Source organism: Turicibacter sp. HGF1 (genome assembly GCF_000191865.1).
In the GTDB taxonomy this organism is placed as follows: domain Bacteria; phylum Bacillota_I; class Bacilli_A; order MOL361; family Turicibacteraceae; genus Turicibacter; species Turicibacter sanguinis.
Genome location: NZ_AEXQ01000059.1, coordinates 1 through 57671, shown reverse-complemented (window position 1 = coordinate 57671; position 57671 = coordinate 1). Strand labels below are relative to the sequence as shown.

At 35.2% G+C, this 57671-nt stretch carries 57 protein-coding genes (1 of these 57 running past the window's edge); 42 read left to right on the top strand and 15 right to left on the bottom strand.

Features of this window, described 5'->3' with window-relative positions; genetic code table 11:
* Positions 1 to 1637, top strand: the 3' portion of a protein-coding gene (gene gnpA, locus HMPREF9402_RS05490) for a 1,3-beta-galactosyl-N-acetylhexosamine phosphorylase (RefSeq protein ID WP_009606760.1). The gene continues 514 nt to the left of window position 1, outside the view; 1637 of the gene's 2151 nt are visible here — the last part of the coding sequence; the start codon falls outside the window, past its left edge; the stop codon is at positions 1635 to 1637.
* 293 nt (positions 1638 to 1930) lie between these two features.
* Here the strand turns inward: gnpA and HMPREF9402_RS05485 are convergent, their stop codons facing one another.
* From HMPREF9402_RS05485 to HMPREF9402_RS05475, 3 genes are all read right to left on the bottom strand, one after another.
* A complete protein-coding gene (locus HMPREF9402_RS05485) occupies positions 1931 to 2602 on the bottom strand; it encodes a flavodoxin family protein (protein ID WP_009606791.1) in 672 nt (223 codons plus the stop codon).
* Between the two features lie 165 nt (positions 2603 to 2767).
* Positions 2768 to 3496: a hypothetical protein gene (locus HMPREF9402_RS05480; protein WP_009606773.1), complete on the bottom strand. Its 729-nt coding sequence runs from the start codon at positions 3494 to 3496 to the stop codon at positions 2768 to 2770.
* Between the two features lie 142 nt (positions 3497 to 3638).
* On the bottom strand, positions 3639 to 4484 hold the full coding sequence (locus tag HMPREF9402_RS05475) for a hypothetical protein (RefSeq protein WP_006783571.1): 846 nt from the start codon (positions 4482 to 4484) through the stop codon (positions 3639 to 3641).
* A 289-nt stretch (positions 4485 to 4773) separates the two neighbouring features.
* On the opposite strand from HMPREF9402_RS05475, the gene HMPREF9402_RS05470 reads away from it, so the two are divergent.
* The 9 genes from HMPREF9402_RS05470 to HMPREF9402_RS05430 all read left to right on the top strand — a co-directional run bounded on the left by HMPREF9402_RS05470 (position 4774) and on the right by HMPREF9402_RS05430 (position 12292).
* On the top strand, positions 4774 to 5490 hold the full coding sequence (locus HMPREF9402_RS05470; protein WP_238526648.1) for a hypothetical protein: 717 nt from the start codon (positions 4774 to 4776) through the stop codon (positions 5488 to 5490).
* 130 nt (positions 5491 to 5620) lie between these two features.
* Positions 5621 to 6052, top strand: a complete 432-nt coding sequence (locus tag HMPREF9402_RS05465; RefSeq protein WP_006783573.1) for a MarR family winged helix-turn-helix transcriptional regulator — start codon at positions 5621 to 5623, stop codon at positions 6050 to 6052.
* Positions 6053 to 6130: 78 nt separating this feature from the next.
* Positions 6131 to 6607 carry a glutathione peroxidase gene (locus HMPREF9402_RS05460; RefSeq protein ID WP_006783574.1) on the top strand — a complete coding sequence of 159 codons (477 nt, stop codon included), beginning with the start codon at positions 6131 to 6133 and terminating at the stop codon, positions 6605 to 6607.
* Between the two features lie 316 nt (positions 6608 to 6923).
* A complete protein-coding gene (locus HMPREF9402_RS05455; RefSeq protein WP_006783575.1) occupies positions 6924 to 7454 on the top strand; it encodes a GNAT family N-acetyltransferase in 531 nt (176 codons plus the stop codon).
* Between the two features lie 135 nt (positions 7455 to 7589).
* Complete coding sequence (locus tag HMPREF9402_RS05450; RefSeq protein WP_009606777.1) at positions 7590 to 8441, top strand: hypothetical protein; 852 nt, start codon at positions 7590 to 7592, stop codon at positions 8439 to 8441.
* Positions 8442 to 8454: 13 nt separating this feature from the next.
* Positions 8455 to 9117 carry a hypothetical protein gene (locus HMPREF9402_RS05445; protein WP_229040220.1) on the top strand — a complete coding sequence of 221 codons (663 nt, stop codon included), beginning with the start codon at positions 8455 to 8457 and terminating at the stop codon, positions 9115 to 9117.
* 13 nt (positions 9118 to 9130) lie between these two features.
* Positions 9131 to 9919, top strand: coding sequence for a polymer-forming cytoskeletal protein (locus tag HMPREF9402_RS05440; protein WP_009606753.1), 789 nt, complete (start codon positions 9131 to 9133; stop codon positions 9917 to 9919).
* Positions 9920 to 9928: 9 nt separating this feature from the next.
* The gene (locus HMPREF9402_RS05435; protein ID WP_006783579.1) at positions 9929 to 10558 is read left to right on the top strand and encodes a DUF4004 family protein; all 630 of its coding nucleotides are present in this window, start codon (positions 9929 to 9931) and stop codon (positions 10556 to 10558) included.
* A gap of 27 nt (positions 10559 to 10585) precedes the next feature.
* The gene (locus tag HMPREF9402_RS05430; protein WP_006783580.1) at positions 10586 to 12292 is read left to right on the top strand and encodes an ABC transporter ATP-binding protein; all 1707 of its coding nucleotides are present in this window, start codon (positions 10586 to 10588) and stop codon (positions 12290 to 12292) included.
* A gap of 136 nt (positions 12293 to 12428) precedes the next feature.
* Here HMPREF9402_RS05430 and HMPREF9402_RS05425 read toward each other — a convergent pair whose 3' ends face one another.
* Positions 12429 to 12860, bottom strand: coding sequence for a hypothetical protein (locus HMPREF9402_RS05425; protein WP_006783581.1), 432 nt, complete (start codon positions 12858 to 12860; stop codon positions 12429 to 12431).
* A gap of 339 nt (positions 12861 to 13199) precedes the next feature.
* Between HMPREF9402_RS05425 and HMPREF9402_RS05420 the strand changes: the two genes are divergently transcribed.
* From HMPREF9402_RS05420 to HMPREF9402_RS14510, 6 genes are all read left to right on the top strand, one after another.
* The gene (locus HMPREF9402_RS05420; protein WP_009606784.1) at positions 13200 to 15038 is read left to right on the top strand and encodes an ABC transporter ATP-binding protein; all 1839 of its coding nucleotides are present in this window, start codon (positions 13200 to 13202) and stop codon (positions 15036 to 15038) included.
* Positions 15026 to 16810, top strand: coding sequence for an ABC transporter ATP-binding protein (locus HMPREF9402_RS05415; protein ID WP_009606793.1), 1785 nt, complete (start codon positions 15026 to 15028; stop codon positions 16808 to 16810). Before HMPREF9402_RS05420 ends, HMPREF9402_RS05415 begins: the two co-directional genes overlap by 13 nt.
* Positions 16811 to 17147: 337 nt before the next feature.
* Positions 17148 to 17948: an HAD-IIB family hydrolase gene (locus HMPREF9402_RS05410; RefSeq protein WP_009606790.1), complete on the top strand. Its 801-nt coding sequence runs from the start codon at positions 17148 to 17150 to the stop codon at positions 17946 to 17948.
* A gap of 123 nt (positions 17949 to 18071) precedes the next feature.
* Positions 18072 to 18866, top strand: a complete 795-nt coding sequence (locus tag HMPREF9402_RS05405) for a hypothetical protein (protein WP_009606762.1) — start codon at positions 18072 to 18074, stop codon at positions 18864 to 18866.
* A gap of 98 nt (positions 18867 to 18964) precedes the next feature.
* Positions 18965 to 19675: a hypothetical protein gene (locus HMPREF9402_RS05400; protein WP_009606797.1), complete on the top strand. Its 711-nt coding sequence runs from the start codon at positions 18965 to 18967 to the stop codon at positions 19673 to 19675.
* Positions 19676 to 19784: 109 nt separating this feature from the next.
* Positions 19785 to 19931 carry a hypothetical protein gene (locus tag HMPREF9402_RS14510; RefSeq protein WP_009606785.1) on the top strand — a complete coding sequence of 49 codons (147 nt, stop codon included), beginning with the start codon at positions 19785 to 19787 and terminating at the stop codon, positions 19929 to 19931.
* 26 nt (positions 19932 to 19957) lie between these two features.
* On the opposite strand, the gene HMPREF9402_RS05395 is transcribed toward HMPREF9402_RS14510, so the two are convergent.
* Positions 19958 to 20569 (bottom strand): C39 family peptidase, encoded by a 612-nt coding sequence (locus tag HMPREF9402_RS05395; RefSeq protein ID WP_238526647.1) that lies wholly within the window; start codon positions 20567 to 20569, stop codon positions 19958 to 19960.
* Positions 20570 to 21221: 652 nt separating this feature from the next.
* Here HMPREF9402_RS05395 and HMPREF9402_RS05390 point away from each other — a divergent pair.
* From HMPREF9402_RS05390 to HMPREF9402_RS05380, 4 genes are all read left to right on the top strand, one after another.
* Positions 21222 to 22481 (top strand): helix-turn-helix transcriptional regulator, encoded by a 1260-nt coding sequence (locus HMPREF9402_RS05390; RefSeq protein ID WP_009606795.1) that lies wholly within the window; start codon positions 21222 to 21224, stop codon positions 22479 to 22481.
* Between the two features lie 79 nt (positions 22482 to 22560).
* A complete protein-coding gene (locus tag HMPREF9402_RS14975) occupies positions 22561 to 22818 on the top strand; it encodes a toprim domain-containing protein (protein ID WP_009606779.1) in 258 nt (85 codons plus the stop codon).
* Positions 22819 to 22834: 16 nt separating this feature from the next.
* A complete protein-coding gene (locus tag HMPREF9402_RS05385) occupies positions 22835 to 24727 on the top strand; it encodes a DNA topoisomerase III (protein WP_009606794.1) in 1893 nt (630 codons plus the stop codon).
* A gap of 154 nt (positions 24728 to 24881) precedes the next feature.
* Positions 24882 to 25418, top strand: coding sequence for a hypothetical protein (locus tag HMPREF9402_RS05380; protein WP_009606765.1), 537 nt, complete (start codon positions 24882 to 24884; stop codon positions 25416 to 25418).
* 38 nt (positions 25419 to 25456) lie between these two features.
* Here the strand turns inward: HMPREF9402_RS05380 and HMPREF9402_RS05375 are convergent, their stop codons facing one another.
* Positions 25457 to 25729: a hypothetical protein gene (locus HMPREF9402_RS05375; protein WP_006783593.1), complete on the bottom strand. Its 273-nt coding sequence runs from the start codon at positions 25727 to 25729 to the stop codon at positions 25457 to 25459.
* Between the two features lie 423 nt (positions 25730 to 26152).
* On the opposite strand from HMPREF9402_RS05375, the gene HMPREF9402_RS05365 reads away from it, so the two are divergent.
* The 3 genes from HMPREF9402_RS05365 (at position 26153) to HMPREF9402_RS05355 (ending at position 29345) form a co-directional block, all read left to right on the top strand.
* Positions 26153 to 26794, top strand: coding sequence for a hypothetical protein (locus HMPREF9402_RS05365; RefSeq protein ID WP_006783594.1), 642 nt, complete (start codon positions 26153 to 26155; stop codon positions 26792 to 26794).
* Between the two features lie 235 nt (positions 26795 to 27029).
* Entirely contained in the window at positions 27030 to 28883 is a 1854-nt protein-coding gene (locus HMPREF9402_RS05360) for an alpha-amylase family protein (protein WP_009606792.1), read from the top strand.
* 198 nt (positions 28884 to 29081) lie between these two features.
* On the top strand, positions 29082 to 29345 hold the full coding sequence (locus tag HMPREF9402_RS05355) for a hypothetical protein (protein WP_006783596.1): 264 nt from the start codon (positions 29082 to 29084) through the stop codon (positions 29343 to 29345).
* A gap of 37 nt (positions 29346 to 29382) precedes the next feature.
* Here the strand turns inward: HMPREF9402_RS05355 and HMPREF9402_RS05350 are convergent, their stop codons facing one another.
* Positions 29383 to 30075 carry a phosphoribosyltransferase gene (locus HMPREF9402_RS05350; protein ID WP_009606787.1) on the bottom strand — a complete coding sequence of 231 codons (693 nt, stop codon included), beginning with the start codon at positions 30073 to 30075 and terminating at the stop codon, positions 29383 to 29385.
* Between the two features lie 286 nt (positions 30076 to 30361).
* Between HMPREF9402_RS05350 and HMPREF9402_RS05345 the strand changes: the two genes are divergently transcribed.
* The 5 genes from HMPREF9402_RS05345 (at position 30362) to HMPREF9402_RS05325 (ending at position 35888) form a co-directional block, all read left to right on the top strand.
* Entirely contained in the window at positions 30362 to 31495 is a 1134-nt protein-coding gene (locus tag HMPREF9402_RS05345; protein ID WP_006783598.1) for a glycerate kinase family protein, read from the top strand.
* Positions 31496 to 31524: 29 nt separating this feature from the next.
* The gene (locus tag HMPREF9402_RS05340; RefSeq protein WP_006783599.1) at positions 31525 to 32781 is read left to right on the top strand and encodes a GntP family permease; all 1257 of its coding nucleotides are present in this window, start codon (positions 31525 to 31527) and stop codon (positions 32779 to 32781) included.
* Between the two features lie 197 nt (positions 32782 to 32978).
* The gene (locus HMPREF9402_RS05335; RefSeq protein ID WP_009606755.1) at positions 32979 to 33695 is read left to right on the top strand and encodes a PspA/IM30 family protein; all 717 of its coding nucleotides are present in this window, start codon (positions 32979 to 32981) and stop codon (positions 33693 to 33695) included.
* 61 nt (positions 33696 to 33756) lie between these two features.
* Positions 33757 to 34830 (top strand): hypothetical protein, encoded by a 1074-nt coding sequence (locus tag HMPREF9402_RS05330; RefSeq protein ID WP_009606775.1) that lies wholly within the window; start codon positions 33757 to 33759, stop codon positions 34828 to 34830.
* Positions 34831 to 34841: 11 nt separating this feature from the next.
* The gene (locus tag HMPREF9402_RS05325) at positions 34842 to 35888 is read left to right on the top strand and encodes an SPFH domain-containing protein (RefSeq protein ID WP_009606798.1); all 1047 of its coding nucleotides are present in this window, start codon (positions 34842 to 34844) and stop codon (positions 35886 to 35888) included.
* 31 nt (positions 35889 to 35919) lie between these two features.
* Here HMPREF9402_RS05325 and HMPREF9402_RS05320 read toward each other — a convergent pair whose 3' ends face one another.
* The 3 genes from HMPREF9402_RS05320 to HMPREF9402_RS05310 form a co-directional block, all read right to left on the bottom strand.
* Positions 35920 to 38130, bottom strand: coding sequence for an LTA synthase family protein (locus HMPREF9402_RS05320; protein WP_006783603.1), 2211 nt, complete (start codon positions 38128 to 38130; stop codon positions 35920 to 35922).
* A 744-nt stretch (positions 38131 to 38874) separates the two neighbouring features.
* On the bottom strand, positions 38875 to 39093 hold the full coding sequence (gene sspI, locus HMPREF9402_RS05315; RefSeq protein ID WP_006783604.1) for a small acid-soluble spore protein SspI: 219 nt from the start codon (positions 39091 to 39093) through the stop codon (positions 38875 to 38877).
* Positions 39094 to 39156: 63 nt separating this feature from the next.
* Positions 39157 to 39663, bottom strand: coding sequence for a gamma carbonic anhydrase family protein (locus HMPREF9402_RS05310; protein ID WP_006783605.1), 507 nt, complete (start codon positions 39661 to 39663; stop codon positions 39157 to 39159).
* Between the two features lie 133 nt (positions 39664 to 39796).
* Between HMPREF9402_RS05310 and HMPREF9402_RS05305 the strand changes: the two genes are divergently transcribed.
* Together HMPREF9402_RS05305 and HMPREF9402_RS05300 are read left to right on the top strand one after the other, a co-directional pair.
* A complete protein-coding gene (locus HMPREF9402_RS05305; RefSeq protein ID WP_006783606.1) occupies positions 39797 to 41443 on the top strand; it encodes a putative polysaccharide biosynthesis protein in 1647 nt (548 codons plus the stop codon).
* Positions 41444 to 41486: 43 nt separating this feature from the next.
* Positions 41487 to 41885: a hypothetical protein gene (locus HMPREF9402_RS05300; protein ID WP_009606741.1), complete on the top strand. Its 399-nt coding sequence runs from the start codon at positions 41487 to 41489 to the stop codon at positions 41883 to 41885.
* 32 nt (positions 41886 to 41917) lie between these two features.
* On the opposite strand, the gene HMPREF9402_RS05295 is transcribed toward HMPREF9402_RS05300, so the two are convergent.
* Positions 41918 to 42919 (bottom strand): hypothetical protein, encoded by a 1002-nt coding sequence (locus HMPREF9402_RS05295; protein WP_009606774.1) that lies wholly within the window; start codon positions 42917 to 42919, stop codon positions 41918 to 41920.
* Positions 42920 to 43028: 109 nt separating this feature from the next.
* On the opposite strand from HMPREF9402_RS05295, the gene HMPREF9402_RS05290 reads away from it, so the two are divergent.
* The 10 genes from HMPREF9402_RS05290 to HMPREF9402_RS05245 all read left to right on the top strand — a co-directional run bounded on the left by HMPREF9402_RS05290 (position 43029) and on the right by HMPREF9402_RS05245 (position 52239).
* Positions 43029 to 43763 carry a pseudouridine synthase gene (locus HMPREF9402_RS05290; protein ID WP_006783609.1) on the top strand — a complete coding sequence of 245 codons (735 nt, stop codon included), beginning with the start codon at positions 43029 to 43031 and terminating at the stop codon, positions 43761 to 43763.
* A 45-nt stretch (positions 43764 to 43808) separates the two neighbouring features.
* Positions 43809 to 44612 carry a PHP domain-containing protein gene (locus HMPREF9402_RS05285; protein ID WP_009606748.1) on the top strand — a complete coding sequence of 268 codons (804 nt, stop codon included), beginning with the start codon at positions 43809 to 43811 and terminating at the stop codon, positions 44610 to 44612.
* Between the two features lie 168 nt (positions 44613 to 44780).
* Positions 44781 to 45434 carry a tRNA (guanosine(46)-N7)-methyltransferase TrmB gene (trmB, locus tag HMPREF9402_RS05280; RefSeq protein ID WP_006783611.1) on the top strand — a complete coding sequence of 218 codons (654 nt, stop codon included), beginning with the start codon at positions 44781 to 44783 and terminating at the stop codon, positions 45432 to 45434.
* Between the two features lie 12 nt (positions 45435 to 45446).
* Positions 45447 to 45962: a DUF84 family protein gene (locus HMPREF9402_RS05275; RefSeq protein WP_009606763.1), complete on the top strand. Its 516-nt coding sequence runs from the start codon at positions 45447 to 45449 to the stop codon at positions 45960 to 45962.
* Between the two features lie 63 nt (positions 45963 to 46025).
* Entirely contained in the window at positions 46026 to 47108 is a 1083-nt protein-coding gene (locus HMPREF9402_RS05270; protein ID WP_006783613.1) for a hypothetical protein, read from the top strand.
* Entirely contained in the window at positions 47095 to 47409 is a 315-nt protein-coding gene (locus HMPREF9402_RS05265) for a thioredoxin family protein (RefSeq protein ID WP_006783614.1), read from the top strand. Before HMPREF9402_RS05270 ends, HMPREF9402_RS05265 begins: the two co-directional genes overlap by 14 nt.
* Positions 47410 to 47530: 121 nt before the next feature.
* A complete protein-coding gene (locus HMPREF9402_RS05260) occupies positions 47531 to 49855 on the top strand; it encodes a DNA translocase FtsK (RefSeq protein ID WP_006783615.1) in 2325 nt (774 codons plus the stop codon).
* 129 nt (positions 49856 to 49984) lie between these two features.
* Complete coding sequence (murC, locus tag HMPREF9402_RS05255) at positions 49985 to 51298, top strand: UDP-N-acetylmuramate--L-alanine ligase (protein WP_009606783.1); 1314 nt, start codon at positions 49985 to 49987, stop codon at positions 51296 to 51298.
* A 32-nt stretch (positions 51299 to 51330) separates the two neighbouring features.
* The gene (locus HMPREF9402_RS05250) at positions 51331 to 51594 is read left to right on the top strand and encodes a hypothetical protein (RefSeq protein ID WP_006783617.1); all 264 of its coding nucleotides are present in this window, start codon (positions 51331 to 51333) and stop codon (positions 51592 to 51594) included.
* A 54-nt stretch (positions 51595 to 51648) separates the two neighbouring features.
* Complete coding sequence (locus tag HMPREF9402_RS05245; protein WP_009606770.1) at positions 51649 to 52239, top strand: YtxH domain-containing protein; 591 nt, start codon at positions 51649 to 51651, stop codon at positions 52237 to 52239.
* A gap of 33 nt (positions 52240 to 52272) precedes the next feature.
* Here the strand turns inward: HMPREF9402_RS05245 and HMPREF9402_RS05240 are convergent, their stop codons facing one another.
* From HMPREF9402_RS05240 to HMPREF9402_RS05225, 4 genes are all read right to left on the bottom strand, one after another.
* A complete protein-coding gene (locus HMPREF9402_RS05240) occupies positions 52273 to 52479 on the bottom strand; it encodes a hypothetical protein (RefSeq protein ID WP_006783629.1) in 207 nt (68 codons plus the stop codon).
* A gap of 362 nt (positions 52480 to 52841) precedes the next feature.
* Positions 52842 to 54113: a helix-turn-helix domain-containing protein gene (locus HMPREF9402_RS05235; protein WP_009606766.1), complete on the bottom strand. Its 1272-nt coding sequence runs from the start codon at positions 54111 to 54113 to the stop codon at positions 52842 to 52844.
* 136 nt (positions 54114 to 54249) lie between these two features.
* A complete protein-coding gene (locus HMPREF9402_RS05230; protein WP_006783627.1) occupies positions 54250 to 55269 on the bottom strand; it encodes an Mrp/NBP35 family ATP-binding protein in 1020 nt (339 codons plus the stop codon).
* A gap of 66 nt (positions 55270 to 55335) precedes the next feature.
* Positions 55336 to 56529 carry a nucleotidyltransferase gene (locus HMPREF9402_RS05225; RefSeq protein ID WP_006783626.1) on the bottom strand — a complete coding sequence of 398 codons (1194 nt, stop codon included), beginning with the start codon at positions 56527 to 56529 and terminating at the stop codon, positions 55336 to 55338.
* Positions 56530 to 56727: 198 nt separating this feature from the next.
* Between HMPREF9402_RS05225 and HMPREF9402_RS05220 the strand changes: the two genes are divergently transcribed.
* A complete protein-coding gene (locus HMPREF9402_RS05220; protein WP_006783625.1) occupies positions 56728 to 57249 on the top strand; it encodes a YceD family protein in 522 nt (173 codons plus the stop codon).
* A gap of 11 nt (positions 57250 to 57260) precedes the next feature.
* Positions 57261 to 57440 (top strand): 50S ribosomal protein L32, encoded by a 180-nt coding sequence (gene rpmF, locus HMPREF9402_RS05215; RefSeq protein WP_006783624.1) that lies wholly within the window; start codon positions 57261 to 57263, stop codon positions 57438 to 57440.
* Positions 57441 to 57671: the final 231 nt, after the last annotated feature.

Sequence of the window (57671 nt, the reverse complement as noted above, 5' to 3'; positions counted from 1 at the left end):
AGCATGAAATGCCATATGATATGAGACATCCTCTGACGAATTCCCATATTAAAGGCTATTTAAATGAATGGTTAAGCGAGCATCCTGAAGTAGATGTGGTTCGGTTTACAACGTTTTTCTATCATTTTACACTCATTTATAATGAAATGAAAAAAGAAAAGTTTGTGGATTGGTTCGGTTATAGTTCAACACTTAGCCACGAAGCCATTCAAGCATTTGAAAAAGCTAAAGGATATCCCTTAAAAGCTGAATATGTCGTAGATGAAGGATATTTTAATAATCCATTCCGAATTCCAACTAAAGAGTTTTTAGACTTTTTAGATTTTCAATCGGAGTTTGTGTGTCGTGAGGCGAAGGTCCTCGTGGATATGACGCATGATCATAAAAAAGAAGCCATGATGTTTTTAGGTGATAACTGGATTGGAACAGAGCCTTATGGAAAATATTTTGAAGCGATAGGCATTGATTCAGTGGTTGGATCAGTTGGAAATGGAACCACACTTCGTATGATTTCTGATATTCCAGGCGTCAAGTATACAGAAGGACGTTTCTTACCTTATTTCTTCCCTGATGTATTTTGTGAAGAGGGGGATCCTGTTACTGAAGCGAAGGAAAACTGGATCCAAGGACGACGTGCCATTATGCAAAGCCCTCTTGATCGGATTGGATATGGTGGGTATCTGTCACTGGCTTTACAGTTTCCTGAGTTTGTTGACGTGGTGGAGCGAATTTCAAATGAGTTTCATACGTTTCATGAAATGGTGCAAGGTACGAAAGGATATAAGGCTCCCTTTAAAGTGGCGATTTTAAATTGCTTTGGTAAACTTCGTTCTTGGCAAACAAATCAAGTCGCGCATGCGCTTTGGTATAAAGAGATTTATTCGTATGTTGGAGTACTTGAGGCATTGTCGGGGATGACGTTTGACGTGGAGTTTATTAATTTTGAGGATATTAAGCAGAATGGAATTTCTGAGGAGATCGGGATTATGATTAACTCTGGAGATGCGATGACGGCTTGGAGTGGTGGTGAAAATTGGTTAGATGAAACAGTGATTACAACGATTCGTGAGTGGGTTTATAATGGGGGTGGATTTATCGGAATTGGAGAACCAACAGCTATTCAACATCAAGGGAAGTACTTCCAATTGTTCGATGTACTCGGAGTTGATAAAGATATTACGTATGGACTTAGCTATCGTAAGTATCATGAGTTAACAAAGGAACATTTCATTCTTGAGGATATAAAGACGGAGATTGATTTTGGTCGTGGGATGAGGGGCGTATTTAAAAAAGGTGAACATACGACGATTTTAGCGATGGATCAAAATGATATTTTATTATCAGTCAATGAGTATGGACGCGGACGTGGCGTTTACATCGCAGGGTTACCTTATAGCGCTCAAAATGCAAGACTTTTACAACGTGCGATTTATTATGCGGCTCATCAAGAATCAGAGCTAATGACTTATTATGTGGATAGCTGTGAAGTGGAGTGTACTTACTTCCCTGAAGTGAAAAAGCTAGCGGTATACAATAATAGCTTTGAGGTTCAAGAGGCACAAATTTATGTGCGTGGAGAAGTGAAGCATCGTATTACATTAAATGAAATGGATTTAATTTGGTTAGACGTTGAATAGTAAAAAGCGATATCTAAAAGGATATCGCTTTTAAATGAATAGAGTAAAAGGAAAAACCTTTATGGCCATTTTTTAAGGGGGATCAAAAACTTTAGCATCATCAATTACTGTTAAGGGATTAATAAAGCTTTAGAGATCGTACGTCCTAATTAATCTAGTCGAAATGAACCCCTCTAATGAAAAGAGTCTTGTTTTTTAGATAATACCCTAAATACTAGATAGTGTTAATTGATTAGAGTATATGATCTTTTATGAATTTAATTTTTTTGATATTAATTTTAAAAAGTGACTCATTACATCCCAAGATACTTAAGGTAGTCATTAATTGTCATCAGAGGCATATCTAGTTTTAACTTCGTCTCTTTCGTTATAGCTCTTTGTGTTGCCATTTCAAATCCTGCTAGTTCTACAGCAGCTAAGTATTCATCAACGATTGGCTTAATGTTGATATCTTTACTTTTTAACAGTTTGCCACAGTTCCTGTAAATTTCTAAAACAGGATGACAGGGAGAAAAAACAGCTTTCATTGTTTCAAAATTATTGTTTCCAGGGAAACCAGAATTTGAGATGACAACGAATTGTTGTGTTTTTTGTACGGTATCGACAAGGTCAAAATTTTCATTTTGCTGAACGATTAATGGACTTTTCAATGGGATAAGACGATCGACAAAGTTTTTTAGTACAGCTGTCATATTCCAAGTATAAATTGGAGTTGCAAAGCAGACAACATCAGCAGCCTTATATTTTTGAAGTAATGCTTCCATATCATCTTGCAGTATACATTTTCCTGGAGTTTTAAACCAACAGGTAAAGCAACCTTTACAGTGACCGATTTTTTTGTCAATGAGGAATATATTTTCAGTATCTGCACCGCCTCGTTTAGCACCACGTAAAAAAGCTTCTGCTATTACATTCGTGTGACTATTAGCTCCTGCAGGACTACCATTAAAGATAATAAATTTCATAGGGAAATCATCTCCTTCTCTTAGTTGATGACTTTATTATAAAGACGACAATAGATATGTTCAATCGACGCTCCGTAGAGTTAAAGATAGAAATGGTCATTCCTTCTTATAAAATATCCTCAATTTCGGTCAATGCAATAAATAAAAAAAGGCCTAGGGCCCTTTTTATTCAATTGTTAAAAGATAGCTTTTCCAGTTTTCATAGGTTAAATCAGTTGCTTGGTTAATTAAATATTCTCCTTTTCCTGCATAGCTGTAAATTTGGTAACACATGCGGCTTTCACCTGGCAATAATTTAGTGTTTTCAGAACATGGAAGTACTTTTTCATTGTTGTATTCAACGTGATAGTTTGCTAAATAATCGTTGTTCTCAACCCCCATGATGTAAGGAGTCGTTGAAAGTGGTTTAAGTTCTTGATCATCTTTAAAGACAGTCATTAGAGTTAGAGGATGTTGCCCATATAGCCCAACTTCAAGTGTCTCATTGGTTGTATTTGTTTCCGTAAACCATAGTACTAACCCTTTTTTTGAACTTCCAAGTTCATCATCGACAATTTCAGCTTTGTCAAATGAGACCACTCCAAGAATTTGGTCGTCATTTTGAATGGTGATTTGATCACCGATAGTTAAGTGAGGGAGTGTTTCGTAGTCATGACGTGATAATCCATTTTCAAGATAGAGTTGTGCTTCATTTACGATATAATCACTACTATCTATCAGTGTATTAACGGATGGTTCTTCTTCCTCTTCAATCGCAATATTTTCTTCGGCTGTTTCAATTTTTGTTGGGGATTCTTCTATGATTTCCGGCTGTGGTTGTGCATCTTCCATGACATTTTGTTTTTGATGACAGGCAGTTAAGAATAGTAAACTTAAGAGTAGTATTTTTTTCATGTTGGTAATCCCTTTCAATTCTATGATATGAAATTATAGCATATTGATAGATGATTAAGGTTAAATTTACAATATTAATAATAAAATTCCATAACTTTGTTATAATTTGGCGAAAAAAAATAAGGTCACCGTTAGGGTGGCCTTATTTTACTTCAATCAAAAAGCTTTGATAGTTACTATAAGTGTTATCTAGCGCTTGATTGATGAGATATTCTCCCTTCCCAGCATAGCTATAATGGTTATAGCACAGGCGACTTTTTCCTGGCTCTAGCGTATTAGGGGTAGAACAAGCTTCTACCTTTGCTTGTTGTTGAGTGAACTCGACATGCTGTGTTTGAAGATAATCTTCATCTGCAAATTTTAGGTTTAGTTCATCTGCAGGCATCAGTTTAAGTTCATCTTCTCCATAGAAAACACTTGTATTGACAACTGGATCTAACACGCGTCCTGCTAATCCAACGTGAATTTCCTGATCACTAATATTAGTTTCTTTGTAGTAAAAGGCAATGCCTTTACGTCCACTTTTTTGATGGTCATCAATAATTTCATAATGATCAAATTGAACGGTTGCATAATCTGTTTCACCATTATTAAGGGTGATGACATCATTAGAATTTAGATAGGGTAGTGTTTCATAATAGGCACGTCCCACTCCGTTTTCTAAATAAAGTGAAGGGGTATTTTGATTAGGAGATTCAAGGGAGGGTTGGATGGAATGTGTTGAAGGATTGTCCTCATTATTTGATGGTTTTTCTTCATCTGATAAAAGAGGAGAGTCGAATTCTTCTTCTTTGTTTGGAAGAGTCATTTGACTAGGATTTTGTAGGGAAACTGAGGTAGATTGGGGTTCCTCAGTTGGGAATTCAATCTGCGTGAGTTTCAGTGGCATGCCTGGGGTGTTGAGTAAGACAAGTTCGGGTACAGGGGTAGAACAAGCACTGAGTAGGGATAGCTCACAGATTAAAAATAGAATGCCTAGAGGTTTCATAATTGCCCCCTTTCATAACGAATTTAATTATAGCGGTTAAAAGGGCACCTGACAATTGGAAGTATTGAAAGAAAAGATATTTTTTTGAAGAAAACGCCTAAAAAAATAAACGAAGTATGACGAGCTGTCATAAGCTATAGTAAGAAAGTTTAGTAGGAGATGATGAGATTCATTAGAAGTAAAAATTTTGAGAAATAATAAAAATTATGGCTTAGAATGGATATTTTAGCAATATAATGACGATAATAAAAAGTAAGCGTTTAAATCTCGTAAAAAGGAGGTGAAAATGATGAAGTGGTTAGTGAACGAAAGTGATCATTATGTGTTTCATGTACATGCGGGCAGTTTGGCGCAGAAGGATATTGAAGAGATTATGGAGTATCAAGAGCATTGCCTGAAGTATGTGTTACAGGTTTTAAGACTTGAGTTGGAAGAGAAAATTCATTATTTTTTATGTGATAGTTTAGATGAGGTTGGAATGTATTATGGTGATTATGTTCCGTGTAGTAGTTTTTTTCGTGATCCATTTGAGATTTATGCAGTCTATAGTCGGAAACAAAAAGCGATTGGCTTTCATCAAGATGTGTTGTTGTTAGCTAATTTAATTAATCGACCAAATGTAGTGGCCATTCGAGAAGGGTTAGCGATGTTTTTAAATAAGAAATGGTTTGGTGTTCATAATTTTGAGTGGGTTCTTTATTGGTTAGAGAATGACCAGTATGTTTCATTACAACGTTTGATGAAAGACGAGTATTTTTATGATTATCCCCCTTATTTAACGTATCCTGTCGTCGGTGCTTTTACGCAATATCTCATTATGACATACGGAATGGATAAATATTTATCATTTTATCGATTAAATGAATCAACGGTTAATAAACGATTTAAGGAAATGTACGGGGAGGGAATTAAGACGATTGAAAAAGAGTTTTTAGATTATGTGAGATTATTTAAATTGGATTATGCGATGAAAGAGCGGATTATCGAATTAATCAGTGAAATGTAAGATGTCATCTCTTAAGAGGAAGAGATGACATCTTTTATGTTTTGATTGACAGTAGATAAAAAATGAATTACAATGACTATAATATTGATTTTATACAATTAAATTTCATAAAATCATATGAGGTGAAATGATGAACAAATATGAAGCATTAAAATTAGAGAATCAGTTGTGCTTTGCTTTATATGCGACATCTCGTGAAGTCATTAAGTTATATAAACCATTTTTAGATGCGTTTGGCTTAACGTATACGCAATATATTACATTGCTTGTTTTATGGGAAAAGGAAGCTATCTCATTTAAGGATTTAGGACAGGCTTTGCATTTAGATTCAGGTACGTTAACGCCGCTCATTAAAAAATTAGAAGCGATGAAATTAGTCATCAAATATCGTGATCCACAAGATGACCGTGTCGTGATTGTGGAATTAACCGAAGATGGGCGTGTGTTAAAAGATGAAATGGTAGATATTCCAAATCAATTATTCTGTCGTGTTGGTGGCGAGGTAGAAGAGTACGCTAGCTTGAAATCATCACTGGAATCTTTATTAAAGAAATTGAGTTAAATCACGGATTTAACTTTAATTTTTTCTAAATTAATTGTATAAAATTAAATTTGATAAAATTAGAAAGAAGGAATGAAAATGAATTTTTATCATTTAGAAGCGAAGAAAATGAATGGACAAATGGTTCGAATGGATGAATATCAAGGAAAAGTGGTATTGATTGTCAATACAGCGAGTAAGTGTGGATTAACACCTCAATTTAAAGAATTAGAAGCTCTTTATCAAGATTATAAACCTCAAGGGTTTGAAGTACTTGGCTTTCCATGTAATCAATTTGCAAAACAAGATTCAGGAAGTAATAAAGAGATTCATGAGTTTTGCCAACTGAATTATGGCGTGAGTTTTACAATGTTTGAAAAAATAGAAGTGAATGGGGAAGGAGCACATCCACTTTATCGATTTTTAAAAAAGGAAGCAAAAGGACTGTTTAGCTCAGAGATTAAGTGGAATTTTACGAAGTTTTTAATTGATCAAAATGGTCGTGTCATTAGACGATATGCCCCAACGGTAAAACCTTCAAAGATTGAAGCAGATATTCAAAAATTATTAAAGTAAGGAAAAATTAGATGAAGCGTCAAATGGTTTATAGGCTAAATTTTTTCAACAGGATTTGAAACGGTAACAGGGGATACTAAATGGTTACTAGTGGATCGTGTAGGAAATGTTGTGGTGCGTTTTACACCGATAATGAAACGAGAATAATTAGAAGATGCCATTAAAGAATTAATTTAATGAGTCGTAATAAGTAAGATTAAAAAAGATTGAGTTTTCTAAAGACTCAATCTTTTTTATGACGATTATTTAAAACAAAAGACTGGTTCTACAAATGGTGGCTTAGGTATAGCATTTAATAAAGAAGGAGTTGATTTAAATGTTACAAACAGAGCGATTAATCATTAGGAGATTTACGAAAGAAGATTGGCAGGATTTGTATGAATACTTGCGTGATGAGGAAGTTGTTCAATTTGAGCCTTATGAGGTTTATACTGAAGAGCAAGCCAAACAAGAGACGCTCAAACGAGTAAATGACGATTGTTTTTTTGCAGTTTGTTTGAAAGCAGATGGAACAGTCATTGGGAATTTAACGTTAATTGAAGGAGCATTTCAAACATGGGAAGTAGGGTTTGTTTTTAATCGTCAGTATCAACGTAAAGGTTACGCAACAGAAAGTGTCAAAGCGTTAATGAATTATGCTTTTACTCATTTAGGTGCTAGACGAATTGTTGCGATGTGTAGTCCATTAAATGAACCATCTTGGAAGTTGTTAGAACGAATTGGGATGCGTTATGAGGGGACATTGTTACAAAATGTGTACTTTAAGAAGGATGAAGAGGGAAAGCCGATTTGGTTAGATACCTACGAGTATGCCATCTTAAAATCTGAATGGATAAAACAGGGATAACCTGTTTTTTTTATGGGGTTGTTTCGTTTAAAATAGAAATAATAAAACATTGTTACGTTAAAGTATTCGCAACGAAACAATGTTATGCTATATTAATAGTATGATGAAACAAACCCTATTCAAAGGATGATTAAAATGGACCATAAAAAACAAAATTTAAATATAAGTTCAAAGCTTCATTTAGTAGGTGGAGATTATAAGAAAGTTCATATTTCTGGTAGTGGCACGTTTAGTGGGGATTTAAACTGCGATACTTTTCAAACGAGCGGCAAAGCAAACCTAGAAGGAAATTTGCTAACCAATCAGTTTTATAGTAGTGGGAAGGTATTATCAACTGGAGCTCTAAGTTGCCAAGAAGAAATTAAAGTGAGTGGAAAAGCTTGTTTTGAGAAATCTGTTACGGCAAAAGAAATCATTGTATCGGGAATATTGGAATCATTTGAACAGATAAGCGGTGAGAAAGTAAAAGTGTCGGGATGTGTGCGTGCTAAGTCGATGAAAGCTGATGAGGTTTTTATCTCAGGTTCAATGAATGTTCAAGAGTTACTTCAAGCACAAGAGTTAACAGTAAGTGGTTGGTTGAACGTATCAGGAGGGATCGAAGTGGAACAGATTAAAGTAGCCGGCCATGTCAGTTGTGAAGGATTACTAAGTGGTGAGAGCGTTAGGCTTGAGGCAATGAGTGGTTCAACATTTAAAGAAATTGGGGCAACAGAAGTTGAAATCATGCGTTCATCGATGGAGAGTGGCATGACCCAGATGGTTGGGTCACTTTTAAATACGCTGATGGGAGGATTATCGCCACTTAAAAAAGTAAGTGGAGAGTTAATTGAGGCGGATACAATCACCGTAGAATATGCAAAAATTTCAAAAATTAGTGGGCATGATATCATCATTGGACCTAATTGTGTGATTGATGAGATTGAGTATAGTGGCAGTTTGAGTATTGATGAATCGTCAGTTGTTCATCATCAAGTAATGGTATAGGAGGTAAAAAATGATGAGAAGTTTAAAAATGAATGGTGCAGGAAGTAGTGGCGGTGGTGTTTTTAAAGAGGTTATGTTAGAAGGTGCTCATAAAATTACAGGAGATATCGACTGTGAGAATTTTCATACGGCAGGAACGTGCAAGGCTTTAGGTCACATTTCTTGTTTAACGTTTAACGGAGCAGGAGCTATGACGCTTCAGGGCATTAAGACAAAAGAGATGTCGGTAGTGGGATCTTGTACCTGTCATGGAACAGTTGATGGTGAAGTGTTACAGGTGGAAGGGTATTTAAGTGCAGATGAAGAAATAAATGCTGAAGACATTCGAATCGAAGGAAAGTTTAAAGTATTAGGTGTGATGAATGCAGAAAAGGTAACCTTGTTATTGCATGAACCATCAAGTGTAATGGAAATTGGAGCCGGAAAGATTGAGGTTAGAAAATTAACGAAAAAATCTAAATCATGGAATATCTTTACGATGTTTAAAATAAAGAAAGTGGCGTTAGAGGCAAATCTGATGGAGGCTGATGAGATTTATTTAGAGTATGGTCATGTTAAAAAGGTATGTGGCGATCAGGTGGTGATTGGACCTCATTGTATGATTGAGGAAGTGGAGTACCGAGGAGAGATTGATATCCATCCGACTTCGAAAGTTAAGCGTCAAAAACAAATTTAAGGAGGTTTGAAAGATGGCGGAGCATTTAAAGATATATGGTGATGCAACCGTTGGTGGAGGAACCTTTGATAAGGTTCGTATTTATGGTGATGGATTGATTACAACAGATCTTATAGCTAACAGTATTAAAGTTTATGGTGATGCGACGTTTGAGGGACGTGTTGAGGCCAATTTGATTAAGGTCATGGGGGATTGTGAGTTTAAAGGGCATGTGACGTGTCAGACGGTTGCAATTTATGGTAATACGACGTTTGAAGGAAGTGTTGCAATTAAGTTGTTAAAGATTCGTGGGATGGCGACACTTAATGAATCAAGTGTGATTGAAAGTATTCAAAGTATGGGAGCTTGCGTGGTCAATGGGACATTAAAAGGTGAACGTTTGACGAGCTATGGATCACTTGATGGGGATGGAACGATAAAGGTTCATACCTTAATGTCACAAGGTGAGATTCGAACACGAGGTGAACTTGAGGGTGAGTATTTAAATATTTATGGTGCGATTCATAATGCGAAGTTAATTAATGGTGAAGAAATTCATATTGTGTTAAATGAACATTGTCGCTGTGAAAGTATTGAGGCAACGAAGTTAACGGTGAGTCCGTCTAAGAAAAAACGAGTTCGTAAGACGTTGACGGTGAATCAAATTGAAGGTGATGAGATAAATCTGACGTATACGAAAGCGAAAAAGGTTCACGGTGATAAGGTGATGATTGGAGCGGAGTGTACGGTTGATTATGTGGAGTATTCAACTGATTTAACAACACATCCTACAGCAAAGATTAAACAACAAGATAGAAATTAGGTGATGAGTATGGAAGAATCTTTAATCTCTAAAAAAGAATTATTGCAGTTAACGAATATTTCATATGGACAACTGTACAGATGGAAGCGTAAAAACTTAATTCCTGAAGAATGGTTTATTAAGAAGTCTGTTTCAACCGGACAAGAAACATTTTTCCCAAGAAAAGAAATTCTTGAGCGAATTGAACGGATTCTTGAACTTAAGGATACAGTGTCGTTAGATGAGTTGTCAGAAATTTTCTCACCCCATGTAGCGGAACCAACATTTGATAGTTCGGAGTTAATAAATAAGAAGATTGTGTCACAGCAGGCAATGCAGTTGTATCAAAGTATGACAGGGGCTTCAGCTAATTTATCAGATTTAAAAGAGGTGTTGATGTTAAAAATTTTACAAGATTATGTGGCATCAGGGGTTATTACATTTGATGAAGGAAAAATGATTCAAGCTTTTTTAAATCAGCATTTTATGAAGTTAACACAGGAAAAATCAAGTCTTTTTTTGATGCGGCATTTAGGCCTGCCGTTTGTTATTGGTGCGATTGATAAGGAGATGTTGCTGATTGATGAGCAGGATCGAATTGTGTTAGAAATTGCAGTGGCGAAGGAACTAAGTCAGATTAAGTTAGCGAGTTTGCAATAAATTTTAAAATATCGGAGGGGACTGTTTATGAGACAGTACATGTTTAAACACAAATTTTTACTGGTTACAACAGTTTTAGTTCGTTGTATTGGGGCAGCGATGCAAGTCTATATTGCGCTTTTAATTCAACAATTGATTGATTATGTAGTGGGCGGGGACATGAATGGTTTTGTGAAGGCTATTCTCTTCGCGGCGGTTTATTTTTCACTGATGGGACTGGTTGACTATTTAACAAGTGCGACTCAGGCGATTTATTTGAAAAAAACGTTGATTGCGCTAAAACGTGATGTGTTTAAAGGGATTTTAGCAAAAGACTATGAAGATTTTAATAAGAGTAATACGGCTGATTATTTATCAAATTTGACGAATGATATGAATTTGATTGAGGCCAATTACATTACACCGTTTTTAATGATGATTGGAGATGTGGTGATTTTTGTAGGGACCACGGCTGTTTTACTCTGGATTAATCCCTGGGTGACACTTGCGATGTTTTTGATGGCCGCTTTATTAATGATTGTGCCATCGCTTTTTGGGAAGGTGCTTGAGAAAAGACAAAATAAAGTATCGGATAAGCAAGGGATGTTTACCTCAAAGATTAAAGATATTTTTCAAGGCTATGAAGTCGTGAAGTCTTATCGAATGATTCCATCCGTCACCCATGAATTTAACGTTGTGAATGATGAGTTAGAGGATGCAAAATTTAAGAGTACACATCTAAAAGGGGTGGCTCAAGCTGTTTCGATGATTTTTGCCATTGGTACACAAATTGCTGGAATGGCGATTGCGGGATACTTTGTCCTTCTTGGGCAAATGACAGTCGGAAATTTATTTGCGGTCGTTCAACTGGGGAATGGAATTCAAGGTCCGATTATGTGGATTATGCAGAAAGTGACTCAAATTAAAGGAATGAGCGGTGTGAATGAAAAAATCATGGCGCTGATTGAGGTAGGAAAACGTGAATCTAACGAAGTAGCATTATCAGAATTTAAGGAATCAATTAGATTAGAGAATGTGCATTTTGCTTATGAAGAAACACCGGTTTTAAATGGTATTTCTTATACGTTTTCAAAAAATAAAAAGTATGCGATTGTCGGTGAAAGTGGTTGTGGGAAATCGACGCTGATTAAATTAATGATGGGATATTACCGTGATTATGAAGGTCAGATTTTGGTGGATGGTCAAGATGTTAAGAATCCAATCCCATTATCGATGACAGAACTCGCTTCTATGATTCATCAAAATATTTATTTATTTGATAAAACGATTGCAGATAATATTTTCTTAGATCAAACCTTTGCAGATATTCAAATAAAACGTGCTTTAACTCAAAGTGGTGTAACAAAATTTATCAAGCTGTTACCTGAGGCTTTAAAAACTGCTGTTGGTGAAAATGGGAAGAATTTATCAGGAGGGCAAAAGCAACGTGTGGCGATTGCGCGCGCCTTAATTCAGGAGATGCCTATTTTAATGTTGGATGAGGGCACCTCAGCACTTGATTTACAGACGGCGTATGATATTGAAAAGACGTTGCTTGCAATCGATGAGTTAACAGTCATTACCATTACTCATAAGTTAAGTGAGGAAATTTTATCAGATTATGATGAAATCATCGTGATGGATCAAGGTCAGATTGTTGAATCTGGAAGTTTTAATCATTTATTAACTCAAAAAGGTGCATTTTATCAGTTATATACACTTAAAAAAGACGACGATTTTTCTGTTGCTAGTTAAGATTAAAGTCGACCTTCTAGGTCGGCTTTAAAAATAATTTTTCTATATGGTAATAAATGGTTTTTGAGGGGCGGGGAGTTAAGGGAAAATAAAAAAAGCTATTGATTATATTCAATAGCTTCAGTTTAAAACAAATTTAGTAACGTCGACATCCTCGTTTAGTAATGAAATCACCTGTTTCTAATTGGTAGAAATCTTCTGACTCTCCAATGACACGACGTAAATCACCTGGACGGAGGACGGTTGTCGCATGAGCATCAGGAGATGCTTCGGTTAAAACTGGGATATTACTGATGACTTTAACAACAAATGGGTCTTCTAATGTGATGACTTCATTCGTTGCTGCAACTAACACCTCACAAAATTCTTTACTAATCCACCCCGGTTTAATTCGATACATGTCATTGACAACGGACGAAACAGAATAGACTTGCCCAACCTTTGCACAAACCATCATTTTTGAGGTGTTTGAAGGATCTTTGTGAATGGTGGCATGATCTAAAACAGCAATTAAAAACTTGTCATTTGGAACATAATACGTGTTTTCGTTATATTTCACATTAGCCATCTTTATCAATCTCCCTTTAGGTGAATATCATCTTTCTCTATCAGTATATGTTTGAATTTTTTATATTTTCCCATGATTCGTCTAATTTTCGAAAGAAATGAATAAGTTTGTTAAGGGATGATGCGTAATTAGGCTTTAGATCATAAGTGGTAGGGGGAGAGAATGGATTTTATGAAGTATCAGGTGATAGATGAGGCGTAAAAGACGTTTAATAGTCCTCGAACTTTAGAGAAATTTTTAAACAAGAAGGTTTGTTTATCGAAAGAATATGAAGTTTTAGGGGCTATTTTGTTAACGATGGATAGAAAAATGAGGATTTAACTAGGGGAGGCATTAATCATGAATGAGAAATCATCAAAGGATGTTAATCGAAGGGATTTAAATCATTTAAAGTATTTGATTTCACACGCTTGGAAATGGGATAAGTTATTATTTGTTTATTATGGTTTATTTACATTATTAACAGCCGTGCAACCCTTTATCAGTTTGTTTTCGATTAAGTGGCTGATTGATGAGTTGACGACAGAAATGAATGTGATAGTGTTAGCTTGTATTTTAGGATTCTTTTTGCTCGGTGGGGTAATGGTTAATGCCCTTGTTACATTCATTAAAAATTTATATATGCCCCGTCTCATTTTACTGCGTTTTAAGTTTATAAATCAGATGCAACGTAAAGCTATGAAGATGGATTTTAGATATACAGAAGATCCCAAAACATTGGATGATTTAGAAAATTCCGGGCAAGCTGTTTCTTCAAATCATGTGGGAATTGAAGGGGTTTTTCATAAGTTGTTTGAGGTATCGGGGAGTTTAGTGTCGTTACTGACATATATGAGTTTATTATTTATGCTCAGTCCATGGGTTCTTTTATACTTATTTTTGAATATGCTGTTTGTTTACTATTTAACATCTAGAGCGAAAAAATATGAATTCTCTAAAAAAGATGAAAATGCAGCGTTAAATCGCCGGTCGAGCTATTTGTATAATACGATGTCAGATTTTAAATTTGGAAAAGAGATTCGCATTTATCAATTAGGAAATTGGCTTTGTGAAAAATTTAGAGGGATAAAAGGAGAACACTTACAGTTAACGAAAAAAATTCAAAAGCGTTATTTGGGCGTGAGTTTAGTGGATGCAATCTTGATTTTAATTCGAGAAGGAATTGTGTACGCCTATTTAATTTATTGTGTCTTAGCAAAGGGATTAAGCCTTGGAAGTTTCTCCATGTATTTTACGAGTATTAGTCATTTCACGACGACCTTGCAAAGCGTAATGGAAGATTTAGCTCATCTTCGTTTGCAATTATTGTATGTCAATCATTTTAGAACTTTTTTAGAGATTCAAGATGAGCTACCATTAGAAGAACCAACCCCTATTCCGTTGCTTAAACCGTATACGATTGAGTTTAAAAAGGTGAGTTTTAAATATCCAAACAGTGAACGTTATATCTTTAAAGATTTATCGTTTAAAATTAAGGCAGGAGAACGCTTGGCCATTGTTGGCATAAACGGAGCAGGAAAAACAACGTTGGTTAAATTAATAACTCGTTTATATGAACCAACAGATGGTGAAATATTATTAGACGGGATTAATGTTAAAAATTTGGACCGCGCCAAGTATTTCGACTTATTCTCAGTCGTGTTTCAAGATATTAAAGTGTTGGCGTTTACGGTTGGTGAAAATGTAGCGATTCAAAATCGTGATGTCCTTGACCGTGCAAGAGTGATGGAATGTTTAGAGCAGGCAGGGATTAAAGATAAAATTGCATCCTTAAAGCATGGCATTGAGACGCCGATGTTAAAAGGTCTTGAAGAAGAGGGAATTGAGTTATCGGGAGGTCAAAATCAAAAATTAGCATTAGCGCGGGCACTCTATAAAAATGGAGACATTGTCATTTTAGATGAACCCACTTCAGCGCTTGATCCGTTAGCAGAGTATGAAATTTATCAAAACTTTGATACCTTGATTGGAGATAAGACTGCCATTTATATTTCTCACCGATTATCAAGTACACGTTTTTGTGATACGATTGCTTTTTTTGAAAATGGGGAGATTTTAGAGTATGGTACTCATGAGGAACTGTTAGCGAAAAAGGGGCGTTATGCGGAAATGTTTAATATTCAAGCACAGTATTATCAGTTAGAGTCAGTAGAGGAGATGGCAGCATGCGCAAATTAATAGAACCCTTGATGAAAGATTTGAACGTGATTTTCTTTTTATTTCGATTGGCCTATCAGATTTCAAAGACCTATCTTCCCATTGTCATCACCTCATCTATTGTGACGGCCTTGATGCCATTTTTGAATTTGGTGATGATGAAGCTAGTCATTGATGAGTTGACCGGTTCTAGAAGGATTGAGGTTTTTATGTGGTTGGTTGGAATCGTGGTGCTTGGAAATTTGGTGTTAAATGTGACATCGCGTTGTTTGAAAACGAAGGTGGAGATTAAAAATGAGGAGTTGTTAAATGGATTTGACGCGATGGTGGGTGAAAAAATCATGAGCCTTGATTTTCAAATGATTGAGGATCCAAAGATTCTAGATTTGAAAGAGCGTGCGTTATTTCCGATTCATAATCAGGGGGCAATGTATCGGGTCATGGAATATTCGATGACGTTATTTTCAACCATCTTAACGATGATTGGATTGATTGCCATGATTTCGATGTTAAATCCGTTGATTATTCTATTTTTGTTTTTAATGGCAATTTTATCAGCGTTCATTAATAAGAAGGCACAACAAGTGATGTTTAAATTTTATCAACTCTTGATTCCAGTTAATCGTAAGTTTAGTTATTTTGGAAACTTAACGAGCGATTTTAGTTATGGAAAAGAGATTCGTTTATATAAAATGGACGATTTAATCATGGATCGTATTGAGGATTATAATCACACGACGTTAACGGTCTTTACTGATTTATATGAAGTGCTTGGGAGATATGCAGCTTATAGTGAAGTGATGATGCAGATTCAGATAGTGTTCGTGTATCTTTATATGGTATATAAAGTCGTTGTTAAATCGATTGGACTGGGTGATTTTACGATGTATGCCTCAGCTGCAACACAGTTTGGTCAGTGTTTATCACAAATTTTAAATACCTACATGGAGCTATCTCAAATGTGTCGATACATGGAATCGTATATAGAATTTGATGCATTAAAACCAAGTGTTTTAAGTGGGAAAGAGACAGATGTACCGATGGATAATCTGACACTTGAGTTTAAAAATGTGTCATTTAAATATCCAAAAAGTGAAGTTAATGTGCTAAATAACGTTAATGTGACGATTCTGCCAGGTGAGAAATTATCCATTGTTGGACTCAATGGTGCGGGGAAAACAACCTTTATTAAATTATTAACGCGTTTGTATGAACCAACAGAAGGAGCCATTTATTTAAATGGGGTTAATATTTTAGAGTATGATTTAAAAGAGTATTTAGCTTTAATGTCTGTCGTTTTCCAAGATTTTAAATTGTTCGCTTTCTCGGTTAAAGATAACATTGTGTTTAATCAAGTGGAGAAAGATGAAACGATTATTGAAGTATTAAGAGAAGCGGGATTTGAAAAAGATTTGGCTAATCTTCCAAAAGGAATCGAAACGCCTATTTATAAAACATTTGAAGAAGATGGTGTCGAATTTTCAGGTGGACAAAGTCAAAAAATTGCGATTTCCCGGGCAATATACAAAAATTCCCCGATTGTCATTTTAGATGAACCGACATCTGCTCTTGATCCGATGACTGAGTATGATATTTATCACCGTTTTAATGAATTAGTGGGAGCTAAAACAACGATTTATATTTCTCATCGTTTATCGAGTTGTTTATTTTGCGATCGAATTGCAGTTTTTAAAGATGGACAGATTGTTGAACTTGGAACACATGATGATCTGATGAAAGAAGGAGGCTTATATCAAGAAATGTATCAAGCACAAGCACAATATTATATATAAGAGACGATGTGATGACGGTTTTTGAAAGTGCTGGATTTGAATAGGAGGGAATGACGTATAAAGCCATGAATCATGATCGCGATAGATTCGTGGATTTACTTTATGATTCACTTGAAAAGTTATTAAAGATAGCTATCTCGATTTGAGATAGCCTTTTTAGTTTACTCAGCCCTTTTGAGGGTTAAGTTTTTTTGACTTGATAAGCAAAATCGAAATGACATAAAACCGATAGATATGATTATTGATTGATGAAGTGAAATCAGTAAATTAAGGGAGATGAATTGTTTTTTTAGTGAAAATATTTTAAGATATTAATTAGAAAGTTAGGTGTTTTTAGATGAAGTTATTTGCATCAGATTACGATGGGACGTATTGTAAACATACAAAGCTTGGACGTCAACAATTAAAGGAAAATATTAAAGCAACTAAAGAGTGGCAAGAGATGGGGAATTTATTTATTTTCGCGACCGGTCGACCGATTTCATTAATGAAAATTGAACAGAAAATACATGGTCTAGTGTATGATTATATCGTGGGTTTAAATGGAGCAGTTATTGTCTCAAGTGATGGACAAGTTGTCTTTCGTCAGACGATAAAAAATGAAATAGCTAAACAAATTGTTGAGCTTATTCAAGAAAAAAAAATAACACAATATATGGTCACAGATGGATTAAATGGCCATTATTATACGACGTTTCATTTATTTAAAAGGGAATACTACCTATTTAAGATTTTGAAATGGACACATCGTTTGTTTAACTTAACGTTAACACAGGCACTTGAGCAACCAGTGGCCCAGATTGCAGTGAAAACGAACAGTCATGAAGAGGCTATTCAATTTGCCAAGATTATTAATGAAACGTTTGGTCATGAAGTAGTGGCCTATGCCAATTTACTACATGTCGATATTTGTGCCAAAAACTTATCAAAAGCAAGTGGGGTTTTTGAGGTGGCTAAGCGTCATCGAATTGAAACAGATGCGATTTATTGTATTGGTGATAGTTTTAATGATTTACCGATGATTGAGGCCTATCATGGCTTAACCATGATTGAAGCCGTTGATGATCTTAAGAAGCAAGCAGAAGCCGTTTTTAAAACGGTAAGTGAAGCATTTATCTATGCAAAAGAAAAGGTTTAGTCCAGGAGTGGGCTAAACCTTTTTCAATGGAGTCAAGATGACTTTTTGAAATATCATCATTTTACGGTATAAAATCAAGTCAAATATCACTACACTAAAAGAACGAAGAAAGGATGACTGACTATGATTATAATTGATTCAAAAACCCCACTCGATCTCTTTGAATTTGGTGTTATTTGTTATTGTCTAGATGCCAAGGAACTATCTGAACATGGACTGGTGATTAACCGAATGAATGAGTTTGAGTATTTAATTGGAAGGATCGATTTTATGCCGGATGAAACCCCATCAACAAAAGACTGGTTATTTGATAGATATCATCCAGGTATGATTTGGAGATGTCCAGAGGCATTAAAAGAGGCCTTGCTTGATCAGACCTTATTATTTCAAGACATCATCAGTCATTGGCTTCGAGCAGATGAATCCATTGGATTAATTAATACAGCTTTTAAAGTGGCATCCCTAACGTTATTAAATGATTACTTTCCACGAAAGGACTTAGTGATTCAATCATTAAATACGATTTTTTTAACGGAATCTCAACTCCTTAAAGAGATTCCCCTTCGTCAATCTGCCTTTTTTAAAGATCAATATGAGGGACAGTGGATTATTAGTCGAATTAATGTTTCGCTATTATGTTTGGTTCAAGTTTTCTATGAGGCAACAAATTCGACTTTAAAGCTAATATCAGAAGCTTTTATGATTAACGAACTCGCTCTTTTGGTGATGAAAGATCAGTTTAATGAGATGGAATGGGAAGAACTGACTTTAGCACAAGTACTTCTATTGAAAAACGTCATGCAACAGTCTTGCTCGCATCAAGAATTAAGTGAGGCTTTTAAACAAGCATTTCGAGTTTATCCGATGACAGACGTTCAAAACTGGATGAGTCCTCTTAAATTAAACCTAAATAAGTAACGATTAGGTTAAATTTAAAAAGATAGGGCATAGGCACTCAACTATTAACTCGTTGTTGGATATAATAACGTGACACAGTAGAAGAAGGAGGGGAGTTTATGTTCTATCGAAATTTAGCACCGGTGATTCCAATGATTTTGATGTCCAATCAGTTCCATCGACGTCCTGAACATCAAAATCATTCAAATTATGGAAGTGGTCAATTTAATTCAAGTCATGAAGAAGATGGATTTTTTGAAAATGACGAGATGTTTGGAGGTGGAGTTGTGGGACCATTATTAGTGGGAGGATTAACCGGCGTAGCACTAGCCAGTCTTTTTGGAAACAAACAAGCATATGCAGCGACACCATATCCAACACAAAGTGCATACCCAATGCAAAGTGCATACCCAATGCAAAGTGGGTATGCGTACCCAGTATCAACTTACCAACCACCTATTCAAGCAAGTGCCCCCTATTATCAACAGGTACCGATGGTAACTCAATCGATGCCAACTCAAGCACAAATTGTGAAGCCAAATACCGTTTCACAAGTGCAAGGGGGGGAACCTAAAATGCCGGCCATTCAAAATATGCCAAATGATATTACGATTCAAAAGCTAGGACAAGCTTATGTAACAAATCCACCGATGCCAAGCAATCAAGTCACGAATTCGATGCCTTATTACATGTTTTCAATTCGTAAAGAGCTACCCGATGAGATGAGAGGAATCATGCCTTTGCAAGGAAATATGATGTATCGTGTGATAGCTAGTCAACAGATTTGGACTGTGATCCCAAGTTATACATCTGTCAGTTATTTAGGATGAATGAGGCAAACCGACGAAGTTACTTCTTCGGTTTTTTTTATTGTTTTCGTATATTGATTAGGTACGCAAGGAATACTAAATGATATACAAAAAAAAGGTAGTGAGAGCTATGACAGTCACATTAATGATTCAAATTGCATTAATTCTTTGTGTAATCAGCATCATTGTTCTAGGGATTTTTGAAGTGATGACGTATGATGCTTTTGAACAGGAAATAACAGAAATCCGTGATGAACTCGAATCATTAGAAGAATAAAAAAGGTAATCTTGATAGATTACCTTTTAATGAGTTGAAATAGTGAAATAGAGTTGGTTGAAAATCGGAAGACCGTTGTTCCAAAGCTTAAGGAAATAATCCGTCGTTATCGTCCGATTGCCAGGTTGCCCATTATTTTCATCGAATGATTTAAGGGAGTCAAAAAAGTACATTTCATTTGTCGTGTCATCATATCCAACCAGTGTCATATAATGCTGCCAATTTAAAGAGTTTCCAATTAGGACGATAATTGGAGTTCCGGCCGTTAGTCGTGTTTTTAATGTTTCAAGGCTCCCCGTAAACATTTCAATGTTGTAGGCAGAATCCTTAAAATAGTTCAGGATTCCTTTGGGAAGAACATATCCTGAGACTGGAATTTTATAGTTGAGTTGATGATAGATATTCAGACCTGTTTGGCTTTCATGATAATGGCGAAGAACGTAAGCAATCGAGAAGGCGGAACATTCATTTATGATTTGTCTTTCAAAGGAATTCTCTTGCTCAATTGAAAAAGAAGAAGGAAAGGATATAGGAATTTTATCGTGTTTTGGAAAGGGGGATAAAAAATATAGAGTTAATAAGAGCATCATCATCAAAATGCCTAAGCTTGTATAAATGAATTTTTTCAATAAAATCACTCCTTTTTATTTAAATTATACTATAATTCTGTAAAAAAGGAAAATAAAGTAATTTAATCGAATTATGTCTAAAAAACATCACTCTAAAGGCTTATAACCAGTGATGTTTTTTTTCTTTAATTTAATAATCGGTATGTAATAAAATGAATGGTAGAAGTGGCAATTAATGTTAGTCAAAAGGTAGGTGATTTGCGATGATTCGATGGATAGTAGGGGCTATTCCGAGTGCTTTACTCATTATTTTTACTCATTTTATTATATGGTTAAATGAAGATCCAACCCTGTATCCGAGTAGGACATACTCTCTTGTATTTATCCTCACAAATTTACTTTTATTTTTCATTCAAGCTGTTACTTGCTCGGCATTACATCTTTCTAAATGTTTAATGTTAGGGATTTATTGTTTTATCACCATTCTATTGATTCTCTTTAATTTACTTTTCATTAAATTTCAATGGGTTTTGGAGTACCTCATCTTGCTGACGGTACTTTATTTCATTTATTGTTTGTTTGAGCATAGAAAGCGAATAAAAAAAGATTATGAGCTGTTGTAATTCATGAGTTAAATTGAGCACTTACCAGGCTAATAGAAGTTTAAGAAGTAGATAATGAAATAAAAATAGTTTAGAATGGATTGTAAGATAAACGCTAGATGGAGTGGGTAGAGTTGTTTTTAGGAATAGGTGATAAAGTAAAGAAATGTCGTACAGTATATGCTTTAAAACAAGCTTCGTTTTCTAAATTTGGGATTAGTCAGCATTATTTAAGTATGATTGAAAGCCAAAAACGGCAACCTACACTCGAAATGATTGATCAAATTTATGATGCATTTTATATATTAACTAATGGGGAAATTAAAAATTTATATACAAAAGAAACGTTTAGATACACAGAGGAAGAACAAGCCTTTGCTTATTTAACAAAAAAATGTCAAACTGAAAGAATCCCACTGCATTATCACGAGTCATTAAAAATTGCACAGCAATTTAATTTATGTGATCTTTTATACCGTTTAAATGTTGGAATGGGTGAACATTACCAATCTATTCTACAATATGAAGTGTCGACTAATTATTTTATGAAAGCCATTCATGTTGCAAATGGTATCCATTGTAATTTAGCCTACTGTTATCATCAATTAGGTCATAATATGAAAGAAACCGATAATTATAAAGTTGCCTTAATGTACTATTCATTGGCTGCCCAGTATACAGATGATAAGATGACTGCCTATTACTACCGTTTACGATATAATATGGCTTTAATAAATTTAGAACTTGAGAAGTATGCAGAAGGTTTGGAAGAAATAGAATCAATTTTAATTCAGTGTCAGGACAGTGAGACCCTCGCTGGAACATTAATGTTAAAATATTATGCTTTTATCAAAATGAAGAGATATCAAGAAGCTTATGAGTTGATAATTGACTTTATAAATAGGGAAAAATATGAGTATCATAAGGGAATGGCTTATCATAACTTAGGAGGGGTATTAATGCTAAATCAGAATTATGAAGAAGCCTTAGTTACAGTTCAAAAAGCTATTAAAATCAGAAAAACGCTCTTCCAACGTCAATTATCTAGACTTTTAGAGGGTAAAATTTATTTTTTATTAGATCAATATGAAGAAGCTAAGCAATGTTTTCTTGAATCGAAAGAAGAAATTATGGAAGGGGGAAATCAACGCTATGTAAAGGAGTGGTATGAATTCTCACTGAAGTTAGCTTATTCAATGAGTGACAAATCGCAACTCTCAATGTTGTTAGGTGAAATGAGAGATTTGGTGAAAAAAGGATGTTTAAGCGAAGCATTTTTAAATGGGCTTAAATTGGAGCTAATTAGATGGTATTGCCAAAGCGAATGCGATGAACTAGATGAAATGAAACGAGATTGTCTAACGATGATTTCAATCTAGACCATGATGAGAGTCATGGTCTTTTTGCGTACAATTTGATACAATAGATGAGTACTTTAAAAACGTGGAGGATGAACTCATGAGCAAACAATTAGTGTTAGCTGAAAAACCATCCGTTGGACGCGATATTGCACGCGTGCTAAACTGCCAAAAACAAGGCAATGGTTATTTAGAAGGAAAAGATTATATCGTAACGTGGGCGCTTGGACATTTGGTGACGCTTGCTGATCCTGAAGCTTACGATGTGAAATATAAATCATGGAATTTAGAAGATTTACCGATGTTACCTAAGCATTTTAAATTAGTGGTGATGCCAAAAAACTTCAAAACAATTTAAAGCGGTTAAAGAACAGATGTTAAGAAAAGATGTGTCTGCTATTGTTATTGCAACAGATGCAGGACGTGAAGGAGAATTAGTCGCGCGTTGGATCATTGAAAAAGTTGGGGTTAAAAAGCCGATTAAACGTTTATGGATTTCATCTGTAACGGATAAAGCAATTAAAGAGGGATTTAAATCATTAAAAGATGGACATCTTTATGATAATTTATATGCTTCAGCCATCGCCCGTTCAGAAGCGGATTGGATTGTTGGAATGAATGCAACACGCGCTTTGACAACGAAACATAATGCTTCTTTATCATGTGGACGTGTTCAAACCCCAACGCTTGCCATGATTGCTAAACGTGAAGATGAAATTAAACAATTTAAATCAAAACCTTTCTTTGGAATCAGTGCGATTAGTCATGGATTAAAGTTAACGTGGCAAGATAGTAAGTCAAAAGATGTTAAAACGTTTGATGAAGATAAAGTGACAGCCCTATTAACGACCTTAAATCAGCAACCAGCCATCATTGAGAAGGTAACGAAAGTTGAGAAAAAAGAGTATGCTAAAGGATTGTATGATTTAACAGAATTACAACGTGATGCGAACCGTTTATTTGGTTTCTCAGCGAAAGAAACGTTATCAATTATGCAAAAATTATATGAGCAACATAAAGCTCTGACGTATCCTCGTACCGATTCTCGTTATATCTCAAGTGATATTGTTGAAACGTTACCGGATCGTTTAAAAGCGGTGGCCATTGGTCCTTATCGTGGGGCAGCTAACGGATTATTAAAATCAAAAATCGTAGCCAATAAATCGTTTGTAGATGACAAAAAAGTAAGTGATCACCATGCCATTATTCCAACGGAACAAACGGTGTTATTAACGGATTTAAGTGATAAAGAACGTAAAATTTTCGACCTCGTCGTGAAACGATTCTTAGCGGTGTTATCAAAACCATTTGTATACGAGCAAACGACGCTTTTAGCTAAAATTGGGTCTGAGAACTTTACGGCAAAAGGAAAACGTGTGATTTCTGCGGGATATAAGGAAGTGTACGGCTTTGATGAAGATTCAGATGATGACCAAGTACTTCCGATTGTAGAAGAGGGCATGAAATTACCAATCTCAAGATTAATTAAGACACAAGGAAAGACACAACCACCGGCTTACTTTAATGAAGGAACCCTGTTATCAGCCATGGAAAATCCAGCACGCTTTATGAATTCAAGTGATAAAGAAATCGCGAAAACATTAAGTCAGACAGGTGGACTTGGAACGGTTGCAACACGTGCGGATATCATTGAAAAATTATTTAATGGTTTCATGATCGAGAAACGTGGTCAAGAGATTCATTTAACATCAAAGGGACGCCAATTACTTGAGCTGGCGCCAGCCGATTTAAAATCACCTGAGTTAACCGGGCAGTGGGAACAAAAGTTGAGTGATATTGCAAACGGTAAATTAAAACGTCAAGTTTTTGTTGGACAAATGCGTGAGTATGCGGTAGCAATCGTTGAAGAAATAAAAGGGAGCGACGCTAAATATAAGCACGATAATTTAACAACTACTAAATGTCCTGAGTGTGGGAAGCCCATGTTAGCGGTAAATGGAAAACGCGGTAAGATGTTAGTTTGCCAAGATCGCGAATGTGGAACGCGTAAAACAGTGTCTCAAGTGACAAATTCTCGTTGTCCAAACTGCCATAAAAAACTTGAGCTTCGTGGAGAAGGAGAAGGGCGCATCTTTGCTTGTACTTGTGGTTATCGTGAAAAGCTAAGCAACTTTAATAAACGTAGGCAAGAACAGAAAAAACAAGGAAGTAAACGTGATGTTCAAAAGTATTTACGTGAACAAGAAAAACAAGCAGAACCATTAAATTCAGCCTTTGCAGATGCATTTGCCAATTTAAAATTCTAATACATGAGGAGTTGTCAGACGACAACTCTTTTTTTAATAGGGGGAAAGTGTAAAAGGGAGGGGGGATTTTTTTATTATGAATTAATGAATGAAATAATCCTTTTATGAAATACTAAGAAATAGAATCGTTTACTTTTTAAAAGGAGTGAAGCTGATGAGAAGTTTTAGATGGGCATTCATGATGAGTTTCATCGTGTTTATTGCTTTAAGTCTTGTGGGATGGGGGCAACCTTCACCCTCGTTAATTGTAGAATCTTATTTTAGTGAAATCCAAAAAGGGACAGAAGGAGATTTTCTTAGTTTATTTAATGATGCTAAAATGAAAAAAACAGATCAGTTAACGGATGTTGATCAACGAATTTTTGAGTTAATAAAAGATATTCAATTTGAAGTTTTGTCACAGAAAATGAATAAAGAAGTCGCGTATGTTAAGGTGAGTGTCACGGGACCAGATATAGCAGCAGAACTCATGCAGTATCAATCTGCTTTTATTCAAGAAAGTCAAGATCACTCATCTCCTGTTTCTTTTGATGAGAATTTGATGCTATCTTGTTTAGAGGAGGTAACTTATACAGAGCGTTCGGCTGAGATTCGCTTAATAAAAAAAGATAGCACATGGAAAATTACAGATAGTCGTGAAAGTATTTTATATCTATTGTTTAACTTACAATCAGCAACCTTTAATCAATGAATTTAAAAAACGAAGTTCGATAATCAGAACTTCGTTTTTTAAATGTATATTTCATTTTTTTCCATTCGGTTATAGACAAAATTATCAACGTAATGTCCAGTATAGGCATCTTGAAAAATAATATAAAGATTGCCAAATTCATCGAAGGAAACATCATCAATCGTCACGGTTGTTTCACCATAAATTCTTCCATCTTGTTCTGTTTCACGTTGAACTCGTTCAATACTTTCAGTGATAGTATATTGTTGTTTTTTATTGTCCGCGGAAATAATTTCCCAACCGAGGAGTTTTAAAATTTCAAGAATATTCATGCAAATCACCTCTTATCGATTTCATTATGGAATAAAGTGGAGAGATTTATTCAAAAGTGAGTCTATTTCAATTCAGATTCTTTTTTAAAGATGATGAACAAATTTTTAAAAATAATGAAGTGAAAAGATGGGTCATCAGTTTAAGATTTGAATTTCATTTCAAGGCATTTGAGGCGATAGGAGGATCACTAGACGTAAGCCTAATTTTATCAAGGGATCTGTTCCCTCTTAATTCAAGTGATGGTTCAATGATAACTTTGGTTTAAGAGGGCAAGAAGGTCCCTAAAAAATAAGTCATAATGTAGGAGTCATTGTATTTTTTAACCTATTTAATGAGTATTTTCAATTAAACTGTGAATGATGAGAGACACTTTATGGGCTTTTAACATAAGATATACTAGTCTGAAAAAAAGGAGTGATAACATGGCTCAAACGTTGTTAGATATTCAGTATGGGGATGTATTTGGCAATGTCAAATGTGAGAAAGTTGTGCTTTATGGAGATTCAGAAGATGATGGACTTTTTATGAATCAGTTGAAATTAGTAGTGGCTGGAAAAGAAATCGCGCCATTAAGTTGTGAGTTACCATTCGGTGGATATGCGATGCATTTATATTTAGGGGATTTTTTATCATTAGGAAAAGATCAAATTTTGGTGGTTGGTCAATCAGGTGGTAGTGGAGATTATACAGTTTTAGGATTGGTTGAGGTAGAAAAAAATCAGTTGAAGTTGGTATGTCGTGATGATGAGATTTCAAAGCAGTTGGTATTTAGCACACAACTTGTAAATGATGAGCAGGCCTTTGTTCTTTGTGATCAAACCCAAATGATATTTTTAGTAGAGATAGACGATGAAAACTCATTGCCACAAGTTTTGGCACCGAATGTGATTTATCCGATTAAGCAACCGTATCAAGATGCGTTTAGTTTATTAGTTCAACAGCGAATTATAGGACAGACAAATTCTCAAACACTTGGTATGATCCAATCTATTCTAGTTTTTAATGATCAAGGAAAGTTAGTGATTCAGAATCAATATTTGCTTGAACCAGGATATGAAAAGTGAGGTTTTAACTCGCTTTTTATTTTACTAAAATTTATGAAATCGATACCATTCTATATTTACCTCTTTTTCATTTAATGCTATAATTCATCTTAAATAGGAATAATAATAATGGAAAGGAGCGTAGCGACTTTTCATGTGACGGGGATTTGGGGACGGAGAATTAAATAGTTATTGATTGTGTGGGAAGGTTCCCTTATTTGGTGTGAGTTTTCATGAAAAGTAGCGATAGAATAGGATGGGAAGAAGAGATGAGTTTGAACAACGGTTAGCGAAGCATTATGATGACTTAAAGTGGACGTATCATTATGTCTATGATCAATTTGGAGCGAGTGATGAAGATTTTGAGTCGCTGATGAGGGTGATTGAAAAAAAATATCAGGAACGTCAAGCAGAACTTAAAGCATTAGATCAGCGTGATTCACATTGGTTTATGGCCCAGGATATGATTGGAATGATGCTTTATGTGGATTTATTTGCGGTGGATTTGAAAAATTTAAGTCAAAAAATTCCGTATTTGAAAGAGTTAGGGGTGACGTATGTTCATTTGATGCCTCTTTTAAAGCCTCGTGAAGGGGAAAATGATGGAGGGTATGCGGTAGAAGATTACCGTGATATTGATCCACGCATTGGAACGATGAATGATTTTATTCAGATGTTAAGCGAGTTTCGGGAAGCGGGGATTTCGGTTTGCATCGACTACGTGTTAAATCACACGGCGAAGGAACATGAGTGGGCGAAACGTGCGCTTGAGGGGAATTATTTTTATCAGAGCATGTATATGATGTATGAGCATTATGATATTCCAGCTCTTTATAATAAGACGGTGCCTGAGGTTTTACCGGATAAGTGCCCGGGGAATTTTACTTATTATGAAGAAATTAATCATCATGTCTTTACGTCGTTTAGTGATTTTCAGTGGGATTTGAATTTTAAGAATCCTTATGTGTTTGAGCAAATGGTTGATATTATGTTGTTTTTAGCAAATACAGGGGTTAATATTATTCGGTTAGATGCGATTCCGTTTATGTGGAAAGAGCTTGGAACGTCGTGCCGTAATTTACCGATGATTCATGAATTGATGCATCTGCTACATCTGATTAAAGAAATTGCGTGTCCATCCCTTGTTTTACTTGGAGAAGCGATTGTTGAGCCTTATGAGATTGTAAAGTATTTTGGAGATGAGCACAAAGTCGAGTGCGAGTTAATGTATAATGCGAATTTTATGGTGAATATTTGGAATTCGTTAGCGACTCGGGATACTCGTGTCATGCGTTTGGATAGTGAGAGGTACACGACACCAAAATCGGGAACTTGGATTAATTATGCACGTTGTCACGATGATATTGGATGGGGATTTAGTGAGGATGCGATTTGGTTAACGGGCTCAAATCCAGTGGATCATAAGCAATTTATGATTGATTTTTATAGCGGAAAGTTCCCGGGAAGTTTTGCAACAGGAGAAATTTATCAATATAATCCAGTGACGCGTGATGCAAGAATTAATGGAACACTTGCAAGTTTAGCTGGACTTGAGCAGGCGTTAAGATATGATAATAGTGCCATGATTGAAACAGCCATTGCTCGTATTAATCTCATACACGCCTTATTACTAGGATCACAAGGAATCCCGCTTCTTTATAGTTGTGATGAATTAGCAACGATTAATGATTATTCTTACTTAGAAGATGAACATAAATGCCGTGAAGGGCGTTGGGTTCACCGACCAGCAATGGACTGGGATCGTGCGAAAAAACGTCATGATTTAACGACACCAGTGGGTCAAGTTTTCCAAATGCTAAAGCATCTCATTAACATTCGCAAAAATGAGCCATTATTTGCTGGGGATGTGAAAAATGAGATCCTCCGCTTGTCAAATCACCATGTTTATGGAATCGGCAAATTCCAAGATGATGCCAAAATGTTATTATTATTTAACTTCTCCGAACATAAATTGTATCTTCCAACAACTGAAATGAAACAGTGTGGATTTAGTGGGATGATGTCAGACCTTGTCAGTGATAAAAGGATTCATTTAGAAGATGAAGTGATTGTTGTTGAACCTTATGAATTTTTATGGTTTAAAAATTAGATAAAAAAGCAGTTCGAATCAGTCGAACTGCTTTTTCTTTGGGGGAGTAGCGTGAAGGAAAGATTCCTTATTCTATGGGTGGTTTTAAAGGTAAATATGACAGGATGTCACATTTCTTTAAAAAAGAGTTTAGGTCAGTTGATTATGGGGGATTACCTTGTGCTATAATAGAGCGTAACGCTGTTAGGAGGTTTTAAGATGGATCAAATGTATTTAGTCATGTTTTTACGTGAAGGTGGGTATATCGAATCAAATGTTGACTTATTAGAACTTGACCGTTCAACGCTTGAACAAGTCATTGAACGTTTAGTAGATTATCATAATAGTGAAGAATTAGAAGATGAATTAAGAGGATGTGGCCTAAATGCTCGTGCGATTATTCGCACGTACTTAAATCATGTCGGGGATTATGGATACGAAGATTTCTATCATTTAGAATTAGTGAGTCCAAAATCATTATAGTTGTCTTTAATGATCAAGGATAAAAAGATACAAAAGTTCAGCAAATTAAATAAAAAGCCTTATCCAGTGGGATAAGGCTTTTTACATGATGATGGACCTTTTTTAGGTCTTCTAAGTAATAGGACATTTGCTCTTCTGTGACTTGAGGAAACGTCTCATAATAGGCTCCTACTGAGGTGAAGTGATCGATTGAATGAAGACAAATAATCTCATCTACAAATTGACGGAGGGCTTCAATCGTTTCTGTTGGTCCAACAGGAACCGCTAAAATCAATTTTTTGGGTTGATGAGCTTTAATCGATTTAATGGCAGCTAAAAGAGTAAATCCTGTCGCTATTCCATCATCGACTAAAATGACCACTTTATGTTGAACGTTTGGAAAGGAATCATGGCCACGATATGTGACTAATCGTCGCTTGATTTCACGTAATTCTTTTTCAATCTCTTGCTCAATATAGCCAGTCGGAACGTGGAGGTGTTCAATATATTCTTCATACAATAAATATTGTCCATCGACAGTTACGGCTCCAATCGCTATTTCTTTATGATGAGGAGCTCCAATTTTTCGAGTAATTATCAAATCCCATTCAAATTGAAAATGTTTAATTGAAGGAAGGCCCACTTCAACTCCACCTCTAGGGACTAAAAGCATGATTATCTCTTTATCATGGTAGAGTTTTAAATGTTGACTTAATAATTCACCTGCATCAAAACGGTTTTTAAATAACAATTTTCATCACCACTTTTTCTAAATTATTTTTAGTATGGACGAAATAGAATAGGTTATTGGCTACATACTAAAGAAAGATATAGACGCTTTAAAATAGAAAAATTTTTAAAAAAGCAATATAGTAAATTTTAGAATTTTTTGAAAGCGTGTATACAAAAGATGTAACCGGTGTTATAATAGCTTTCGCTCGTCATTTTTTGACGAAAAGTGAAATGTCAAATCATATGCTTAAGTCTAGAGTTAGGTTTAGATTAATTATTAATGTATTTAAAGGAGAGCTGACACCATGAAAGTCGTTGTAGTTATTGACTCATTAAAAGGAAGTTTAAGTTCAATAGAAGCAGGTGAAGCAGCAAAAGCAGGTATCTTAGCTGCTAATTCTAATGCGACGGTTGTTGTAAAACCATTAGCTGATGGTGGAGAAGGAACAACAGAAGCGTTAGTAGCTGGAATGAATGGTGAGTTAAAAAATGTAGAAGTGTGTGGACCACTACATGAAAAAGTTTGTGCCCAAATTGGGATGATTGGTGAAACAGCTGTGATTGAAATGGCCCAAGCAGCAGGACTTCCATTAGTAGCAGTAGAAAATCGTAATCCATTAGTGACAACAACCTATGGTGTTGGAGAGATGATTAAAAATTGCATCGAGGCTGGATGTAAAAAATTTATTGTTGGAATTGGTGGATCATCAACAAATGATGCCGGGCTTGGGATGTTAATGGCTTTAGGATTTAAATTCTTAGATGCTAATGGACAAGAAGTGATGCAAGGGGGCCAAGGTCTTAGCCAAGTGGTTTCAATTGATGAAACAAATGTGTTACCTGAATTAGCGTCATGTGACTTTAAAATTGCTTGCGATGTTAATAATCCTTTATATGGAACACTTGGTGCTGCGTATATTTATGCACCACAAAAAGGAGCAAATCCTGAAATGGTAGAAGCATTAGATGCAGGATTAAAGCATTTTGCAGATGTTGTCGCAAAGCATAAAGGACAAGATTTTGCTCATTTACCAGGTGCTGGAGCGGCAGGTGGACTTGGATTTGCGTTCACCGCATTCTTAGGCGGAACATTAGAATCTGGTGTTAAAATTATTTTAGAAGAAACGAAGTTAGAAGAAGAATTAAAAGACGCTGATTTTGTTATGACGGGAGAAGGTCGTATTGATCATCAAACGGCAATGGGGAAAGCTCCAATTGGAGTTGCCAAGCTTGCAAAAAAATATAATTGTAAAGTCATTGGAGTAGCGGGAGCTACAACAAATGATGCGAAAAAATGCAATGAAGAAGGAATGGATGCTTACTTCTCAATCGTTAATAGTGCGATGTCTTTAGAAGAAGCAATGAAGCCAGAAGTTGCTTACGAAAATATGAAACAAACAACGCAGCAAATCTTTAATTTAATTCAAGCCATTAACTAAATGACAATTTCATAAAGGAGAGTAACCACATGGATTTACAGATTACAACGTTTGGTGCGCTACTTGGGTTAGCTGTAGCCATTTTCTTAATTATTAAAAAGGGACATCCAGCTTACAGCTTAATTTTAGGAGCTTTAATTGGTGGACTTGTTGGAGGAGCAGGACTTGATGGAACTGTTTCAACGATGATTGATGGGGCCAAAGGAATGATGCCGGCCATTATTCGTATCATTACGTCTGGAGTTTTAGCTGGAGTTTTAATCAAAACGGGATCAGCAGCTAAAATTGCAGAACAGATTGTTAAAGTATTAGGAGAAAAACGCGCGTTATTCGCTTTAGCTTTAGCGACAATGATTTTAACAGCAGCTGGGGTATTTATTGATATCGCAGTTATTACAGTAGCACCGATTGCTTTAGCATTAGGTAAAAAATTAAACTATTCAAAAATGGCAATCTTACTTGCGATGATTGGTGGAGGAAAATGTGGAAATGTTATCTCTCCAAATCCAAACACGATTGCAGCTTCTGAAAACTTTGGTGTTGAATTATCAAGTTTAATGGGAGCAAACGTGATTGCGGCCATTTGTGGTTTAATTGTGACGGTTTTCTTAGTTAAGTTATTAATTAATAAAGGTGAAAAAGTAACAGAAATCGTTGTAGAAGAAAATCAAGACGACTTACCAAGCTTCTTTGCAGCGGTTATTGGACCAGTTGTTGCCATTCTTTTATTAGCTTTACGTCCATTGGCTGGAATTACAGTAGACCCATTAATTGCTTTACCAGTAGGTGGAATCATCGGCGTGATTGCTTGTGGAAAATGGAAACATACTAATGAGTATATTACATTTGGATTAACAAAAATGATGCCAGTTGCAGTTCTTTTAGTTGGAACGGGAGCAGTAGCAGGTATTATTAAAGCATCAACGTTACAAACAACAACCATTGCTTTATTAAATGGATTAAGTATTCCAGAATTCTTATTAGCTCCAATTGCAGGGATTTTAATGGGAGCGGCGACTGCTTCAACAACAGCAGGAACAACGATTGCTTCGGCAACATTTGGACCGGCTATTATGGCTGCAGGTGTATCTCCACTTGGTGGAGCGGCAATGGTTCATGCAGGGGCAACTGTACTTGACCACTTACCACATGGATCATTCTTTCATGCAACAGCAGGAGCAACAAATGTTAGCATCAATGAACGTTTAAAATTAATCCCTTACGAGTCATTAGTTGGGTTAACCATTACGATTGTGACAACGATTATTTGGGGGATTATACTTTAATATGATTAAACCACCCATTATGGGTGGTTTTTTATATGAGTTGAAGAATTGTGGAATCTAATTATACGGTAATTATACAAGTGAGTAATTGACGAGATGTTTTTATAGCAGTAAAATATTGATTAAACTTAATGAGATAAATATTTTTCGGGTTAATGTCATATAATTTAAGCGTTAAGATGATGAGGAGTGAGGTTATGTCCATTTTAAAAAGATTTACCGATATTATGTCAGCTAATATGAATGCCTTATTAGATAAGTGTGAGGATCCTAGTAAAATGGTGGATCAGATTTTACGTAATCTAAATGAGGATTTAGGAAAAGTAAAATCAGAAACCGCAGCAGTTATGGCTGAAGAAATACGTTCTAAACGTGAATTAGCTGAATGCACACAAGAAGTAAATAAGTTATTAACGTATGCTAAACGTGCAGTTGAGGCAGGAAATGATGACGATGCTCGTTTATTCTTATCTAAAAAAGCAACCTTAGTGGAGAAACAACAAACCCTTGAACAAAAAGTTCAAATGGCTTCTGAAAATGCTAGAAAAATGCGCCAAATGCATGATAAACTAGTCAGTGAAATTAATGATTTAAATACACGTCGTGAAACCATTAAGGCAAAAGTAGCAGCTGCGAATATGCAATCGCGCTTAAATGAAATTGGAAGCTCTGTAGGAGCAGCTAAAACGAACTTAGGAGCATTTGCCCGTATGGAGGAAAAAGCCAACCGTATGCTTGATGAAGCGAATGCGATGGCAGATTTAAATGTGTCACCGGTTGATGAAGTCGAGTCGTTAATGAGCAAATACGATGCCCCCTCTTCGGCTGTTGAAGATGAGCTAGCAGCCCTCAAAGGTGGAAGTTCATCGGTGATTGATGATGAATTAGCCGCTTTAAAGAATGAATTAAACTAAAGAGTAATCAGGTTGTGGCTAGTCTACTAGTTGCAACCTTTTTTAGAGAGGGAGTGAAAAGATGGATGGGCACCAAAAAGAAGAGGTCGAAGTTTTTACATGTGAAAACTGTGGCGGAAATATGATTTTTGATATTAAATCCCAATCATTAAAGTGTCCCTATTGTGAGACAGAAGTAAAAATTGATAATAGTGGGGATGTTTTAGAATACGATTTTTCCAACGTGTCACGCCTTGAAGCACAATCTGATTGGAATGAGGAAGCAGAAGTTATTAAATGTGAAAGCTGTGGAGCCGAAACGGTTGTTGATAGACAGTCAACGGCTATCCATTGTTCATATTGTGGCTCTTCTCATGTTCTTAAAACAAAGCAATCAGCAGGGATTAAGCCAGAAGGCGTTTTACCCTTTAAAATAGATAAACATCAGGCCATGGAAGAAATGAGTCGTTGGATGAAAAGACGTTGGTTAGCGCCAAATGATTTAAAGTTATTGTATCAAAGTGATAAGTTACAAGCGGTTTATGTACCATATTGGACCTATGATGCTCAAACTTATAGTACGTATACAGGCCAAGGCGGTCGTTATTATTATGAGACACGTGAAGTGAATGGGAAAAAAGAGACGATTCAAAAGATAAGATGGTATCCGGTCAATGGACAGTTGCATGAATTTTTTGATGATGTTTTGGTGAACGCCTCGGCCCATTACTCCGATCAAATCATGAGTGGGGTAGAGCCTTATAATACCGATCGCATAGAACCCTATAAACCAGAATATTTATCAGGTTATCTAGCGGAACGGTATTATCTAGGGGTAAGTGAAGGTTTCTCATGTGCTAAACAAAAAATGGTTCGAGAACTAGAATCAATGGCGCATCATGAGATTATGTGTCGTTTCGATACCGCAAGAAATGTTGTTGTCAGAACGCAGTATCAGAATGTGACGTTTAAGCATGTGTTATTACCGATTTGGTGTGCTAATTATGATTATAAAGGAAAAAACTATCAATATATTATTAATGGTGAAACAGGCCGTGTGCACGGGACGTATCCTTATAGCTTGGTTAAAATTACGGTACTCATTATACTAGGAGCACTTGCTCTTTATTTATTCTTTGTTTATTTTAATAGTTAGGAGCGAATGGTATGGGTTTATTTAATAATCAATTTGCAAATGTTGTAGAATGGAATGAGACACGTGATGATGTCATTTTTTGGATGTGGCGAAATAAAGAAATTAAACGTGGCAGTCGTTTAGTGATTCGTCCTGGACAAGATGCTATTTTCTTATTTAATGGCAAGATTGAAGGGGTATTTAAAGACGAAGGAAATTATGAAATTGAATCGGAAATTGTTCCATTTTTAACGACGTTAAAAGGCTTTAAATTTGGATTTAATACGCCTTTACGTGCTGAGGTTTTGTTTGTGAATACGAAAGAGTTCTTAGTTCGATGGGGAACTAAAAATGCTATTAACATGCAAAATCCAAATTTAAAGGGTGGATTACCGATTAGAAGTTTTGGAACATTTACGGTGAAGGTAGATGATTATTTAGCGCTAATTGATCGTATGGCAGGTGTGAAACAACAGGTTACAGTGGATGATGTCAAGGAGCGTGTATTATCAAGACTCGATCAACTCTTAATGCGTTGGATTTCAAAAGAAGGAAAAGATTTATTTAATTTACAAGCCAATGCATATGAAATTGCTCGTGGGATTAAAATGGATTTAGATATGGAACTGTTAAAGCTTGGATTAACTGTAACAGAGTTTACAATCTCAAGTTTTACTTATCCTGAAAATGTTCAAAAAATGATTGAAAAAACAGCTTCATATGAAATGGTTGGCGATATGAATCAATATCAAAAAATGGCGATGTTAGATTCGATGACGCAAAATCCTGGTACTCAAATGGCGTCGATGGCGCAAGCTGGAGTAGGAATGGCGATGGGAATGGAAATGATGAAGCAAATGGGTTCAATAGCCTCAACACAGGCCCAACAAGCGACTGAAAAATCAACTGAAGTGTCTTGTCAAGGATGTGGGTATCATTTGCAAAAAGAGGCAAAGTTTTGTCCTGAATGTGGAATGAAAGTTTCAGAGAGCGTCAGTAAAAAATTCTGTCCTGAGTGTGGAAATAAAGTAGCACAGGGAGCGAAGTTTTGTAATGAGTGTGGATTTAAATTAAATTAAAAAAGACTGAGCATTGATGCTCAGTCTTTTTTTATTGAACGTCTTCAGTTGTGGTATCCGTTGGTTGTGTTTCATCTGTTTGTTGAGGCATTAAGATTGATTCAATCGAAATACCATCTAATTGAAGGTTGTTAATATCATATCCAAGTACCTCAAGAGCAGCCTGAACACCGGCAGAATATCCTTCTGTATATCCTTGTTCAAAGTGTTCAGATTGTTCTTCTTCTAATCCGATTTTGAATTTTTCAGAAGTACTTAAAACATGGTTTGTAACTGTTACTTGTTGAATATAGAATGATTCTGATTCATCCATTGTATAGTTTGGAACAATTAATGTTTCAGGATCAACATAAGTCGTATCATAAGCAGTTTTATTGATTCGAACACGGCTATAGTCTGTAAAGTTTTGACCTTGAACAATTAAGTTTCCTTCTTCATCATTATAGACGTTTGTAATGATAATATCTTTAACTCCCATTTGCATTTTTGTGGGTTCAAATGGGTTAATACCATCATAAATGTATTGGTCTCCATAAAGCATATCATACTGTAATAACTTTAGATTATCTTGGTAGTCTTCACTATCTTGGAATTGTTGATGATAGTTAACAAGTGTTCCTGTATGGATGTCTAATTGGTTTAAAACGTGAGCCCCTAATTGGTAGGCCTCGATATCTGCATCTTCTTTTGGTAAGTTGAAGTTGTTCCAAATGACATATTCTGTTTGGAAGATGTCTCCATTTGATAACTCTTCATCCGTAATATCAAGCGTTGGTAAGTGATCGCCATACATCACAAGGACGGTATCTTCAGGAATCATCGATAGGGCATTGATTAACTCTCCAATGAATTGGTCCATTTCATGAATTTCGTTGACAAAGTATTCAAATGACGTTAAACGAGCTGGATCATCTAAACCAGATAACGTGATGGTTGAATGATTCTCAACAGGTGTATCAGGATAATCCCCATGTCCTTGAACCGAAATCGTATAAATATAATCTTGATTTTCAGTGGCATTTAAGGCATCTACGATGGATTGTGTTAAGTATTTATCTTTTGCCCAACCAAGTGGTGTTGTTTCCTCAATGTTCATGTATTCAATTGACGTAAAGGTATCAAACCCTAACATTTTAAAGACTTTTTGGCGCGTATAGAACGTTCCCTTATTATTGTGAATGGCATGTGTGGTATAGCCAATTTGTTTTAAATCGTAAGGGATACTTTCAGCTGTAGTTTTACGTAAAATAGTTTTGTATGGATACTCTCCAGGTCCAAAGTATTCAAGGTTCATTCCTGAAATGGTCTCAAATTCCGTGTTTGCTGTTCCGGCTCCAATAGACGGAACACTTAAGAATCCAGATGAGAATTGTTCTTTTAATTTTCTGAAGTTAGGAACTGGATCTGATGAGAACTCAAGATCTTTCATGTAAGTTGGATCGAAGAATGATTCTAATTGTAACATGATAATGTTTGGTGCTTGTTTTTGAGTAACCTGTAAGTTGTTATCGGTACTAACCGTTAAACTTGAGTCATCAAATTCGTTATCATTTGTATCGACATTTAAACTGTTAAAAATTTCTTTTACTTTTTCTTCATTATAAGTCAGTGGGCGTTTAATCCCAGTATTTAATAACGTATTTGAAAAACAGTATGGGAACCCATAATCTAAGTAAGCAAAGGCAATGTTACCAAAGTATGTTGCAATAACTTCTGATTTAATTGCACTCGTTGTGATGAAAGTAAACGTAGCAATTCCAATGGCAAAGATTGATAAATTCTTTTTGTAGTTTACTTTTTCTTTTGATTTAGGTGCGAAGAAGAAAGTCACGATAATCCCTATAACGGCAAGGGCGATTCCAACAACGATTAATCCCATTTGGAATTTTGTAAAATATTTTTGTAAAATATCAAACGTCGAAGAAATTAATTTTAATTCATTTGCCGTAAAAGGTGTCACACGATTATTTAACACAATCCCGTTTGTAATTCCACCCGCTAACCAAATGATAGAAATTAAAGCGAATAAGGCAATTTTACGACGTACTAAAAGAACGAGCGATAAGGTTAATAAGATAATGGCCGAGTTGTATGCAAATACAACAGGTGATTCTATTAGATAATGAAAGGCCGCACCCACAGAATGGCGACTAAATGACTCAATTAAAAAGTTTAAAACAAATGATGAGATGATACATATAAAATAGAAATTATAAAAATACTTCTTCATGAATTCTTTCATTTGAAACCCCCATAAATTAATAATCTTTATGAAACAAATTTCAAAAAGATGTGAAATTAAGATAAATTTTCCATTTAATTTTGGCTATAGATAGCCTAAATGACATTTTAACAATGGCTTCCTATAAAATCAAATAGAAAATTTTAGGAAATGGTAGAACACAAATATATATTATACATAAAAAGTAAAATATTTCATTATTGCTTTTAATTATTGAAAAATATTTAGATTGTTCTTTAAGTTATTCTGAAAAACATAAAAATTGTAAACGTTTTGTTAAGGAAAGGTTAAGTTTTTGTTGAATATTTGTCGTTTTTTGTAAATAAAATGAGTGAAAAGGAATTTAGATTAAGAAACCAAATAGATTCCTTTTCACAGAATGAAGAGGAGGTAAAGTAGGGAGAAAATCGATTTGTATAATTAAGTGAAGGAAATCTTTAGATTCCATAAGTCGATATAGATTCAAATCATCAAAGATTTTTAACATTTTAATAGACAGCTTTACTGGGGTTAATAGTCTATTCTCTTCAAAAATGGAACTCGACCAAAAGCTACAAAAGAATATAAAAAACGAAGAGCCAAACATAATGAGGGAATGAAGAAAGAAAGACATATATAAGGATATTATTTTTATCAGGAATAAAATTTTGTAAAAACACGAGTTTGTTAAATAATGGATATGGTTTTTGCCATAATAAAAAGTAGAGCGAGAGTTGCTCTACTTTTTAATTCGAAAGCATACAATTAAATTGCTTTTGGACGTAAACATTCTGTGATACGAGAAACTAATTTTTCTTTTTCGTTATCATTACTTCCGTTCCATAAAATTTCAAACATAACTCCAAGTCCTGGAAGTGTTTTTTCTTCTCCAGATTCAATAGCATCCATGATTGTTTCACGAATTTCATCGTAATTAGAATCATCAAGGTTTGCAATAACAGCTTTTCTTAAGTCAAAGTTCATAATAATCACCTCGTAAATAGTTCTTTCGGCTATATTATTTCACATTCTAAAAAACTTATACCCTTACTTTTGGGATTGATATTCTTTAGAAAGTTCAACATATAGGAGGGCATTTTCAATATTGCACTTGAGTTCTGATTCGGTTAAAGGACGAATGATTTTCATTGGGTTACCGAGGGCGAGGTGATTAGCTGGTACTTTCTTATTAGGTGGTACCACGCAACCGGCACCAACCATGGCGCCCGTTTCAATGATGGCTCCATCTAATATAATAGCTCCCATGCCAATTAAAACATCATCCTCTATTGTACAGCCATGTAAAATAGCACCGTGACCAATCGTAACACGATTTTTTATGAGGGTTGGGTGTTCTTTAGTGACATGGATGCAGACAGCTTCTTGAAGGTTTGTTTGTTCACCCACGCAAATGGTATTTAAATCAGCGCGCAGGACGGCGTTATACCAGACACTCGATTCTTTTGACAAGATTACTTTTCCAATAAGGGTGGCATTATGTGCGATAAATGCAGTGGAATCAATTTGTGGAAGATTATTCTGGTAAGAAATCATTTTATTGTTTCCTTTCTTTAAGAGGTTTTGTAACTTTTTAAATTTGTTTGGAAAGTTTCAGGAGTTATAGTAAAATAATAAGGTATGACATTAAAAAACGAAAGAGTTTTGATGTAGAAAGTAGGTCGAAGATATGGGGAATCGCTTTTTAAAGGGTGCGATGGTTTTAAGTATTAGTATGTTTTTGACTAAATTCTTAGGTATCCTTTATGTTATTCCATTCCAACAGTTAGTTGGAGAATCAGGTATGGCGTTATACCAATATGCCTATATACCTTATTCTTTATTCATAAGTTTATCTACCCTCGGAATTCCTGTTGGAATTGCTAAATTCGTATCTAAGTATAATGCAGCGGGTGAGTATGATACAGCTCGTAAAATGTTTAGGTATGGTATTTATTTTATGATTGGTCTAGGATGTGTTGGTTTCTTACTGCTTTATAATATAGCTCCGTTTTATGCACAGCATGTTTTGGCAGGAGAGAGTAAGCTAACCAATTCGGTCGAAGATGTCACGATGGTGATTCAAACGATAAGTTTTGCTTTGTTAATTATTCCAGTAATGGCGATCTTTAGAGGTTTCTTTCAAGGAAATCAAAATATGATTCCCACTTCAGTTTCACAATTTTTAGAACAGGTTGTTCGAATTGTTTTTATTTTAGCGGGTTCTTACTTTATTATTAATATTAAAGGTGGAACAACTGAAGAAGCGGTTGCTTTTTCCGTGTTTTCTGCTTTTTTAGCTGGCGTTATCGCTTTTGGGACACTGTACTATTATTGGCTGAAAAATGTAAAAGGGTTCAACCGTTTATTAAAACAGTCTGTTCCGCATGAAGAGCGAGATTATACGAAGTTGTTTACGGAATTAATCTCATATGCAATCCCATTTGCTATTTTAGGGTTAACAACTAGTTTATTACAAATGGTAGATCAATCAACATTTAATGAATATATGCTTAAAGGTGGTTTCCCGACAGAAAAGGTAGAGGTAGCCTTTGGAATGTATGGTGGAAGCTTATATAAAATTATTATGATTCCAGTTTCATTTGCTATCGCATTTGGGCAGCCATTAATTCCAGAGTTAACACACTATTTAACCTCTGGAAATATGAAACAAGTTCGTAAAAATTTAATGCTTGCGATTCAGTTGACATGTTTTATTACAGTTCCAGCTGTTGTTGGGATGTCTTTATTAGCTAAGCCTATTTATATTTTATTCTTTAACTCAAGTACACCGGGATATAATGAAATGGGAGGACAAATTTTCTTACTTGGATCATTACTCGGATTATTTATGGCACTTTATAGTATTGTCACTGCCATTTTACAAGGAATAGGTGGGCAATGGTATGGAATTGCTTTCTTGGTTGTGGGATTACTTATTAAGTATGTTGGAAATGTCATTTTAATCCCGATGTTCTATGCAGACGGTGCGACTTTATCAACCATGCTGGCTTATACGTTCTGTATTGGTTGTAGTTTATATGTCATTAAACGTAAGACAGGATTTAAGTTGACAGCACTGGCTCGTCGCTTAGTTGCGATTTTTGTGTTTGTGTTTGCGATGGGGATCGTTGTATCTTTAGTGAAGTTAATTTTAAATCAAATCCTTCCATATCAAGAACGATATGTTTTTTCGATTTTATATGTTGCCATTACAGGTGTTATAGGAGCAGGCGTGTACTTCGCCTTAGCATGGTATTTTGATTTACTGACGAATCTATTTGGAACGAAATTTTCACTTGAATCATTGAAAAGACGCATATCTAAGAAAAAATAAGGAATAATGTAGATATATTCTCAACTTGATGAGGGTGAATCGGATGAAAAGAGCAATTCTATTTTTTGTATTAGGGTTTGTTGTTGCTTTTTATGTCATGATGAATGGTAGTGGCTCTTCATCACATCCTATGAGTCAATCTCAAGAGGAACGGGTATCTCATGTCGTAAATGCTTTAAGCGAGTTTAGTAGTGATGTGAAAACATGGTTGTCAGGATTTAAAAATCATGAAAATCCCAAAGAGGAGTCAACGATGAGTACGTCCCTTACTGTTGATTATGATGCGGCTTTGAAAATTGTATCCGAAATGATTGAAGATATTGGATTACTTTTAACCGATGATCAAAAAGCAGCATTAGAGCAAGAAGTCAATCAACTATACCGTCAAAATTTATTGAAAGAGTATGGTGATTCAACTGAAAATCCTATCTATCGTGAATAAAAAAAGGCTGTATCTTAATGGATACAGCCTTTTTAAATGGTGTTATCGGGTCTAAAACCTAGATAACTTTCTACTTTACGAAGACGAATATTAATATTATCGACACGGTTATAAATTTCATCAACTTCATCACGATAATCGTCTAGTGGTTCGTAACTTTGAATAGGTGTTTGAGATTGAGATTGATAATAATTTTGGGCAGGTGCTTGAGGTTGAGGTTGGTTATAGTTTTGGGCAGGTGTTTGAGGTTGAGGTTGGTTATAGTTTTGGGCAGGTGCTTGAGGTTGAGGTTGGTTATAGTTTTGGGCAGGTGCTTGAGGTTGAGATTGGTTATAGTTTTGAACCGGTGCTTGAGGTTGACTAGTGGCAGGACGTAAGTTTAGTGTGGATGGTTCGTGACCTAATTCGTCAAGTGTGGGTTGAATGAGAGAGGTGAGTTCATTATATTTCCCAGGAAATGAGTTGCTACTTCTATCAATTTGAGATTCGTTGCTTGAAAATGTATTTTGAGTTGGGTTATTAAAAGATTGATTATTTAGGAACGGATTTTGAGGTTGGCTGTTAAAGGATTGATTGGTAGGGAACATGTTTTGAGGTTGATTGTTAAAGGATTGATTGCCGGGAAACATGTTTTGAGGTTGATTGTTAAAGGATTGATTGCCGGGAAACATATTTTGAGGTTGATTGTTAAAGGATTGATTGCCGGGAAACATATTTTGAGGTTGATTGTTGAAGGATTGATTGCCGGCGAACATGTTTTGAGGTTGGTTATTAAAGGATTGACTGCTAGGGAACATATTTTGAGATTGAGTATTAAAGGGCATTTGATTAGGTTGGAAATTGTTAAATTGAGGTTGGTTACCCATTCCTCCAAATCCTTGAGAACCTGGAAGCCCTGGACCTAAATTATTAGGGAATTGCATTCTATTCACTCCTTGGGGTGGTGTTTTAGGGCTATTTAAAAATTGATTGAGATAAAATTGTTCCATTTCTTCAATAGGTGATTGAGCATTTTTTTTATTTTTACCAAACATGGGCGAAGCCCTCCTTTCTACAGGTACTATATACTATGATTTGAAAAGTAAATGTGTTATGATAATTTGGGTAAAAACCGTTTAATTATTAAAGTTGGAGGATATAACATTGCGTTTAGATAAATTATTGGCTCATACAGGATATGGAACACGTACTGAAGTAAAGAAATTATTAAAATCAAAAGAAGTTAAAGTTGATGGTGTCGTGGTTAAAGATGCAAAAGTTAAAGTCGACTTATCAAAACAGTGTGTGACGGTGTTTGATGAAGTCGTGGAATATCGTGAGTTTGTTTATTTAATGATGAATAAGCCACAAGATTGTTTGAGTGCAACTCGTGATCAGAGATATCGCACAGTCATTGATTTGTTAGACGATTATTATTTAATGTTTGATGTAGCACCTGCAGGACGCCTTGACCGTGATACTGAGGGATTAGTGTTGTTAACGAATGATGGGAAGTTGGCCCATGAAATTATTTCTCCGAAAAAAGATGTTTATAAACGATATGTTGCACATGTCACAGGCGAGTTGACAGATGAAAAACTAAACCAACTAGAAACAGGTGTTGAAATTTTAGATGGAACAGGTGAGGTGTTCTCAACTAAACCCGCCAAAGTGAAAATTTTGCAAAAAAATGATGAATGGACTGAAGTAGAAATTTGTATCACAGAAGGGAAATTCCATCAAGTTAAGCGTATGTTTGCAAGTGTTGGCGGGAAAGTTATTTATTTAAAACGATTAGCTATTGGTGGGTTAGAGTTAGATGAATCACTTGAACTAGGTGAATATCGTGAGTTGACAGATGAAGAGTTAGCCCTTTTAACTTTTGCACACCAAGAGTAATAGTTGTTGAAAAGATTAAATTAATCAACTGAAGAGGTGGAAATAATGCGTGCTGATTTACACGTTCATACGAACATTTCAGATAGTTCTTTAAGTACAGAAGCAACCCTTTTATTAGCGAAAGAGCGTGGTTTAACGCATGTTGCGATTACGAATCATGATACTGTTATGGGGCTCAAAGAAGCAATTGCATTAGGAAAAATGATTGGCATTGAGGTCATTCCAGGGATTGAAATTAGTGCTTATGATTTTAATAGACACGTGAAAGCACATATTTTAGGCTATAATTTTGATTTAGAGGCGCCTCATATTAAGGCATTAGTAGATGAAACGAATCGTCTTCGAGATGAAAATACGAAATGGCAAGTTCAACAGTTGATTGAAGCGGGATATGACTTAACGATGGAAGAAGTTGCAAAGAAGGCCAAAGCTAGTACTGCCTTTTATAAGCAACATATTTTTGATGTCCTAATAGAGAAAGGTTACACACGTGATGAGTTAAAACCGTTATTTAAAAAAGGTGGACTTTGTGATCGTGTGATTACGTATGTAGATGGGCGTGATGCAGTGAAAGCAATTAAAGCAGATGGTGGAATTGCTGTTATTGCACATCCTGGACAATCAAAGTCGTATGATATGATTCCAGATTTAGTAGAAGTTGGATTGGATGGGATTGAAAAATATCATCCCGATCATCAAGCGTTAGATTATCAACGTATCGATGAATTAGTGAATCGATATCAGTTGATTATAACGACGGGATCAGATTTTCATTTTACTTATGGACCTAATCGTCCGTTTGGAACACTCGTCATGGAAGAGTTGCCATTTAAATTAAACGAAAAATAAAAGTGGATGTGTCATCCACTTTTTTTAATGCTAGGTAGGGAACATTCACAATTAAGGCAAGTTGTGATACAATATGACTCGAACTAAAATGAAAATATCGATTTTTGATGAAAAAGGTAAAAAATAGTAGGAACTATTTAGAGATATGAGAAAGGCAACGGTGATAATATGCGTTTACGAAAAGTTAAGGGAGCAGCAGAAACAATTGCAGCACATCCAAATATCGTGGTTCAAAATGAAAAAGAATTAAAAGGGAATTGGCAATCCGTTTTTGAAAAAGAGCAACCTCTTTATATTGAAGTTGGAATGGGAAAAGGACAATTTGTGATTGGAATGGCGCAAAAAAATCCTCATCTAAACTTCATTGGAATTGAAAAGTTTGATTCAGTTATGGTTCGTGCACTTGAAAAAGTGATAGAAGCAGGAGAGTTACCAAACTTGAAATTATTAAAAATTGACGCAGATGAGTTAACAGAAATTTTTGAAGAAAATGAAGTAGCAGGCGTTTACTTAAACTTCTCAGATCCATGGCCAAAACCACGTCATGCAAAACGTCGTTTAACTCATGAAAACTTCTTAAAATTATATCAAACGATTATGAAAGAAGACGGGGCAATCCGATTTAAAACAGATAACCGTCTATTATTCGAGTACTCGTTAGCGAGCTTAAGTCAATACGGGATGATTTTACAAGATGTGGCGCTTGATTTACATAAGCGTGAAGATTTAGAGTGGAATGTGATGACAGAATATGAACAAAAATTTAGTGCTAAAGGTCAGCCAATTTACCGTTTAGAAGCTGTTTTTGCTCAAGAAAAGTAAGAGGATTATGTTGTGAAAATTATTGTGGGATCAACAAATAAAGTAAAAGTGAATGCCGCTAAAGAAGTTTTAGAACCATTTGGCCATGAAATCATAGGTGAAGAAACAGAAAGTGGTGTGTCAAATCAACCGTTTAGTGATCAGGAAACGGTGGAAGGAGCTTTTAATCGTGCTTCTTTAGCCTGTCTTCATGGTGATATTGGGATTGGACTTGAAGCAGGTGTTGAGGAACTTAATGGCATTTATTATTTGGTAAATTGGGGTGTTTTAAAAACGTCTGACCAACAAGTGTTTTATGCTGGAGGAACACGTTTACCTTTACCGATAGAATTGGTAACTCCATTGAAAGAAGGAAAAGAACTTAGTGAAGTGATTGATGCATATTCAAATCGTGTCGATGTTCGTTCTAACGAAGGGGCTATTGGAATTTTAACGGCTGATTTTTATGGTCGTAAAGAAAATTTTGCGCATATTATTCGACTTTTATGGGGACAATATTTATATCTTCAAGAATGTAAAAAATTATAATTTGTGATTGAATCGCTCTCTATGGTATAATAAAGTTGTATTATGCTAAAAGGGGGCGATTTTTTGTCGAAACAAAATAAAGATGTTAAATCTAATTCCAAGCATCAATCTAACACGACATCAAACCAAATTAAGCAACAACTAAATGAGTTTACCAACTCTTCGAAACGAAAATTACAAGCTCTGAATCTAAAAAACAGATTAAAAATTGATCGATTTAAAACGAAAATTTCAGAATCGAAAGTCGATTCTCTATCATATACAACACCTTTACAGACGCAAATAAAACCTCATGATTTACGTATGTTAAATCGTTTCACGACCATTTTTAGTGGCGTAGTCATTACAGGATTAAGTGTGGGGTTATTGTTGATGTCACGTCCGATGATTACTGAAGCTAATTTTGAGACAAAAATGCAAGAGAGTATTGACTCTGCTTTTCATTATTCAGTGATGGAATCTAATACTAAAAATGATAGCATTACTTATCATACACCACGCCAATTTAAGTATTTATATTCACTTGGTGTCAATGATATTATTAAATATAAAGACAATGAGATTATAATGCACTATAATAATCAGTATAATATTATTGGTCAAGACATGGATACTTACTATTTGCTTCGTGATGAAAATAAATCCGCAGGTCAAGAAGTCTTTTATAAAAACTTTAGCAATGGTGAACAAAATGGATTTGTTCAATTAGTTAAAATGGAAGAAAAGTATCTGTTAACTGTGTTTGTAGATGGCACTAAATTATCTGCTCTTGTGGATTACGAAGAAACACCTTATATGACTTATAATATGTTAGTAGTCGCGAAAACTGTTAAGAGTACACAACCAGAAACTTCTACAGCTACTGTAGCGACAGGGACTAATCAAGTCATTCCTGAGACATCTGAAGCAGCAGATGCTAAAAGTTCAACTCTCCTAGAGGTTCCTGCAATGAGTATGGATGAGTCGGGCCATGTTGAAACAAATATGGAACCTGTCACGGATGGGGAACTTTCGACTGTAGAAAGCGAACATGTTATTGATTTTGATTTTAGCACTGAAAAAAGAGGCGAATTTACAGAGACAACACAAGATTCAACTCAAAATTCAGTCGCAACAGAAGAGGGGAATACAAGTGACGGAAATTAATAGTATTGAACAATTCAAAGAATTAATTCAAAATGGTAAGTCCATTGTATTATTTACAGCAAACTGGTGTCCAGACTGTATGGTGATTAAACCATTTATGCCAGCAATTGTTGAAAAATATTCAGATTTTAAATTCTATACAGTGAATCGTGATAATTTAATGGATTTATGTGTAGAACTTGATATTTTTGGAATTCCAAGTTTTGTGGCATTTCATAATGGAGTTGAATCAGGACGCTTTGTCAATAAAGATCGCAAAACTCGTCAACAAATTGAAGACTTTATCGAATCTTTAGTTTAATTCAAAAAATATAAAAATCACCGAGGAAATCATCGGTGATTTTTTTTTCCAATCTTGTGAAATACAGGGTTTTTCATGTATAATTAAGAGTAAACAATTGGGTAATTTAGGGTGTGAAGATATGAAAAAACGTACAATCTTTGATATTGAAAAAATTGGTTTTGGCGATGAACTAGATTTAGTACCTAAAAAGGCACCATCAAAACCAAAATTAGAAAACAAAGAAATAAGAACATCATCGACTATAGTGAGAACATCGTCGAGTCATAAACAGGTAATGAAGCAAGATGAAATCGAACTGCCTGTTACGAAACAAAAAGCAGAAAGAACTAAAATAACCTCTTCACCCAAATCATCAAGATTTAAACCCGTTGAATTTGTTTCACCTATAACAGGACGTCGGGAAAAAAGGCCGAAGTATGTTCAGTTAGCATATGGACAATATCAGTTTTCAACATCATCTGTTGTTGAAACAGTTGAAGATGCAATGAATGCCTTTTCGAATCAAGGTGATTTAGACTATGATTTACAACAGTACGAAAATCAAGAAATGGGAACTGCCGAACTTACAAACAACTTAAGTTCAATTGAAAAGTTAGAAGAAGAGGTTTTAGATGTCTTAACGAATCCGGAGGATGAATTATTTGTTTGTCCCTGTGATACAGTTAAGTCAAACTCTAATACGTTGGAAGCAGATGAAACAAAAAATGATTTACAACTTTCATCGCCAACAACACAGACATCAGATCAAGAATCATCGCTTGAGGTGATTAAGAATCTAACTAATCATCAACAAGAAGAGATTGAAGTAAAGACGTCATTAATTAAACAAACAGAAGCGGGAATTATCATAACACCCTCTCAAATGCCGAGTGATGCGGAAGAGGTCGTTTTAGTTGAAACTCCATTGCATGACTTAGAAGAGACGACAGATGACATTGACTCTTTTGAAGATGAGAACTTCTGTGATGAAGTCCTAGATAGTGTACTGATTGAAGATGATGAACAAACGGTCACTTATTATGAAACACCTAATGCGTCATTATTAAGTGATGCAGATGATGAGCTAGTCTCAGATGACGATTGGATTTTAAGTAAAATGGATATTTTAGAACAAACCTTTAATGATTTTGGTGTTAAAGTTCGTCTAACAGGTGATTTTACACAAGGACCAACCGTGACTCAGATTGAAATTCAACCAGAGGCAGGAACTAAAATTAGCAAAATATCAAGTCTATATAATGATTTAAAACTAAGTTTATCGGTGGAAGAACTTCGAATTGAACCTATTCCAGGAAAAAATATTATAGGGGTTGAAATTCCAAATCGTAAACGAAAAATGGTACGATTGAAAGAGATTTTATCGACTCCAGAGTTCATGCTACATGAAAGCCCGCTTTGTATCGGATTGGGACAAGATATTGCAGGGGAACCCACTTATGTTGATATCTTAACAATGCCTCATGGATTAATTGCAGGGCAAACGGGATCAGGAAAAAGTGTTTGCATTAACACCTTACTCATTAGTATCTTAATGAAAGCAAGCCCTGAAGATGTCCGCATTATGTTAATTGATCCTAAACGTGTAGAGTTAGCTCCATATAATCAAATTCCACATTTAGTGACACCGGTGATTGTTGATGCCCAAAAGGCAGCGATGGGATTAAAGTGGGCGGTTGATGAAATGGAACGTCGTTACGAATTATTTGCAAGTAATGGAGTACGAGACATTAAGTCCTTTAATAATCGACGTCATGAATTTGAAATGACCTATCCAAAGCTTCCATATATTGTGATTGTTATTGATGAGTTAGCTGATTTAATGATGGTATCTGCACAAGAGGTTGAAGATTATATCATGCGTATTACGCAAAAAGCTCGTGCAGCTGGAATTCATTTAATAGTGGCAACTCAACGTCCAACGGTCGATGTCATTACAGGAACGATTAAATCAAATATTCCTTGTCGTATTGCATTTGCTGTAGCCCAAGGAAATGACTCTCGTGTCATATTAGATGACATGGGAGCTCAAAATTTACTTGGTCGCGGAGATATGCTTCTTTTAGAGAGTGGATCAAAGGCAAAACGTGTTCAAGGAGCTTATGTATCAGATGAAGAAATTGATGCTGTTGTTGAGTTTGTGAAAAATCAAGGGAAACCTCAATATTTAATTGAAGATGAAGTGTTTGAAAAAGGGAGTAATGGGATTAAGACAGATTGTGATCCCATGTTAAAAGATGCTATGAGATTTTTCTTCGAAAAAGGATATGCAACAGTGTCTTCCTTACAAACCCGTATGGCGATAGGCTATAATCGTGCAGCTCGAATCATTGATACCCTTGTCTTAAATGGATGGATTGGAGAACCTAATTCATCAAATAAACAACGTGAGATTTTGATTTCTCGTGAAGAGTTCGAATCAATGATGGATGAGACACGGATTTAAACATTAAATACCCTTATTTTTGAACCGCCTTTAGGTCAGACATTTGACTAAAAGGCGGTTTCCAAATAATATAGAAGTGATATAATATAAAAGAAATAATCGTTAAAGCGAGATAGGAGACGATTCATTATGAGTCAAAGATATCATCTCATTGGGATAAAAGGTTCAGGAATGAGTGCGTTAGCACATATTTTATATGACATGGGGAACTATGTTCAAGGATCAGATATTGAGGAAAAACTATTTACTCAAATTGGATTAGAAGCAAAGGGAATCACCCTATATCCATTCGGAAAATCAAAGATTGAACCAGATATGGTTGTGATTATTGGGAATGCGTTTAAAGATGACCATGTGGAAGTGATTCAGGCGAAACAAGCAGGTGCTAAATGTGTTCGTTATCATGATTTTTTAGGAGATTTAGCCTCTAATTTTACATCGATTGCGATTGCGGGAACTCATGGAAAAACAACAACAACTGGGTTATTAGCACATGTATTACGCTTAAATTATCCAACTTCATATTTAATTGGAGATGGAACAGGAAAAGGTGTAGAAAATAGTCGTTTCTTTGTTTTTGAAGCCTGCGAATATCAACGACACTTTTTAGCATATCGACCTGATTATGCTATTATTACGAATATTGAACATGATCATCCTGATTACTTTACAGATATTGATGACGTTTTAGATGCCTTCAATGTTTTTTCAAATCAAACCAAAAAAATGGTCATTGCATGTGGTGATGATCCGGAAGTTAAAAAACTACAAACTTCAACGAATATGATGACTTATGGACTAGAGTCACATAATAATGTAGTCGCTAAAAATATTTTAAAAACGGCTGAGGGAACAGCTTTTGATGTGTTTATTAATGGTGAATTTTATCATACCTTTAACACGCTATTTTTCGGAGATCACATGGTATTAAATAGTTTAGCGGTGATTACTGTTTGCTATTTAGAAGGATTAGAAGCTTCAATCATTGATAAAGATCTAAGATTATTTGAAGGTGTTAAACGACGTTTTGCCCAAAAGAAACACCATACACAAATTATTATTGATGATTATGCTCATCATCCAACGGAAATTGCTGCAACGTTAAAAGCAGTTCGCCAGAAATTCCCAGACCGTGATTTAGTTGCAGTATTCCAACCTCATACTTTTACACGTACCGCTGCCTTTATTGATGAGTTTGCACAAAGTTTAAATTTAGCTGATCACATTTATTTAACTGATATTTTTGGGTCAGCTCGAGAAAGTAGTGGGAGTGTAAGTATCCAAACATTAATTGACAAATGTCATCATGCCAACTTAATTGAAAAGGAAACAGTTGAACAATTACAACAACATCAAGACTCAGTTGTGGTGTTTATGGGAGCTGGAGATATTAAGAAGTATGAGGATGCTTATACAAAATTACCTTGGAGAGTTAAACGTTAAGGTCCTAGGAGAGTTGAAAGGATAGGGAATTTATGACATTTACGATCACGTTATCAGACTTATTAATTTTAGTTATTATGACATGTTTAATTGTTTTAACCGTTTATCTTGTTTTTACACTAAAATCTTTAATTCGTTTATTGAATGAATCTACGACGTTAGTGAATGAAAGTTCTAAAATCGTTGAAGATGTACAAGAAAAAACAAAAGTTGTCGAAAACTATGTGACACAAGCGGTCGCAAATGGACAAGGTGTCTTTAAAGCTGTTTCATTCGTAAATAAAATGAAACGATAATACATAAACTATAATTTGTTATCTTATTTAAAAAAGAATGGAAGGTGTATCTAAATGAAAAAAAGAAATGTATTTGTATTAGGTGCCTTAATGGGTGCAGCGGCTGTGGCTTTATTAACACCAAAATCAGGTAAAGAAATGCAAAAAGAGTTATTAAACAAAGTAGACGAGATCCAAAATAAAATTAAAGATATCGAAATTGAAGATGTGAAACAAAGTTTTACAGCGAAATTAGATGAAATTAAAGACTTAGTCAATAACTTTGATTGGGAAAGCTCAAAATCAGAGTTAGAAAGCAAAGTGAATGATGTCAAAGAAAAGCTAAATGATATGCTTGTTCGTGTTGAAGAAGCAAAAGATACAGTGAAAGACGAGGTCAAATCATTCGGTGATGATTTAGAAGATGATTTTACCATTGTGATTGATGCTGTTAAAGACGGTGCGAAAGATGTAAAAGAAAAGGCAACAGAAGCTGCATCAAATGTTGTTGAAACAGTAAAAGAAGTAGCCATTGATGCAAAAGATAAAGCAAAAGTAGCTGCTTCAAATGTGGCGGATACAACAAAAGAAGTGGCGACTGATATGGTAGATGCTGTCAGTCAAGCAGCGCTTGAAGCTAAAAAAGAAGTGACTGACAATAAATAAAAAGGTAGCGAAAGCTACCTTTTTATTTTGGTTCTAATAAGTTGCAAAAATAGTGAAACTAGTGAGTAGATACTGTGGGATAAATTTTATTTGACATGGTTTAATTAATGGAGCTAGTTCATAGGCATACGTGGTAACGCCTGTAATTGAATTAGCATAAAAGATAAAGTCATCAACGTCAGGATCGAATAATCCCCATTGTTCTTGTGAATAACAGTATTGTATGAATAACTCTTTCATCGTATCAAACACTCCTATCTCAAGATGAATCCAGATGTATTTTTTATGATTGAAAAACTTTTGAATTCCCTACCAGTAGAGGATACCTCTTTGAGGGCAAGAAGCTCCCCACACGATTTGATTCCACATTTTATTAGATGAGTGCCTAGGTTAAGTAGCCACAAGGTCTTTAGTTTTTTCCTTCTAATGGGGAAACTCCTCGATGATAGAATATCTTAGTACTAAAGGAATCTAATCATTGAGACCGATTTGAAAAACATCAAGATAGTACTGTTTTATATGGTGGGGATTAATGTAGTTAAATTATATAATGATGAAAAAGTAATTTTTGTCGTAATTGGCACGAGAGATAAAATTAAAAATTAGGATAGGAGAAGTGACTCATGGTATTTGGATAATTTGTCTTGTGTTTGAAAGGCCATCTTATATTTTCCTTTTTCTAAGTAGAGATTAATCAAAGCAGTGGCATAACGTTCATATTGATGGAAATCTGCTGATTGGATGGCGACAGGGATTGCCTCTTTAAGTAGAAAAATTCGAAATAAGTCACCATAAGGATCATGAGTTAAGAATTCATAGTATTTAATCAAATAAATGATTTCTTGAGGTAAATCTTTATTTAGTTTAACTTTTTGTATCAGAGATACTTGCTTTGTTGATTGAGCTGACTGATAGTATAAATGGAGTAATTTCATTAATGAGGAGGGTGCAGTTGATTCTGAAAATAGCGCTTTTTTATAATATCTTTCGGCTTGATTGTATTCTTTTATCTTGAAATAATAGTCGCCCATCAAATTTAGTAATCGATTAAGGTAATGGAAAGGATCATCAAGTTTTAGTTGATGATAAAGCTTAAACATGAGGGGAGGAACCTTCGTATAGACGTGATTTTTGATGTAATCCTCACATAAGAGCAACTCGCATTCAAGGGTATATTTCATTAAATATCGACTTGAAAAGCCTTGGAGAGCATCGTTTAGATGATGAATAGCTTGAATGGAATGATTGAAATTGAAATAATATTGGGCTAAGTGTAAAGAGAGAAGTGAATTTTCAAGTTTTAAGTGCTGACTAAGTTTAAAGGCTAATCGATAATATTTAATGGTTAATATTAGGTTTTTAAGTTTTAAATGGTAGACTCCAACAAAGTGATAGAAGAGGAGACATTCTTCGAGGGACATATAAGGTTGAAAATTTAATAAGTATTCGTAGGTCAGATGAATCTGATTCAAATGAGATAAAGTCAGATTAATCACGAATTGTTTTAATACCGTCTGATAAGGGTACGGTTCGGACGATATTTGATAGATAGATTCTAAATAATGGAGGTTACCTTGATCAAGGACTAATCGAAATGAACTCAACCAGTCATGATGGGGACTTTTTTTTATGTCAGGGATTGAATCCAGAGTTAGGCGCTTGAGTAAATTTTGAAGGATTTTAGGAGAAGGGTGAATCATTCCTAACTCAATTTTGGATAAGGTTGCAGGAGTACAAATTTTATCTGAAACAAATTCGAGCGTTTGATGTTGCCTGATTCGAGATTCTCGAAGGGTTAACCCAACATGAGAAATTGGTTTTGGGGAATTAATTTTCATTTCAAGTACTTGTAAGGCATTTTTATAATAATTCATAGCGTTCTCCTTGGATATTCAAGATAGTTTTAATTTTAAAGCGCTTTATCGAATTATGGTATAGATAAATTTGCTATGAACATGGATAAAATTGATGAAAAAAGAGGGATGATGTACCATCATCCCTCTTTTGAAATTATTTAAAAGATTTAATTACTTTATTAGCAAGCCCTAAGTAAGCTAGACCGATTTCTTCATCCATTCCAAAAATAGATTGAGATTGTCCGTTTTGTGGTTGACCAATTGGTAGTTGTGCTAATAATTCAACCCCTAATTTTGTGGCCACTTTTTCTCCACCACCAGAACCGAAGATGGCATCAAACGTGTTGCTAACTGGATTTGGATAGTATGACATGTTTTCAACAACCCCTAAGATGTTATGTTTCAATGATTTCGCCATATAACCAGATTTAACAGCGATATGAGAAGCCGTTGGGTGAGGAGTTGAAACTACAATTACGTGAGCTTCTGGGATTAATTTTTGAATATCAATTGCGACGTCTCCTGTTCCTGGAGGTAAATCGATTAACATAAAGTCAAGATCTTTATCCCATACGACATCATTAAAGAAATGATTTAACATACGATTAAGCATTGGACCACGCCACATTAAAGGTTCATCATTTTCTAAGAAGAACTCTGTTGAGATGAGTGGAATGTTTTGAGCTTTTGGTGGGTAGATACGATTTTTGGCATCCACTTCAAATCCTGTTTTCTCCATTTCAAAAATATGAGGAATACTAGGACCGTAGATGTCAGCATCGATAATTCCAACTTTTTTACCCAAACGAGAGAGAGCAACAGCTAAGTTCGCCGTAACCGTTGATTTTCCTACGCCACCTTTACCTGATGTAATGGCGATGTACTGTGTTTTCTTTTCATTTAATGGTGTTTCTTCCTCTGATTTCGGAAGTTGCTCAAATTGTAACTTGATTCCTTTGAATTTATAATCAATTTTAACTAATTTTGCAATTTGACGGCTTAGTGTTTTTTCTTCTGATCCGCCTAATGTATCGATAGCCACAATTAATGTGACGATTGAATCCTCTTCGTTGACTGCTAAATGACGAATACTTTGTGTTTCGCCAAGAGATTTATTTGTACTAGGATCAACTAGTTGTTCTAATGCTTGTTTAATTTGATCTTTTAAACTCATGACCGATGTCTCCTTTGTTAATGTTCTGTGCTCATTATACACCAAAATCCTAAAATAAGTTAATGATTAACTCTTTAAAAAAATCGGGAAATTCTTAAATTCCGCTTGAATGAGAGTTGTACAGTGAGGTTCGGGTAAAATACAACTATAAGCAGCTGTTACCGCCTGCTCGTGAAGTAAGAACGGATGTCCCTTTGAATCAAATTTGCTATAAATGGGCACGTTAATTTGTTTCTTATGAAGTTTTAAATACTGTCTTCCTTTAGATGAAGCGCCTAAAATTCGAATATAAGGCGCTCCTTTGTCTAATTCCTGTACCAATTCTTTTGTGGTATGCGTCAAAATGTTAGCACAAATTCGTTGAAGTCTTGTTCTAGTATAGCGTTTTGTTTTAACTTTTTTCATAAAGTCTTCAAAATCTGTACTATCCATCATGGCAGCGTATAGACGATGCTCAATTCCTTCTTCAACGTCATGAATCATTTTTAAAGACCTAGGCGTTAGGGTTAAAATTTTCTGTTTTAGGAATGGAAAATAAGATTCCCACGTGTGATAGGTCTTGGTTAGTTCATAATTTTGTTCTAAAAGTTGATGCACTATTTTGGGAACATAGTTTTCATAAGGTTGCCCTGTTTCTCTTAAATGACGAATTGAGGTAGCACTCGAGAGTTCATGATGAGTAGGTAACACATCATGGTAATCACTATGAAGACGCTTGATGGTTTTGACGGATAGATTACTCTTTAAATCGTTAACGGCACGAATATAGTAAACCCCAAGGGTATTATTAGGCAGTGTTCCGAGTGTCGTATCTAAGTTTAAAGAGGTTAACGCTTTTTGATGAGCGAGTGGGACACTGTCCCCAAGTTTAATGAAGTTTTGAAGCTCTTTTTGAAAGTTTTCACTTTTAGAAATAGACTCCAATCTTTTTAAATCGTCAATTTTTCCGCTTTCGCTACCAAAAATTAAGTCATTCGCATGTATTTGTGTTAAAATAGAAACAGCCCCTTTAGCAAATAGGTCCGCGTGCTGGCAACTAAAGACATATGGAAGCTCGATCACTAAATCAGCTCCATTTGCTAAAGCCATTTTTGTACGTTCCCATTTGTTAATGACGGCTGGTTCGCCACGTTGAGTAAAATGCCCGCTCATTACGACAATTAATACATCTCCTTGAGATTGTTTTAAACTCTGTTTTAAATGATACAGATGTCCATTATGAAACGGATTATATTCAACAATTAAGCCAGTGGCCTTCATGGTATCACCTTCCTATTCATTATTATATCAAAGATGCATTGAGATTAATATGATGGATGGTTATATTCAGGTTAAGTGTCGGCTTAGACATAAAAAATTAAGATTAGTAAGACTACGACATCTTTTTTTGATTTGAGTTGTTGACAATGAAGAAAAAAGTATGTATAATGTAGTCTGTTGCAATTAGAGGTGATTGTAATGAAATGGGCTATCGCTCAGCTTATAAAACAAGGTTCACAAATCTTTGAAATTGACGAATTAGTTGATTTTTCAGATGTTGTGAAGCATCATGATGAAATTCGTAAACTATCGAAAGTTAAAGTCACAGGAACTGGACAATTACAAGGTAAAAAAGTAGTGTTCAACCTTCATATTGAAGGAAGCATGACATTACCGTGTGCATTAACACTTGAAGATGTAGAATATCCATTTAGCGTTGATACAGTTGAGATCTTCGTTTTAGATAGTGCTCTATATGAAGAAGGTGACGATGAAATCCTAGTAACTGGAACAACTGTCGAATTAGCACCGGTTATCTTACAAAATATCATGTTAGAGAAACCTTTACGTGTCGTAAAAGAAGGTGCTTACGAAGAAATGAAAAAACAAGGGATCGAATTCGAATCAGAAGAAGATTTGCACGAATCAGAACCTGTTCAAAAAATAGATCCTCGATTAGCAGTTTTATCAAAATTGCTAAATGATACTCAAGATAATTAGGAGGTGTCAAAATGGCTGTACCACAAAGAAGAACATCTAAAACTGCAAAACGTAAACGTCGTACTCACTTCAAATTAGAAGTACCAGGTATGGTAGCTTGCCCACAATGTGGAGAAATGAAATTATCTCACCGTGTATGTGGAACTTGCGGAACTTACAAAGGACGCGAAGTAGTAAAAACTGAAGAATAATACTTTGTTAATGGGCCCATTAATAAAGGTTTGGAGCCAGAGCAGAAATGCTCTGGTTTTTGTTTGTGGGGTCCCCATCCCTCGAAGAGGGTATCCTCAAATGATGGGGCTTTTCCTTATGGTGTTAAGTGACTTAACTCACCGCTTTAGTGCAACTATACTCCGTGCTCGGCGGAGTTATCCTTAAATGGTAGTCGAGGCGAGAGCAAAGACCATACGATAAGAAATAAT

Bases quoted from the DNA above. Each gene is read 5' to 3' on its own strand.
- trmB (WP_006783611.1), top strand. From the start codon at position 44,781: ATGCGTTTACGAAAAGTTAAGGGAGCAGCAGAAACAATTGCAGCACAT.
- HMPREF9402_RS05470 (WP_238526648.1), top strand. From the start codon at position 4,774: ATGAAGTGGTTAGTGAACGAAAGTGATCATTATGTGTTTCATGTACAT.
- HMPREF9402_RS05420 (WP_009606784.1), top strand. From the start codon at position 13,200: ATGAATGAGAAATCATCAAAGGATGTTAATCGAAGGGATTTAAATCAT.
- HMPREF9402_RS05260 (WP_006783615.1), top strand. From the start codon at position 47,531: ATGAAAAAACGTACAATCTTTGATATTGAAAAAATTGGTTTTGGCGAT.
- HMPREF9402_RS05480 (WP_009606773.1), bottom strand. From the start codon at position 3,496: ATGAAAAAAATACTACTCTTAAGTTTACTATTCTTAACTGCCTGTCAT.
- HMPREF9402_RS05335 (WP_009606755.1), top strand. From the start codon at position 32,979: ATGTCCATTTTAAAAAGATTTACCGATATTATGTCAGCTAATATGAAT.
- HMPREF9402_RS05485 (WP_009606791.1), bottom strand. From the start codon at position 2,602: ATGAAATTTATTATCTTTAATGGTAGTCCTGCAGGAGCTAATAGTCAC.
- HMPREF9402_RS05375 (WP_006783593.1), bottom strand. From the start codon at position 25,729: ATGAATATTCTTGAAATTTTAAAACTCCTCGGTTGGGAAATTATTTCC.
- HMPREF9402_RS05475 (WP_006783571.1), bottom strand. From the start codon at position 4,484: ATGAAACCTCTAGGCATTCTATTTTTAATCTGTGAGCTATCCCTACTC.
- HMPREF9402_RS14975 (WP_009606779.1), top strand. From the start codon at position 22,561: ATGAGCAAACAATTAGTGTTAGCTGAAAAACCATCCGTTGGACGCGAT.
- HMPREF9402_RS05345 (WP_006783598.1), top strand. From the start codon at position 30,362: ATGAAAGTCGTTGTAGTTATTGACTCATTAAAAGGAAGTTTAAGTTCA.
- HMPREF9402_RS05365 (WP_006783594.1), top strand. From the start codon at position 26,153: ATGGCTCAAACGTTGTTAGATATTCAGTATGGGGATGTATTTGGCAAT.
- HMPREF9402_RS05300 (WP_009606741.1), top strand. From the start codon at position 41,487: ATGAAAAGAGCAATTCTATTTTTTGTATTAGGGTTTGTTGTTGCTTTT.
- HMPREF9402_RS05425 (WP_006783581.1), bottom strand. From the start codon at position 12,860: ATGGCTAATGTGAAATATAACGAAAACACGTATTATGTTCCAAATGAC.
- HMPREF9402_RS05285 (WP_009606748.1), top strand. From the start codon at position 43,809: ATGCGTGCTGATTTACACGTTCATACGAACATTTCAGATAGTTCTTTA.
- HMPREF9402_RS05220 (WP_006783625.1), top strand. From the start codon at position 56,728: ATGAAATGGGCTATCGCTCAGCTTATAAAACAAGGTTCACAAATCTTT.
- HMPREF9402_RS05320 (WP_006783603.1), bottom strand. From the start codon at position 38,130: ATGAAAGAATTCATGAAGAAGTATTTTTATAATTTCTATTTTATATGT.
- HMPREF9402_RS05310 (WP_006783605.1), bottom strand. From the start codon at position 39,663: ATGATTTCTTACCAGAATAATCTTCCACAAATTGATTCCACTGCATTT.
- HMPREF9402_RS05445 (WP_229040220.1), top strand. From the start codon at position 8,455: ATGAGAAGTTTAAAAATGAATGGTGCAGGAAGTAGTGGCGGTGGTGTT.
- HMPREF9402_RS05410 (WP_009606790.1), top strand. From the start codon at position 17,148: ATGAAGTTATTTGCATCAGATTACGATGGGACGTATTGTAAACATACA.
- HMPREF9402_RS05390 (WP_009606795.1), top strand. From the start codon at position 21,222: ATGGAGTGGGTAGAGTTGTTTTTAGGAATAGGTGATAAAGTAAAGAAA.
- HMPREF9402_RS05235 (WP_009606766.1), bottom strand. From the start codon at position 54,113: ATGAATTATTATAAAAATGCCTTACAAGTACTTGAAATGAAAATTAAT.
- rpmF (WP_006783624.1), top strand. From the start codon at position 57,261: ATGGCTGTACCACAAAGAAGAACATCTAAAACTGCAAAACGTAAACGT.
- HMPREF9402_RS05360 (WP_009606792.1), top strand. From the start codon at position 27,030: ATGGGAAGAAGAGATGAGTTTGAACAACGGTTAGCGAAGCATTATGAT.
- HMPREF9402_RS05450 (WP_009606777.1), top strand. From the start codon at position 7,590: ATGGACCATAAAAAACAAAATTTAAATATAAGTTCAAAGCTTCATTTA.
- HMPREF9402_RS05340 (WP_006783599.1), top strand. From the start codon at position 31,525: ATGGATTTACAGATTACAACGTTTGGTGCGCTACTTGGGTTAGCTGTA.
- HMPREF9402_RS05245 (WP_009606770.1), top strand. From the start codon at position 51,649: ATGAAAAAAAGAAATGTATTTGTATTAGGTGCCTTAATGGGTGCAGCG.
- HMPREF9402_RS05430 (WP_006783580.1), top strand. From the start codon at position 10,586: ATGAGACAGTACATGTTTAAACACAAATTTTTACTGGTTACAACAGTT.
- HMPREF9402_RS05295 (WP_009606774.1), bottom strand. From the start codon at position 42,919: ATGTTTGGTAAAAATAAAAAAAATGCTCAATCACCTATTGAAGAAATG.
- HMPREF9402_RS05405 (WP_009606762.1), top strand. From the start codon at position 18,072: ATGATTATAATTGATTCAAAAACCCCACTCGATCTCTTTGAATTTGGT.
- HMPREF9402_RS05385 (WP_009606794.1), top strand. From the start codon at position 22,835: ATGTTAAGAAAAGATGTGTCTGCTATTGTTATTGCAACAGATGCAGGA.
- HMPREF9402_RS05250 (WP_006783617.1), top strand. From the start codon at position 51,331: ATGACATTTACGATCACGTTATCAGACTTATTAATTTTAGTTATTATG.
- HMPREF9402_RS05415 (WP_009606793.1), top strand. From the start codon at position 15,026: ATGCGCAAATTAATAGAACCCTTGATGAAAGATTTGAACGTGATTTTC.
- HMPREF9402_RS14510 (WP_009606785.1), top strand. From the start codon at position 19,785: ATGACAGTCACATTAATGATTCAAATTGCATTAATTCTTTGTGTAATC.
- HMPREF9402_RS05380 (WP_009606765.1), top strand. From the start codon at position 24,882: ATGAGAAGTTTTAGATGGGCATTCATGATGAGTTTCATCGTGTTTATT.
- HMPREF9402_RS05440 (WP_009606753.1), top strand. From the start codon at position 9,131: ATGGCGGAGCATTTAAAGATATATGGTGATGCAACCGTTGGTGGAGGA.
- HMPREF9402_RS05460 (WP_006783574.1), top strand. From the start codon at position 6,131: ATGAATTTTTATCATTTAGAAGCGAAGAAAATGAATGGACAAATGGTT.
- HMPREF9402_RS05400 (WP_009606797.1), top strand. From the start codon at position 18,965: ATGTTCTATCGAAATTTAGCACCGGTGATTCCAATGATTTTGATGTCC.
- HMPREF9402_RS05435 (WP_006783579.1), top strand. From the start codon at position 9,929: ATGGAAGAATCTTTAATCTCTAAAAAAGAATTATTGCAGTTAACGAAT.
- HMPREF9402_RS05330 (WP_009606775.1), top strand. From the start codon at position 33,757: ATGGATGGGCACCAAAAAGAAGAGGTCGAAGTTTTTACATGTGAAAAC.
- HMPREF9402_RS05225 (WP_006783626.1), bottom strand. From the start codon at position 56,529: ATGAAGGCCACTGGCTTAATTGTTGAATATAATCCGTTTCATAATGGA.
- HMPREF9402_RS05465 (WP_006783573.1), top strand. From the start codon at position 5,621: ATGAACAAATATGAAGCATTAAAATTAGAGAATCAGTTGTGCTTTGCT.
- HMPREF9402_RS05305 (WP_006783606.1), top strand. From the start codon at position 39,797: ATGGGGAATCGCTTTTTAAAGGGTGCGATGGTTTTAAGTATTAGTATG.
- sspI (WP_006783604.1), bottom strand. From the start codon at position 39,093: ATGAACTTTGACTTAAGAAAAGCTGTTATTGCAAACCTTGATGATTCT.
- HMPREF9402_RS05355 (WP_006783596.1), top strand. From the start codon at position 29,082: ATGGATCAAATGTATTTAGTCATGTTTTTACGTGAAGGTGGGTATATC.
- HMPREF9402_RS05325 (WP_009606798.1), top strand. From the start codon at position 34,842: ATGGGTTTATTTAATAATCAATTTGCAAATGTTGTAGAATGGAATGAG.
- HMPREF9402_RS05230 (WP_006783627.1), bottom strand. From the start codon at position 55,269: ATGAGTTTAAAAGATCAAATTAAACAAGCATTAGAACAACTAGTTGAT.
- murC (WP_009606783.1), top strand. From the start codon at position 49,985: ATGAGTCAAAGATATCATCTCATTGGGATAAAAGGTTCAGGAATGAGT.
- HMPREF9402_RS05240 (WP_006783629.1), bottom strand. From the start codon at position 52,479: ATGAAAGAGTTATTCATACAATACTGTTATTCACAAGAACAATGGGGA.
- HMPREF9402_RS05455 (WP_006783575.1), top strand. From the start codon at position 6,924: ATGTTACAAACAGAGCGATTAATCATTAGGAGATTTACGAAAGAAGAT.